At 65.5% G+C, this 57,671-nt stretch carries 37 protein-coding genes and 1 pseudogene (2 of these 38 running past the window's edge); 10 read left to right on the plus strand and 28 right to left on the minus strand.

The features are described from left to right. A protein-coding gene (locus ACP150_RS01120; protein WP_424964695.1) for an MFS transporter crosses the window boundary here: on the minus strand, positions 1-441 show its 5' end (the start). Its footprint begins 789 nt before the window's first position; only the first 441 of its 1,230 coding nucleotides appear in the window; the start codon lies at positions 439-441; its stop codon lies off the left edge, out of view. 126 nt (positions 442-567) lie between these two features. Between ACP150_RS01120 and ACP150_RS01125 the strand changes: the two genes are divergently transcribed. Both ACP150_RS01125 and ACP150_RS01130 read left to right on the plus strand, forming a co-directional pair. Then, complete coding sequence (locus ACP150_RS01125) at positions 568-1,635, plus strand: YeeE/YedE family protein (protein WP_424964696.1); 1,068 nt, start codon at positions 568-570, stop codon at positions 1,633-1,635. A 142-nt stretch (positions 1,636-1,777) separates the two neighbouring features. After that, on the plus strand, positions 1,778-2,398 hold the full coding sequence (locus tag ACP150_RS01130; protein WP_424964697.1) for a hypothetical protein: 621 nt from the start codon (positions 1,778-1,780) through the stop codon (positions 2,396-2,398). A gap of 25 nt (positions 2,399-2,423) precedes the next feature. Here the strand turns inward: ACP150_RS01130 and ACP150_RS01135 are convergent, their stop codons facing one another. After that, a complete protein-coding gene (locus tag ACP150_RS01135) occupies positions 2,424-4,607 on the minus strand; it encodes a primosomal protein N' (protein ID WP_424964698.1) in 2,184 nt (727 codons plus the stop codon). A 77-nt stretch (positions 4,608-4,684) separates the two neighbouring features. Between ACP150_RS01135 and fsa the strand changes: the two genes are divergently transcribed. From fsa to ACP150_RS01150, 3 genes are read left to right on the plus strand one after another with little or no spacing between them, the layout of a single operon-like run. After that, entirely contained in the window at positions 4,685-5,338 is a 654-nt protein-coding gene (gene fsa, locus ACP150_RS01140) for a fructose-6-phosphate aldolase (protein ID WP_424964699.1), read from the plus strand. A gap of 58 nt (positions 5,339-5,396) precedes the next feature. After that, entirely contained in the window at positions 5,397-6,098 is a 702-nt protein-coding gene (locus ACP150_RS01145; RefSeq protein WP_424964700.1) for a DUF484 family protein, read from the plus strand. 4 nt (positions 6,099-6,102) lie between these two features. Further along, positions 6,103-7,029, plus strand: coding sequence for a tyrosine recombinase XerC (locus ACP150_RS01150; protein WP_424964701.1), 927 nt, complete (start codon positions 6,103-6,105; stop codon positions 7,027-7,029). A 36-nt stretch (positions 7,030-7,065) separates the two neighbouring features. Here ACP150_RS01150 and ACP150_RS01155 read toward each other — a convergent pair whose 3' ends face one another. The 6 genes from ACP150_RS01155 to ACP150_RS01180 form a co-directional block, all read right to left on the minus strand. Beyond that, positions 7,066-7,326 (minus strand): DUF3253 domain-containing protein, encoded by a 261-nt coding sequence (locus tag ACP150_RS01155; RefSeq protein WP_424964702.1) that lies wholly within the window; start codon positions 7,324-7,326, stop codon positions 7,066-7,068. Beyond that, on the minus strand, positions 7,323-8,192 hold the full coding sequence (gene yghU / locus ACP150_RS01160) for a glutathione-dependent disulfide-bond oxidoreductase (protein ID WP_424964703.1): 870 nt from the start codon (positions 8,190-8,192) through the stop codon (positions 7,323-7,325). The genes ACP150_RS01155 and yghU overlap by 4 nt, the downstream gene beginning before the upstream one ends. A 209-nt stretch (positions 8,193-8,401) precedes the next feature. Then, positions 8,402-11,392, minus strand: a complete 2,991-nt coding sequence (ileS, locus tag ACP150_RS01165; RefSeq protein WP_424964704.1) for an isoleucine--tRNA ligase — start codon at positions 11,390-11,392, stop codon at positions 8,402-8,404. Positions 11,393-11,773: 381 nt separating this feature from the next. Next, positions 11,774-13,393: an FAD-dependent oxidoreductase gene (locus tag ACP150_RS01170; RefSeq protein ID WP_424964705.1), complete on the minus strand. Its 1,620-nt coding sequence runs from the start codon at positions 13,391-13,393 to the stop codon at positions 11,774-11,776. An 18-nt stretch (positions 13,394-13,411) separates the two neighbouring features. Then, complete coding sequence (locus ACP150_RS01175; RefSeq protein WP_424964706.1) at positions 13,412-14,434, minus strand: YcjF family protein; 1,023 nt, start codon at positions 14,432-14,434, stop codon at positions 13,412-13,414. A gap of 28 nt (positions 14,435-14,462) precedes the next feature. Continuing rightward, entirely contained in the window at positions 14,463-15,875 is a 1,413-nt protein-coding gene (locus ACP150_RS01180) for a YcjX family protein (protein WP_424964707.1), read from the minus strand. Between the two features lie 118 nt (positions 15,876-15,993). Between ACP150_RS01180 and truA the strand changes: the two genes are divergently transcribed. Beyond that, positions 15,994-16,761, plus strand: coding sequence for a tRNA pseudouridine(38-40) synthase TruA (truA, locus tag ACP150_RS01185; protein WP_424964708.1), 768 nt, complete (start codon positions 15,994-15,996; stop codon positions 16,759-16,761). A gap of 184 nt (positions 16,762-16,945) precedes the next feature. Here truA and ACP150_RS01190 read toward each other — a convergent pair. From ACP150_RS01190 to ACP150_RS01235, 10 genes and pseudogenes are all read right to left on the minus strand, one after another. Next, positions 16,946-17,704 (minus strand): annotated as a pseudogene (locus ACP150_RS01190) (ABC transporter permease); the annotation flags it as partial. Further along, entirely contained in the window at positions 17,701-18,489 is a 789-nt protein-coding gene (locus ACP150_RS01195; protein ID WP_424964709.1) for an ABC transporter ATP-binding protein, read from the minus strand. The gene ACP150_RS01195 and the pseudogene ACP150_RS01190, both read right to left, overlap by 4 nt. A 75-nt stretch (positions 18,490-18,564) precedes the next feature. After that, a complete protein-coding gene (locus ACP150_RS01200) occupies positions 18,565-19,578 on the minus strand; it encodes an ABC transporter substrate-binding protein (RefSeq protein WP_424964710.1) in 1,014 nt (337 codons plus the stop codon). Positions 19,579-19,786: 208 nt separating this feature from the next. Further along, entirely contained in the window at positions 19,787-21,127 is a 1,341-nt protein-coding gene (locus ACP150_RS01205) for a GSCFA domain-containing protein (protein WP_424964711.1), read from the minus strand. 169 nt (positions 21,128-21,296) lie between these two features. Further along, positions 21,297-22,565, minus strand: a complete 1,269-nt coding sequence (locus tag ACP150_RS01210) for an amidohydrolase family protein (RefSeq protein WP_424964712.1) — start codon at positions 22,563-22,565, stop codon at positions 21,297-21,299. A 6-nt stretch (positions 22,566-22,571) separates the two neighbouring features. Beyond that, complete coding sequence (locus tag ACP150_RS01215) at positions 22,572-23,318, minus strand: class I SAM-dependent methyltransferase (protein ID WP_424964713.1); 747 nt, start codon at positions 23,316-23,318, stop codon at positions 22,572-22,574. Positions 23,319-23,351: 33 nt separating this feature from the next. Beyond that, the gene (locus ACP150_RS01220; RefSeq protein ID WP_424964714.1) at positions 23,352-24,299 is read right to left on the minus strand and encodes an ABC transporter permease; all 948 of its coding nucleotides are present in this window, start codon (positions 24,297-24,299) and stop codon (positions 23,352-23,354) included. 1 nt (position 24,300) lies between these two features. After that, on the minus strand, positions 24,301-25,350 hold the full coding sequence (locus tag ACP150_RS01225; RefSeq protein WP_424964715.1) for an ABC transporter permease: 1,050 nt from the start codon (positions 25,348-25,350) through the stop codon (positions 24,301-24,303). Beyond that, positions 25,340-26,884 carry an ABC transporter ATP-binding protein gene (locus ACP150_RS01230; protein ID WP_424964716.1) on the minus strand — a complete coding sequence of 515 codons (1,545 nt, stop codon included), beginning with the start codon at positions 26,882-26,884 and terminating at the stop codon, positions 25,340-25,342. The genes ACP150_RS01225 and ACP150_RS01230 overlap by 11 nt, the downstream gene beginning before the upstream one ends. Further along, complete coding sequence (locus tag ACP150_RS01235) at positions 26,884-27,912, minus strand: BMP family protein (RefSeq protein WP_424964717.1); 1,029 nt, start codon at positions 27,910-27,912, stop codon at positions 26,884-26,886. Before ACP150_RS01235 ends, ACP150_RS01230 begins: the two co-directional genes overlap by 1 nt. 400 nt (positions 27,913-28,312) lie before the next feature. Between ACP150_RS01235 and ACP150_RS01240 the strand changes: the two genes are divergently transcribed. Together ACP150_RS01240 and ACP150_RS01245 are read left to right on the plus strand one after the other, a co-directional pair. Continuing rightward, positions 28,313-29,662 (plus strand): hypothetical protein, encoded by a 1,350-nt coding sequence (locus tag ACP150_RS01240; protein WP_424964718.1) that lies wholly within the window; start codon positions 28,313-28,315, stop codon positions 29,660-29,662. A gap of 69 nt (positions 29,663-29,731) precedes the next feature. Then, positions 29,732-30,310 carry a sulfotransferase domain-containing protein gene (locus ACP150_RS01245; RefSeq protein ID WP_424964719.1) on the plus strand — a complete coding sequence of 193 codons (579 nt, stop codon included), beginning with the start codon at positions 29,732-29,734 and terminating at the stop codon, positions 30,308-30,310. Positions 30,311-30,480: 170 nt separating this feature from the next. Here the strand turns inward: ACP150_RS01245 and ACP150_RS01250 are convergent, their stop codons facing one another. Then, entirely contained in the window at positions 30,481-33,951 is a 3,471-nt protein-coding gene (locus ACP150_RS01250) for an efflux RND transporter periplasmic adaptor subunit (protein ID WP_424964720.1), read from the minus strand. Positions 33,952-34,275: 324 nt separating this feature from the next. Between ACP150_RS01250 and ACP150_RS01255 the strand changes: the two genes are divergently transcribed. Both ACP150_RS01255 and ACP150_RS01260 read left to right on the plus strand, forming a co-directional pair. Beyond that, a complete protein-coding gene (locus tag ACP150_RS01255; RefSeq protein WP_424964721.1) occupies positions 34,276-34,992 on the plus strand; it encodes a hypothetical protein in 717 nt (238 codons plus the stop codon). A 65-nt stretch (positions 34,993-35,057) separates the two neighbouring features. Beyond that, positions 35,058-35,993 (plus strand): alpha/beta hydrolase family esterase, encoded by a 936-nt coding sequence (locus ACP150_RS01260; RefSeq protein WP_424964722.1) that lies wholly within the window; start codon positions 35,058-35,060, stop codon positions 35,991-35,993. 84 nt (positions 35,994-36,077) lie between these two features. On the opposite strand, the gene ACP150_RS01265 is transcribed toward ACP150_RS01260, so the two are convergent. From ACP150_RS01265 to ACP150_RS01305, 9 genes are all read right to left on the minus strand, one after another. Further along, entirely contained in the window at positions 36,078-37,862 is a 1,785-nt protein-coding gene (locus ACP150_RS01265) for an NAD-dependent epimerase/dehydratase family protein (protein ID WP_424964723.1), read from the minus strand. Positions 37,863-37,886: 24 nt separating this feature from the next. After that, positions 37,887-38,849: an NAD-dependent epimerase/dehydratase family protein gene (locus ACP150_RS01270; protein WP_424964724.1), complete on the minus strand. Its 963-nt coding sequence runs from the start codon at positions 38,847-38,849 to the stop codon at positions 37,887-37,889. Positions 38,850-38,918: 69 nt separating this feature from the next. After that, complete coding sequence (locus ACP150_RS01275; protein ID WP_424964725.1) at positions 38,919-40,346, minus strand: tetratricopeptide repeat protein; 1,428 nt, start codon at positions 40,344-40,346, stop codon at positions 38,919-38,921. A 59-nt stretch (positions 40,347-40,405) separates the two neighbouring features. Then, complete coding sequence (locus ACP150_RS01280) at positions 40,406-43,012, minus strand: NAD-dependent epimerase/dehydratase family protein (protein WP_424964726.1); 2,607 nt, start codon at positions 43,010-43,012, stop codon at positions 40,406-40,408. Positions 43,013-43,038: 26 nt separating this feature from the next. Beyond that, complete coding sequence (locus tag ACP150_RS01285; protein WP_424964727.1) at positions 43,039-43,956, minus strand: alpha/beta fold hydrolase; 918 nt, start codon at positions 43,954-43,956, stop codon at positions 43,039-43,041. 4 nt (positions 43,957-43,960) lie between these two features. Further along, positions 43,961-45,565: an alkaline phosphatase family protein gene (locus ACP150_RS01290; protein ID WP_424964728.1), complete on the minus strand. Its 1,605-nt coding sequence runs from the start codon at positions 45,563-45,565 to the stop codon at positions 43,961-43,963. Between the two features lie 13 nt (positions 45,566-45,578). Next, positions 45,579-45,869 (minus strand): acyl carrier protein, encoded by a 291-nt coding sequence (locus tag ACP150_RS01295; protein ID WP_424964729.1) that lies wholly within the window; start codon positions 45,867-45,869, stop codon positions 45,579-45,581. Positions 45,870-45,898: 29 nt separating this feature from the next. Continuing rightward, positions 45,899-50,839, minus strand: coding sequence for a beta-ketoacyl synthase N-terminal-like domain-containing protein (locus ACP150_RS01300; protein WP_424964730.1), 4,941 nt, complete (start codon positions 50,837-50,839; stop codon positions 45,899-45,901). Continuing rightward, on the minus strand, positions 50,836-57,671 hold the 3' portion of the coding sequence (locus tag ACP150_RS01305) for an SDR family NAD(P)-dependent oxidoreductase (RefSeq protein WP_424964731.1). It continues 1,204 nt past the right edge of the window; the window shows 6,836 of its 8,040 coding nt (coding positions 1,205-8,040); the start codon falls outside the window, past its right edge — the gene reads right to left on this strand; it ends in the stop codon at positions 50,836-50,838. Before ACP150_RS01305 ends, ACP150_RS01300 begins: the two co-directional genes overlap by 4 nt.

Consider the following 57,671-nt stretch of genomic DNA (forward strand, 5'->3'; position numbering starts at 1 on the left):
CACGATCCAGCCCAGCGTCTCGGGCGCGCGGTCCTTGGCAATCCATTGCAGTTGCAGGGACTGGTTGACCGTCTCGTAATAGTGAAACCCGATCGAACTCAGCAGGGTGAGCGCGAGAATGCCGTAATAGCTCGGGAAGAACCCGGTCAGCGCCGTCCCGATCCCCAGAAGACAGAGCGAGGCGAGGCCCAGCACCTGTTCGCGGATGATCATGATCAGGGCGATCACGCCCACGGCCAGAAAGCCCGGGATCTCGCGCACCGTATGCAGCCAGCCGATATTGACCCCGTCAAACCCGGCCATCTCGATGACGAAATTGTTCAGAAGCGCGCTCCAGGTGGCGAAGGCGATGGGCATCGCAAAGGCCATCAGAAAGAGCAGCGTCACCGGTTGCCGCCAGCGGGGCAGATCCGGGGCTTGAGCGAGGAGCACGAGTCGCATGGGCGTGGTCTACGCCCGTGGCCCCGCGCTGGCGAGAAAAAACTGATCTGTGTCAAAGCCGCGTGGTCGCAAGCATGGCAAACATATTCCAGTTTTCGAATGCCAGATTTCGTACGGGAGGGGACCATGGATATTCTGCCACTGGTGGAGCGGATCGGCGAAGGTCCAACCGCGGCGGTGTTCGGGCTGATCACCGGAATGGTGTTCGGGATCGCGGCGCAACGCTCTTCTTTTTGCCTGCGCGCGGCCTGCGTCGAGTTTGCGCGCGGCCAGTTCGGCCACCGCATGGCGGTCTGGCTCTTGTGCTTTTCCACGGCCCTTGTCTGGGTGCAGGGCGCGACCCTCGCCGGTCTGATGCGGATCGAGGATGCCCGGATGATGGCCGTGACTGGCTCCTGGTCCGGGGCGATTGTCGGCGGGTTGCTGTTTGGGGTCGGTATGGTTCTGGCGCGGGGCTGCTCCGGGCGGCTGCTGGTGCTGGCGGCCACGGGCAATCTGCGCTCGGTGGTGTCGGGGCTGATCTTTGCGGTGGTAGCGATCATGGCCCTGCAGGGGGCGCTGGCGCCCGCGCGCAACTGGATCGCCTCGCTCTGGATGACCGGCGGCGGGCGCAATGTGAACCTGCTCGACGCGGCCCATCTGCCACGGGAGACCGGTCTGGTCCTCGGCCTTGCGCTCGCGCTGCTGGCGCTCGAGATCGCGCGCCGCAACCGGATCGGCGCACGGGTGCTGGTCATGGCCTCGGGCGTCGGCTTTGCCGTAGCGCTTGGCTGGGTGCTGACCTTTGCGCTCAGCACGGTCGCCTTTGACCCAGTTCAGATCGAAAGCGCCACCTTTACGGGGCCTTCGGCGAATATGCTCATGTTCTTTCTGATCCCCGACCCGGTACTGGAATTCGATATCGGGCTCGTGCCCGGCGTGTTTCTCGGCGCGTTTCTTGCCGCATGGCTCAGCCGCGATCTGCGCTTGCAGGGCTTTGACGGGGCGGGCCCCATGGGCCGCTCGATGATCGGCGCAGCGCTGATGGGCTTTGGCGGGATGCTCGCGGGGGGCTGCGCCATCGGGGCCGGTGTGACCGGCGGCTCGATCTTTGCCGGAACGGCCTGGCTCGCGCTGACCTGCATGTGGATCGGCGCGGTGATCGCGGATCATCTGGTGGATCAAAAGGGCCCGCGCGGCGTTCCCGCCGAATAGCGCGCCCCGACCGCCTGTCCCACAAGGCGCGCGCTGCGGCGCAGCACGTGCGGGCGATTAATCATGGGCGTTATGTCTCAGGAATTACGGCGTTAATCTGTGTTAAGAAAGTCTTAATAGACATTCTCAAACCGGATTCGTTATGCGCCTTTTCCTGATTTCGACTGCCCTGCTTTTGCTGGGCGCGCTCAGCGCCCCTGCCGCAACCATCCAGATCTCGGGAACCGGTCAGGTCGAGAGCGCCGAACAGGGTGTCGGCGTGGACGAGAAGGACATGCTGAGCTTCACCGCGACGGTGTCAGGCCCTGAAATCATGTCGAGCGTCTATCCGCATTTCGTCCAGAAGCTCTATCAGGTCGAGGCGTTTCAGGCGCAGATCGGCGGGGTGCAGGTGGATCAGAGCCGCCCGGACGCCCTGATCTATCTGGTGGTGGTGAACCGCAAGGATGCGCTGAACTCGGTGCAGATCTATCTCAACCCGGGCAATTTTGTCAGCGACGCGCCCCTGAGCAGCTTCACGCTGGGCTGGGAATTCGCCTCTGACAGCATGGATGCCAGCCTGGAGGCCGTGGCCGCGCTCGATTTCTCGAGCGCTGTCAGCACGAGCTTTTTCGCCGTGGATGCCCGCGCGCCCCATGACATCGCGATGACCGGGCAGTTGATGGTGACCAATGTCGCCCCGGTGCCCCTGCCCGGCGCGCTGTGGCTTGGGTTGGCCGGTCTTGGGGCGTTGGGTCTGACCCGCCGCCGCGCGCAGGTCTGAGGGCGCAGCCCCCTTTCCCAACGGCTCAGAAAAAGCTCTGCGGGTCGATATCGATCGACAAGCGCAGATTTGGGCCGGGCTTGATCTGACCCGTCCACTGCGCCAGCGCGTCCTGCAGGGCCACGCCCTTGGGCGCCGTCACCAGCAGCCGCACCCGGTGGCGTCCGCGGATCCGCGCGATAGGCGCGGGCGCAGGGCCGTAAACCGAGGCGCCCACGCCCGTGATCGGTCCCGTCATCCGCGCCAGCATGTTGCCCGTGTCGAACACCTCCTGCAGGTCCGGTGAGCTCAGGATAATCCCCGCCATCCGGCCATAGGGCGGCATCCCGGCGGCCTGCCTCTCGGACGCCTCGGCGCGCCAGAACGCCTCCTCGTCGCCGGTCAGGATCGCGCGGATCACCGGGTGCTCGGGTTGATAGGTCTGCAACAAAGCCTCGCCGCGCCGCTCGGCCCGTCCGGCCCGGCCCGCCACCTGTCGCATGAGCTGGAACGTCCGCTCGGCCGCGCGCAGGTCCGAGCCCTGCAACCCGAGATCCGCATCGATCACCCCCACCAACGTCAGCAGCGGAAAGTTGTGGCCCTTGGCGACCAGCTGCGTGCCGATGATGATATCCGCCGCCCCCTCGGCGATTTCGGCAATCTGCGCCTTGAGCGCCCGGGCCGACCCGAAGAGGTCCGAGGACAGCACCGCGATCCGCGCCTCCGGAAAGGCCTCGGCGGCTTCCTCGGCCAGACGCTCCACCCCCGGGCCCACGGCGGCCAGCTTGCCCTCGGCCTCGCAGGACGGACAGGCCTCGGGGATCGCCCGTGTCGCGCCGCATTGGTGGCACATCAGGCGCTTCTGGAAGCGGTGCTCGACCATCCGGGCGTCGCACATCTCGCAACCAATCTGATGCCCGCAGGCCCGGCAGAGCGTCACCGGCGCATAGCCCCGGCGGTTGATGAAGAGCAGCGACTGCTCCGCGGCCTCGATCCGCGCGGTGATCGCGCGCTTGAGACTGGGCGAGACCCAACGGCCAAAGGGCAGATCCTCGGCGCGCATGTCAATGGCGCGCATCTCGGGCAGTTCCGCATCGCCGAACCGCGCGCCAAGATCCACGCGCTGGTACTTGCCGGCTTCCGCATTGGCCCAGCTTTCGAGGCTGGGCGTGGCCGAGGCCAGCACCACCTGCGCCGTGGCAAACGAGGCGCGCAGCACGGCCATATCGCGTGCGTTGTAGAGCACGCCCTCCTCCTGTTTGTAGGAGGTGTCGTGTTCCTCATCGACCACGATCAGGCCGAGATTCTGGAACGGCAGGAAGAGCGAGGATCGCGCCCCCACCACCAGCTTGGCCCCACCCTCGGCCACCATCCGCCAGCAGCGCCGCCGCTCGGTCATGGTAACCCCGGAATGCCATTCCGCCGGGCGCGCGCCGAACCGGGCCTCGACACGGGTGAGGAATTCCGAGGTCAGCGCGATCTCGGGCAAGAGCACCAGCGCCTGGCGCCCCTTGGCCAGGCAGGCCGCCACCGCCTCGAGATAGACCTCGGTCTTGCCCGAGCCGGTCACCCCCTTCAGGAGGGTCGTGCCATAGCTCTCGCTTTCGATCCCATGCTGCAGCTGGCCCGCCGCGCGTTCCTGCTCCTCGGTGAGCGGCTTGCCGGGCCGCGCCACATCCAGCGGCGGATAAGGCAGATCGCGGGGCGTGTCCTGCTCGTAGATCGCGCCCGCCGCCACGAGCCCCTTGACCACCGAGGCACTTACCCCCGCCGCCGAGACCAGCTCGGCCTGAGTGACCGGCGCGCCCCCATATTCGGCCAGCGCATCCATCACGCGCAGGCGCGCATCGGTCATCCGCGACGGCTCCCCCAGCCCGGGCACCAGCACCTTGCGCATGGACATCGCATCCCCCAGCCCCGGCGCCCGGGTGGCCAGGCGCAGCATCGCGGGCAACGGCGTCAGGGTGTAGCGGGCCGCGCGGGTCAGGAAGGCGCGCATCTCGTCGCGCATGGGCGGGGTATCGAGCACGCGCAGGGCCGCGCGGATCTTGGCCGGGTCCCAGCCGCCCTGTCCCGCACCCCAGACCACCCCTAGAACCTTGCGCGGACCCAGCGGCACTTCGAGGAAATCACCGATCTCGCAGCCCCCCTCCGGGGCCTTGTAATCCAGCGTCCGGTCGAGGGGCTGAGTGGTCAGGACCGCGATCAGATCTCCTGTCTCAAACCGCACCCTGCGCCCCTTTCCCCGTCCTGATGCCTGCGATATGAGAGCGGTAACAGTGCTGCAACCCCGAGGGAACCGAGCCCATGAAGTTTTTTGTAGATAGCGCCGATGTCGCTGCGATCGCAGAGTTGAACGATCTTGGCATGGTCGACGGGGTGACCACAAACCCATCGATCATCCTGAAATCCGGACGTGACATCACCGAGGTTACCCGGGAAATCTGCGCCTTGGTCGCGGGCCCCGTCAGCGCCGAGGTCGTCGCCACACAAGCCGACGCCATGATCGCCGAGGGGCGCAAGCTGGCCGAGATCGCCGAGAACATCACCATCAAGCTGCCGCTCACCTGGGACGGGCTGAAGGCCTGCAAGACCCTGACCGATGAGGGGCGGATGGTGAATGTCACGCTCTGTTTCTCGGCCAATCAGGCGCTGCTGGCGGCCAAGGCGGGGGCGACCTTCATCTCGCCGTTTATCGGGCGGCTCGACGATATCAATCTCGACGGGATGGAACTGATCGAGGATATCCGGACGATCTATGACAATTACGGGTTCGAGACGCAGATCCTCGCCGCCTCGATCCGCAGCGCCAACCACATGAAAGAGGCCGCATTGATCGGCGCCGATGTCGCCACGGCCCCTCCGAATGTGATCAAGGCGATGGCCAATCATGTTCTCACGGACAAGGGATTGGCGGCTTTCCTCTCAGATTGGGAAAAAACTGGCCAGACGATTCTGTGATGGTGTAAGCTGCTCGGAAAATAAGACGAGCAGACATTCAAAACAGAACGGCAGGCCCATGAGTGAACCAGCCCTGATGCCCCATGATCTCAAGACGAAGATCATGGAGGCTCCCGACGTGATTCTCGAAGACCGCGATGTGATGCGGGCCCTGATGGCCGCGAATGAGCGGCGGCTCGGCGGCAACATCATCGACCTGCGCGGGGTTGCGATGGAACGGCTCGAGGCGCGGCTTGATCGGCTCGAGGATACCCATCGCAGCGTGATCGCGGCGGCTTATGACAATCTGGCGGGGACGAACCAGATCCACCGGGCCGTGCTCAGCGTGCTGGAACCGGTGGACTTTACCGCCTTTCTGTCCAATCTCGGCGGCGACGTGGCCGCGATGCTCAAGGTCGATGCGGTGCAGCTCGTCCTCGAAAGCCATGAGGACGCGCCTGACCCGGCCCTCGATGCCCTGCGCGATATCCTGCAGGTCGTGCCCGCGGGCCAGATCGACCGGATCATCGGCACGCCCGATGGCCTGCCGGCGCGCAAGGTGACCCTGCGCCATGTCTCTGATGGCGCGCTCTATGGCGCGCACGGCGAGGCAATGCAATCCGAAGCGCTGCTGCGGCTCGAGTTCGGCGAGAGCCGCCTGCCCGGCCTGCTGGCCCTTGGCGCGCAGGATGCCGAGCTGTTCCACCCCAATCAGGGCACGGACCTGCTGGCCTTCTTCGCCCATGTGGTCGAGCGCGCGATCCTGCGCTGGATCGCCTGAGCCGATGACCGAGATCGCGCTGCAGCCCGGGACCGCCGCGCTGCTGGAGGGGTGGCTGACCCATCTGCGCGGGCTCGAGGATGCGCCGGACACCACCCTGACCGCCTATCGCCGCGACGTGGCCGGGTTCCTCGGCTTTCTCGCGCTGCATGACGGCGGGGCCTCCGGGGCGGCACGGCTGCGCGAGATTTCCCAGACCGATATGCGCGCCTGGATGGCGGCGGAGCGACGACGCGGGCTGGCGGCGCGCTCGCTGGCACGGGCGCTCTCGGCGGTGAAGTCGTTCTTCCGCTGGCTGGGGGAGCGGGAAGGGTTCGAACCGACCGCCGTTCTGGCGGCGCGCAGCCCAAAATACCAACGCAAGCTGCCGCGCCCGCTGGCCGAGGATGCCGCCTTGCAGATGATCTCACAGGTGGAATTGCAGGCCGGCGAAGGCTGGGTTGCGGCCCGGGATGTGGCGGTGGTGACGCTGCTTTATGGTTGCGGGTTGCGGATATCGGAGGCTTTGGGATTGACCGGCGCGGACGCCCCCCTGCCCGAGGTGCTGCGCATTCGCGGCAAGGGCGACAAGGAGCGGATCGTGCCGGTCCTACCCGCGGCGCGCAAGGCGGTGGACAGCTATCTGGCGCTCAGCCCCCATCCCTGCGAGGCAGAGGATCCGCTGTTCCGCGGCGTGCGCGGCGGGCGGCTGAACCCGAGGCTCGTAGCCAAGGTGATGGAACAGGCGCGGATGCAGCTCGGCCTGCCCGCGACGGCGACGCCCCACGCCCTGCGCCACTCCTTTGCCACCCATCTGCTGGCGGCGGGCGGGGATCTGCGCGCGATACAGGAGCTGTTGGGCCATGCCTCTCTGTCCACCACCCAGGCCTATACGGCGGTGGACACGACCCGGTTGCTCGAGGTTTACAACGCGGCGCATCCCAAAGCCTGAGCCAGCGGGGGCCAGCCCCCGCACCCCCGGAGTATTTCAGGAACAATGAGAGGGCCGCAGGGCTAGTCGGATCGGACCCTTCGCCTGTTCGGGATCGACCGGGCGGCCTTTCTGGGTCGCGATCAGCCGGCCCTCGCGGATGAGATCAGAGGCTACGCGGCGGATCGGCGCCATGAGCGGGCGCCACTCCGTGCTCAAGGCGCGTGCAACCTCGGAGGGGCAGAAGCTTTTGGCGATGCCGCGCTGATGGGCGAGATCCAGCAGTGCTGCGCGCAGCTCGTCCTCCAACGGGATCACTCCGCCGCGACGCGCTTGTCCTCGGTCTGGGTGTCAAAATCCGAGGCCGCATGGCGCTCATGGAGTTGCATGGCAGGCTCGCCAAAGAGCCGGTTGACCATGCGCCCGCGCTGCACCGCCGGACGGGCATCGATCCGCGTGGCCCATTCCACTACATGGGTGTAGCTCGCCACGTCGAGGAACTCTGCCGCATCATAGAGACGCCCAAGCACAAGCTGGCCATACCAAGGCCAGATCGCGATATCGGCGATCGTATAGGTGTCGCCCGCCATCCAGTCGCGCGTCGCCAGATGCCGGTCGAGCACGTCGAGCTGGCGCTTGGTCTCCATGGCGAAGCGGTTGATCGGGTATTCCCATTTCTCTGGTGCATAGGCGTAGAAATGTCCGAACCCGCCGCCGAGATACGGCGCGCTGCCCATTTGCCAGAAGAGCCAAGACAGCATCTCGGCCTTGGCCTCGGGGCCGGTCTGGAAAGCGCCGAATTTCTCGGCGAGGTGCAGCAGGATCGCGCCGGATTCAAAGATCCGCACCGGTGTATCGCCGGTCTCATCCAGCAGCGCGGGGATCTTGGAGTTCGGGTTGATCTCGACAAAGCCCGAGCCGAACTGATCGCCATCGCCGATCCGGATCGGCCAAGCGTCGTACTCGGCGCCGCCATGCCCGGCCTCGAGCAGCTCTTCGAGCATGACCGTCACCTTCACCCCGTTCGGTGTCGCAAGCGAGTAAAGCCGGAGCGGATGCGCACCCCGAGGCAATTCCGCATCATGGGTCGGGCCCGCGATGGGCCTGTTGGTGGAGGCAAACTTGCCCCCGGAGGGACCTTCCCAGGTCCAGATGGCGGGCGGGGTATACGTACTGTCAGTCATGGTCAAGCCTATTCATCGCGATACGGCAGGAGGTAGAGTTTGGCAGCCTCCCGCCCAGAAACGGAAGCGAAGAATGAGACTGCAAGTGTCAGATCGCGCAGCTGTGAACAGGGTTTGGCTCAACTCGAAGGGCCTGCCGCGGCGCGGGTCCGCCCGGTTGACATGTCAACCGGGCCACCGCCGGACGCCTGAGCGCCCGGATCCCGGGATCAGCTGGCCGCGTCCAAGGCGCTGAGCGCGTCATCGCAGCGCGCGCAGACGCCGGGATGGCTGTGGGTGCCCACATCCGGCAGGATCTTCCAGCAGCGCTGGCATTTCTCGCCCTCGGCCTTGGCAAAAACCATCCCCACCCCCGGCACATCCGGCAGGGTGAAAGCCCCTTCCGGCACGGGGTCGGTGGAGACCACAAGCTGCGAGACGATGCAGGTATCGGCGAACAGCTCCGGTTTGATCATGCTCGCCACATGGCCCGGCACATGGACCACGGGGGCAGCCTCCAGCGACGCGCCGATTGTCTTGGCTTGCCGCTCCAGTTCCAGCCCGCCGGTCACGACCCGGCGCACGCCGCGCAGAGTGTCCCAGCGCCCGACCGCCTCCGGGTGGTGCCATTCCTTTGGCGTCTCCGGGAAGTCCTGCAGATGCACGGAGCTCTCGTCGCCCGGGAACCGCTCCAGCCAGACCTCTTCCATGGTGAAGACCAGGATCGGGGCCAGCCAGGTGGTCAGCCGGTGGAACATCGCATCCATCACCGTCAGCGCCGCGCGGCGCCGCAGGCTGTCGGGACGATCACAATACAGAGCGTCCTTCCGGATGTCGAAATACTGCGCCGAAAGCGCGACCGTCGCGAACTGGAACACCGTCTGGAACACGCCCTGGAAGTCGTATTTCTCGTAGCCGACCCGCACCTGCTCATCGAGATTGCTCATCATGTGGAGGAACGCGCGTTCCATCTCCGGCATCTCCGCCGGATCGACCCGCATATCCTCGGTAAAGCCCTCCAGCGCGCCGAGCAGATAGCGCATCGTGTTGCGCAAGCGGCGGTAGCTGTCGGCGACATTCTTGAGGATCTCGTCCCCGATCCGCAGATCGGCAGTGTAATCGGACTGCGCCACCCATAGCCGCAGGATATCCGCGCCATATTGCTGGACGACCTTCTCCGGGGCCACAGTGTTGCCGATGGATTTCGACATCTTGTTGCCCTTGGCATCCAGGGTGAACCCATGGGTCAACACCGCGCGATAGGGCGCGCGCCCGATCGTCCCGCAAGCCTGCAGCATCGAGGAATGGAACCAGCCGCGATGCTGGTCCGTGCCCTCAAGGTAGAGATCGGCGAGCCCGTCGCTCGACCCGTCCTCGCGATCCCGCAGCACGAAAGCGTGGGTGGAGCCGGAATCAAACCACACATCGAGAATATCGAAGATCTGTTCATAAGCCTCGGGGTCATGCTCGTTGCCGAGGAACCGCGCCTTGGCCCCCTCGGCATACCAGGCATCCGCGCCCTCTTGCTCGAACGCCTCGACGATCCGCGCATTCACGGCGGGATCACGCAAAAGGTAATCCGGATCAGAGTGTTGCGCGCCTTTCTTCACAAAGCAGGGCAGCGGCACACCCCAGGCGCGCTGACGGCTCAGCACCCAATCGGGCCGCGCCTCGATCATCGAATAGAGTCGGTTGCGCCCGGTCTGGGGCGTCCACTGCACAAGCTGGTCGATGGAGGTCAGCGCCCGCTGGCGGATCGTCTCGCCATAGGTGTCATTGCCGTCGCCCACGGGCTTGTCGATGGCGGCAAACCATTGCGGACGGTTCAGGCGGATCACCGGCGCCTTGGAGCGCCAGGAATGGGCATCCGAGATCGTGATCCGCTGACGCGCCAGCAGCCCGCCGATCTCGACCAGTTTGGCGATCACCGCCTTGTTCGCGCCGCCCGGCTTGCCATTGGGCTTGAGGATGCACTCGCCCCCAAAGAACGGCAGGTCCGCACGATAGGAGCTGTCATCGAGCACGTTATAGGTCATCGGCAGGCCATGCTTGACCCCGATCGCGTAGTCGTCGTCACCATGGCTCGGCGCGGTATGCACAAAGCCCGTCCCGGCATCGTCGGTCACGTGATCCCCGGGCAGGAGGGGAACCACGAAATCCCATTCGCCCCCGGCCCCGTCCGCCTTGGCGAAGGGATGCGCGCAGGTCAGACGGCTCAGCTCGGCGGGCGAGACATCGCGACGCCGGGTGAAGCCTTCCACCCGCGCCTGGCTCAGCGCGCCCTCGGCCAGCGCATCGGCCATGATGTAGGTCTCCCCTACGGAGGCCCAGCATTCCTCGGGCGTCGCGGTCACTTCGTAAAGACCATAGGAGATCCCCGGCCCAAAGCAGATCGCGCGGTTCTGCGGGATCGTCCAGGGGGTGGTGGTCCAGATGATGACCGTCGCCTCTTCGAGCTGCTCGGCGAGCAGGTCGCCATCGCCGCCCATCGTGTCATGCGCCCCCTCCATCGAGGAGGTCACCGCGCGGGCCGAGACGACCGGGAATTTCACCCAGATCGCATCTGTCTGGCGGTCGTGATACTCGACCTCGGCCTCGGCCAGCGCGGTCTTCTCGACCGGCGACCACATGACGGGCTTGGACCCTTGATAAAGCGTTCCATTCATCAGGAATTTCAGGAATTCCTCGGCGATCACACGCTCCGCATGGAAGTTCATGGTCAGGTAGGGGTCGTCCCACTTGCCGGTGACGCCCAGACGCTTGAACTCCTCGCGTTGGATATCAACCCAGCCCTCGGCAAAGGCCCGGCATTCCTGACGGAAGTCGATCACCGGGATCTCGTCCTTGTCCCGGCCCTTGGCGCGATACTTTTCCTCGATCTTCCACTCGATCGGCAAGCCGTGGCAGTCCCAGCCGGGGATGTAGCGGGCATCCTTGCCCATCATCTGCTGAGAGCGGACGACCATATCCTTGAGGATCTTGTTCAGCGCATGGCCGATATGGAGGTTCCCGTTCGCATAAGGCGGCCCATCATGGAGCGTGAAGGCCGGCCGCGTCTCGGTCCGGGCCTTGTCCCGCAGGCGCTCGTAGATGTCGATCTTGGCCCAGCGGGCCAGCCAGTCAGGCTCGCGCTTGGGCAGGCCTGCGCGCATGGGAAAGGAAGTCTTCGGGAGGTTCAGCGTGTCTTTGTACTGGTTCGCACTGGGCGTGTCGGCGCACATGTCCGGTCATCCTGTATCGTCATGTCGGTCAAAAAAGGGGGGCGGCGCGGAAACCCATACGCCTTGGCCCGGCGGCTCGGATCAAGCGAGCGCCGGGTTGCTAATTCGGGAAATGATCACCGCGAACCATGTCATGGGGCGCTTATAGGCCCCTATCCCCATGGGGACAATCGCAACATTTCGCCGCGAGCCGATCGGCAGGCATGGGGCGCGATTGGGCTGATCTGCGCAAGGGGTCTGCGATCTCGGGCGCTGACCGGGGCCAGTCCTTGGCCGGTTCCGCGACACGGCGCGCATCACGCGGGACAGATCCATGCGTCCGGCGCTGTGACAGCGGGCCGCGCGGTTGTCCGGACCACCCCACGCCCCTCGGGGTCAGGGTCAGGGCGCGTTCACATGTTCCCACACTTTGGAAATCACCACCGAGCCTTCGCCCACCCCCGAGGCCACCCGTTTGACCGAGCCTGCGCGCACATCGCCCACGGCAAAGATCCCCGGGCAGGAGGTCTCGAAGGTAGAGCGCCCGCCCACCTCGCGGCCCGTGCGGACAAACCCTTTCTCATCCAGCGTCACATGCCCGTCGAGCCAGCCGGTATTGGGCGCCGCCCCCACCATCACGAAGACCGCGCCGGTCTTGAGCGTCCAGTCCTGCCCCATCTGCCCGTCGCGGATCGTCACGCTGTCGAGCTTGTCCTCACCATGGAGCGCGGTGACCTGCGTGCGCCGGTGCAGGGTGATCGACGGGTCGCGGTCGAGCCGTTCGGACAGGTAGGACGACATGGAGGCCGCAAGGCTGTCCCCCCGGATCAGCACATGCACATGATGGGCCGTGCGCGACAGGAACATCGCCGCCTGCCCCGCCGAATTGCCTCCGCCGATCACCACCACATCGGTGTTCCGGCAATAGCGCGCCTCCACATCCGTGGCGGCATAATAAACGCCCGCACTCTCGAACTCTTCGAGCCGCGGGATCGGCAGTTTGCGGTACTGCACGCCCGTGGCGATGACGATGGATTTGGCGCGGACCTCTTCGCCGTCATCGAGCCGGACGCAGAAGCTCCCATCCTCGAGCGGGTCCACATGTGCCGCGCGCCGGGGCATGGCAAAGCGGGTGCCGAACTTCATCGCCTGAACCTCGCCGCGCCAGCACAGATCCGCGCCGGAAATCCCGGTGGGAAAGCCCATGTAATTCTCGATCCGGCTGGAGGTGCCCGCCTGCCCGCCGATGGTCAGATCCTCGACCACCAGCGCGCTGAGCCCCTCGGCCCCGGCATAGACCGCCGCCGCGATGCCCGCGGGCCCTCCACCGACGATCAGCACATCGAAGACATGGGTGCCGCCGAGGGGCATATCGATGCCCAGAAGCCGGGCGATCTTGCGCGGGTTCGGGTCCTCGATCACCGTGTTCTTGCCAAAGATCACGCAAGGGTGCCGGGGCAGGATCGCGCATTGCTCCGCAATATCCTCGGCCTCGTGATCCTCCAGCTCGAGAGAGCGATAGGGGATCCTGTTCCGGCTGGCAAAGGCCGCGATGCGGCGGATCTGCCGGTCCTGATCCGCGCCCAGCAGGGTGAGCGCCGCCTGCTGGCTCTCGAGCAGACGCCGCCGGCGCCCGGCGAAAACGGTGACGATGATATCGCTCATCTCCGGCACTTCGGACATCAGCTGCAGCATCTCGGCCCGGGGCACCTGCAGCAGGACACTGTCCTGCACCGCGCGATTGGCGAGCATGACCTTGCCATCATTGAGAAAGCTGATCTCGCCCGTGAACTGGGACGGCCCCAGCGTGGCATCGCCATAGCGTCCGCCGGTGACCGGGTCGATCGCCTCCAGCTCTCCCTCGAGCACATAGTGGAAATGGGTCTGCGTCTCGCCGAGCCGGGTGATCTTGTCCCCCGCCCCATAGCGGACCTCGGTCCCGATCCGCCGCATGGCCGTCACATGGGCCGGGTCGAGCGGCGTGCGCACCATGGTATTGAGATCAGGGGCAAGGGTGTCCATCGCGCGCTCCGTGCTGGGTTAGCTTCCGTTTGAGAATAGTCCGCCCAGCGCCTGTTTCACCAATCCGGTGACAGAGGGTCGGCGGGTTTCACCGAAGGGCAGCGGCCGACAAACCTCAAGCGCGGCGACCCCGACCCGTGCGGTCAGCGCGCCATTGACCACGCCTTCGCCGAAACGGCGCGACACCTTGGACAGAACACTCCCCCCGGCCACCGAGCCGATCAGGTCATCGCCCACCGCGACCGCGCCCGTGGCCACCAGATGTGTCAGAACCGAACGTGTCAGGCGCCAGCTGCCAAGGGTGCCCGCGCGCCCGCCATAGATCTCGGCGATCCGCCGGATCATGCGCAGATTTGCGGTCAGCGCGGCGATGACATCCGCAAGTGCCAGCGGCACAAGCGCTGTCACAGTGGCCACCTGCCGGGCCGCCGCGGCGATCTCGGCCTGCGCCCGACTGTCGAGCGGGTCGAGCAACTGTGCCTCGACCAGCTCATAGACAGCCCCAACCTCGAACTGGTCTTTCACCGCCCGGTCGAGATCCTGACGCGGGCCGCGCAACTCGGGCCTGTCGGCGTAAAGTGTCGAGATCCGGGTCGCCACGGTCTTGGCCTCGGACAGGGTGCCTGCGGCCAGTGCCGCATCCGCCGCCGCCCGGATCCCGTCGAGCCGCGCCAGCCGGCGATAGCCCAGCCACTCGCGCCCGGCGATCATCAGGGCCGTGACACAGACCAGACCAAAAAGCCCCGCCGCCACCGCCCCAAGGACCGGCGCGCTGGCCAGCAACCCGGTGACGAAATTCGTTGCCGCCACCCCGGCCATGAAGAGCACCAGCGCCAGCAGCGCCGAGAGGAACATCCGCAAAAGCCGCGAGGGCGGGCGCGCGGCCAGTTGCGCGACGGTTTGCAGGGCCTGCCCCTGCGGAACCGCGCCGGGCAGATCGGGCACGGGCGGGGCCGAGGCCGGGGTCTCGCGCGCAGAGGTCTCGCCGGACTTGGCCTCCTCGTCCAGCTCGATCAGAACGGCACCTTTCTTGGTGGTCATGGCAGGACCCTCCGGTCACGAGGTGCGGTCATCGCAGACGGTCCCCCAGCAAAAACTCCGCCGCACGATCCAGACGGATATGGGGCGGCCCCTCCCCCGGGGCGAGCGCCACGCGGGCGGGGGCAAAGCGCATGGCGGCATAGTCGCCTTCCAGCCAGGTCTCGGCGCCTTCGCGGGCCGGGGCGAGGATGGCATTGGGATCCTTGGGGAGCTCTCCGGCGAAGAACGCGGCCTCCTTGCCGGTCTCCAAAAGGGTGCCGCGTACCAGATCCAGCGGCTGACCCTGATGGGTGCGGGTTTCCTCGATGGTGGTGCGCAGGGCGGCAATGGCCATGGCCCCGGTCTCGGCCCCGGCGAAATCCGCGCGGCGGCGGGCGTCGCGGACCAGCGCCTCCATGATGGCGGTCAGCTGGCCGTGCTGCGTGTGGTGCAGATGGTCCGCCTTGGTGGCGGCAAACAGGATCCGCTCCACCCGCTTGCCGAGGATCGCGCTCAGCCAAGAGTTGCTGCCGGGGCGAAACGCCGTGAGGATATCCTCCATCGTGTTGCGCAGATCCTCGACTGCGCGCGGCCCGGCATGGAGCGCGCCCAGCGCATCTACCAGCACGATCTGCCGGTCGATCCGGGCGAAGTGGTCGCGAAAGAACGGCCGCGCCACCTGGGTCTTGTAGGCTTCGAACCGACGCTCGAACTCGCGCCCGAGCGTGCCGCGCCCGTGACGGCCCGGCGGCAGCGGCGCAAAGGTCAGCACCGGCGAGCCTTCGAGCTCGCCCGGCAGGATGAAGCGGCCCGGCGTGCAATCCGAAAAGCCCGCCTCGCGCGCGGTATGCAGCGCGGCGGTGTAGCTGGCGGCGAGACGCTGCGCCTCGGGTTCGGACAGCTTCGCGCCCGGGTCGGCCTCCGCGAGGGCTGCAAGGAACGCCTCCGCCCCCGGGCGGCTGGGCAACCGTTTGAGCATCTCGGCGGACCAGTCGGCATAGCTCTTGTCGAGCAGGGCCAGATCCAGCAGCCATTCGCCCGGGTAATCCACGATGTCCACATGCACCGTCTTCGGGCCCGAAAGCGCCCCAAGCAGCCCTTGCGGCTGCACCCGGAGAGACACCCGCAGCTCCGAGATGGTGCGCGTGCTGTCCGGCCAGCGCGGCGTGGTGCCGGTCATTTGGCCCAGCGCGTTCTCGAAATCGAAGCGCGGGATAGTGTCATCGGGCTGCGGCTGGAGATAGGCGCTCTGGATTGCGCCGGTGGCTGCGGCCTGAAACTGAGGCATGCGCCCACGCTCCAGCAGGTTGGCGACGAGCGAGGTGATGAACACCGTCTTGCCCGAACGGCTCAGACCGGTGACGCCGAGGCGGATCACCGGTTCGAAAAAAGTCTCGGAGACAGCGCCCGTAAGCCCGGTTACCCCACGCTCGATGCCGTCGGTTATTGTGGAGAATACCAAAATCGCGTCCTTCGTGCTCGGGGCTTAACATAAGGATGCACGGCGCGGGGTTCAAAGGCCTTGCGCGCAGGGATTTGCGGAATTGTCATGGGGCCGCGCCCGGGGTATGCGACGCGACATGCCCAGATTTGCCCTCAAGATCGAGTATCACGGCGCGCCGTTTTCCGGCTGGCAACGCCAGAAGGCGCAGCCATCCGTGCAGGAAGCCGTCGAGGATGCCTTGCGCAAACTGCAGCCCGACCATGCCGGGATCGCCGCGGCGGGGCGGACCGATGCGGGCGTGCATGCGACGGGGCAAGTGGCCCATGTGGATCTGGACAAGCCGTGGGATCCGTTTCGCCTGTCCGAGGCGCTGAACCATCATTTGCGTCCCCTGCCCGTGGCGATCCTGGCCGCAGCGCAGGTATCCGACGATTTCCACGCGCGGTTCTCGGCCGTTGAACGGCGCTATCTCTTTCGGCTTCTGGCGCGACGCGCGCCCGCCACCCATGATGCCGGGCTGGTCTGGCGGGTGCAGCGCCCCCTGGATGTGGAGGCGATGCGCGCCGGGGCGGCCCATCTGATCGGGCACCATGATTTCACGACCTTCCGCTCGGTCATGTGTCAGGCGGCCTCGCCGGTCAAAACACTCGATGAGATCACGATCGAGGACACGCCCGTGGCCCATGGCACCGAGATACGATTCTACCTGCGGGCGCGATCCTTCCTGCACAATCAGGTGCGCAGCATCGTTGGCACGCTGGAACGCGTGGGCGCGGGCAGCTGGACGCCGGAGGATGTGCGCCGCGCGCTGGAAGCGCGGGACCGCGCCGCCTGTGGCCCGGTCTGCCCGCCAGAGGGGCTGTATCTGCGGGACGTGATTTATCCGGACCCGCCCTTTCAATAGGCGCAATGCCCGCGGCGGCCTGTCCGAGGCCACGGAGCGCTCCCGTTGGGAGCGCGGTCCCAAGGGCCCGGACCGAAAGAGCTAAATCTGCGCGCCACGCCGATCGTCTCGTGCGACCGCGCGCTCCACATGTGGAGCGCGCCCGGGCCAAGCGCAACGCGCTTGGCCGCCCCCCCGCACACGGCTCGGCCCGGTCGGCCCCACCCGCAAAGACCTTTTCCAGCGCAACCACGATGTAGTAGAGAACGATCCCCAGAAACGCCAAGGCGATCAGCACCGCAAACATCAGCGGGTAATCCGCACTGATCTTGCCGCTGTCAAAGAGATGCCCGAGCCCCTTGCCATGGGGCTCCACGATCTCCATCAGGTTCGTCCCAATGAAGGCCAGCGTCACCGCGACCTTCAGCGCGCCAAAGAATTCCGGCAAGGTCTTGGGCAGGGCAATCTTCCAGAAGATCGTCGTCTTCGATGCCCCCAGCGATTGCAGGATATCGCGATATTCCGGCTCCAGCGTGCTGAGCCCGATCGAGACCGAAACGGCAATCGGGAAGAACGAGATCAGGAAGGCAATCAGGATGGTGTTCATGTCATGCTGGCCCACGAACATCAGCGCGATCACCGGCACCACGGTGGCCTTGGGGATCGCGTTGAACCCCACCAGCAACGGATAGAGCGCATCGCGCATGGTCCGGCTGAACCCCATCACCATGCCCAGCGCCACGCCGAACACCACCGCCAGCAGCAGCCCCGCCACGGTGCGCCACAGGGTCTGCCATCCGTATTCGAAGAACAGCCCCCGGAACTTCCAGAAGGCTGGCCAGAGGTCGCTCGGCGACGCCATCTTGTAATTCGGCCACTCATTCACCCAGACCAGCCATTCCCAGAACACCAGAAACGCCAGAATGGCCGCCAGCGGGATCGCGATTTTCTGAAAGGTTCTCATTCTGCCGCCTCCGCTGTCTCGGCCCGCCCCTGGGCGACCTGGATCTGGTGGCGCAGGATGGCGAGCATGTCCGTGGCCTTTTGCGTGTAAAGATCGTCGAGCACGCGGTCGCCTTCAAAAGTCACATCCAGAACGTATTGCGTCGTGGCCGGTCGTCCGGAGAGGACAACCACCTGATCCGCCAGAAAGATGCTCTCGCGCAGGTCATGGGTGATCAGGAGCGAGGTAAAGGGCTCCTCGGCGCGCAAGGTATGCATGAGCTGCCACAGATCCTCGCGCGTGAAGGCATCCAATGCCCCGAACGGCTCGTCGAGGATCAGGACCTCCGGCTTGTGTACCAGTGCCCGGCACAGGGAGGCGCGCTGGCGCATCCCGCCCGACAGCTCCGAAGGCCGCTTGTCCTCGAACCCGGCCAAACCAACGAGCCCCAGAAGATGCTCCGCCCGCGCCACCCGATCCTTGCGCGGCATGCGCGGCGCGACGATCTCCAGCGGCAGGATGACATTGTCGAGGATCGTCCGCCATTCCAGCAGAACCGGGTTCTGAAACGCCATCCCCACCGTGGATTTCGGCCCCTTGACCGGCGCATCATGCAGGCGCACCTCGCCCGCATCGGGCTTCATCAGCCCGGCAATCAGGCGCGTCAGGGTGGACTTGCCGCAGCCCGAAGGGCCCACCACCGCTGCAAAACCGTTCTCGGGCACCGAGAGGCTGAGGTCGCGCAACACGGGGAGCGGCCCGCTCTCGGTCTTGTAGGCGTGGGTGACGCCGGCGATTTCGATCATGGCTGCGGACATCGCCGGCCCTTTCCCATAGGGCCGGGGCGACCTCCGCCCCGGCGTGTGAGTGACGTCGCGTGCTTACTTGAGCATCCGCATGGCAGCATCGGGCAGATAGGCGTCGGTGAAATAGAGGCTCATATCCGGCGTGGTCTGGAACTCGTAATTCTCGGCCAGTTGCGCCAGCGCCGTCTCCATGCGCGCCGCATCGATGCCGCCCATGCCGTTTTCAAGCGCATAGTCCGTGGCCACATTGGCGTCGATCGCCAGTTGCAGGCGGCGCTGCTCCAGCGCGACATCGGCCGCAGGATTGCGGTCCTGCACCATGGCCGCACCTGCAGCCGGGTCAGCGATCACGTCCGCCCAACCCTTGGCCACGGCCCCGAGAAAGCCGGTGACAAGCTCGGGGTTTGCCGCAGCGAACTCGGTATTGGCGATGATCGCATTGCCATAGAGCGCGAGCCCGTGATCGGCCATCAGAATGGTCGAGATGTCATCCTCCGGCACACCAAGGCGCACGAGGTTCAGATAGGACGAGAAGGAAAAGCCCGTGACCGCATCCACCTTGCCCTCGGCCAGCATCGGTTCGCGGGTCGGGAAGCCCACCGGCTCGACCGTGATTGCGTCCACGTCGAGGTCATTTGCACTGGCAAAGGCCGGGAACTGCGCCCAGGCGCCATCGGGGGGCGGCGCGCCCAGCACGCGTCCTTCGAGATCCTTGGGCGCCATCACCCCCTGGCTCTTGCGGCCCACAATCGCGAAGGGCGGTTTGTCATAGACCATCATCACGGCGATCACTGGCGCTCCCGGATTCTGATCGAGGAACTTGATCAGGCTGTTGATGTCGGCAAAACCCATGGGGAAAGCCCCGGTCGCCACCTTCGGGATCGCGTCCAGCGAGCCCTGCCCGGCCGAGATCTCGACATCGAGGCCGGCCTCGCCGAAGTGTCCGTTATCCACGGCGGCGAAATAGGCGGCCGAGGGGCCTTCGAATTTCCAGTCCAGTGCGAAGGGCACCTTGGTTTCGGCCCCGGCGGTCGTGGCTGCGGCGAGCACGGCCCCAGCCGCGCAAATCTGTGCAAAGCGTTGAAACACGCGTCGTCTCCCTGTGATTACGGCCCATTTGCGGACCTGATTGGGTCATGGCCCGAAGGCCCGATCAGCGCGCAGGTTCGGAAAGGGGCGCGGGAAGGTCAAGCGCTGGACGTGGTTTTTTGCTGCAAGGAGGGGCATCTGCCCAAGAAACCGGCAAGGGATTCCGGATCAGGCGGGTCCGTCCAGCCCGGTCCAGCCGCGCGCGCGGCTAACGCTTCCGCGCTGCCTTGCGCGCCTTGCGCCCGCGGCGAAACTTGCGGCGCTTGGGAAAACGCGTGGCATGGAGGTCGAGATAGTCGCGCGCCACAGCCATGCGGTCCAGCTGCTCCAGCCATCGGATCAGCCGTTCGAGCGCCCGGTGATCCTCGGGATCCTGCTCGACCACGTCCGAGATCGCGGCGACCGCCTCGGGGATCCGGTCGCTCCGGCGCAGGGCCACCGCAAAGGCCTGATGCAGCTCCGGGGTCCGGGCGCGTTCGGGCGCGTCCCCGAGCAGATCGATGAGTTCGCCATAGCGCTCCAGCCGCGTGAGGAGCCGGGCATTGGTGACAAGGGCCGCGCGGCGCAGGGCGTCATCCTCGCCCGTCATGTAGCGCGCCCGGACCTCGGCCATGATCCGCGCCACCAGATCCGGGGCCACATGGCGGAAATCCCCTTCGGTCCAGGCCGCAGCCGGGTCGCTCAGGGTGACGCATTCATAGGATGGAAAGTAATCCACCCCCTCGGCTTCGGCGACAAAGGCGTCCACCGCCGCCCGTTGGACGGATTTCGAATAGCTATTGGCCAGCAACACATCCATGTCGCGAAACGTGGCCCGCAGCGGGACAGGCGAGACCGTCAGCAACATGCGCAAGGGTTTGGTGCGGACCCGGCTCAGCAACCCGTGGATCTCGCGCAGTCCGGCGAGGATCTGGTCGTAACTCAGGACTTCGAAGACAAAGCGGTCCGGGAACCGCGCGCAAAGTGCTGGCGGCGGCGCGATGTTCAGGGGGATGTCGAGCTCTGTGTCGCGCCAGCTCTCCACATGGCCGAGGGTCAGCACGATCAGGTCCGCCTCGGCCACCCGCGCGGTCACGTCGAGGGCCCGGTGCCGAAAGGCGAGGATCTCGTCCCGCGGGAAAGCCAGCTTGGCCGAGCCGAGGGTCAGGTCGCGATAGGCGCTGTCATCCTCGCGGAGGGGATAGAAGAGCGGCGCACCGGGAAAGCTGTCGCGCTCCAGGGCCCAGCGCAGCTCGGTGGCCATGGCGGGCACCGTGTAGGCGTTGAAGAAATTGGCCGGATCTTCGAGCGAGGCGCCGATCGGCCCGAGATCGAGATCTCGGCTGAGGACGGTCATGCCCGAGGCCGCGAGGGCCGTCTCGATCTCGCGCGCAAAGCAAGAGCCCATGGCGAACACCGTATCCTCGGCCGAGATCCGGAACCCGGGCGTGCTGGCTGGCATGGCCAGTGGATAGAGCCGGTCGCCCCCGGCATCAGGCATGGGATAGCGGCGGAACGGGTTGCGCCCGGCGCGACGGAGGACCTCGTGGGCCGTCTCGCGCCTGCTCATGCAGCCCTCGCAGAACCGGGCGCTCGGCGGCGCGGTCCTTGCAGGACCGCGCAGACCCGCGACAGGGCAATCGGTCTGCCATAGAGTCGCAGCACCCGCCCCCATAGCGCGTCCGCGCGGTCCCCATGGGGACCGCGCCACCGGTCCGAGGGGCGATCAGGCATCTGCATCAATGGCGGCGGCGCACGCTGTCCGGGCGCGCGGGCAGGGTCAAACGGCTGTCATTGCGCGCCTTCTGCGCCACGAGCTTTCCCTTTGAAATCACCGCCAGCCGGTCCGGGCGCAGCCGCACCGCCTCGATCGGGTTGCCTGCATCCAGCACCACCAGAGAGGCCATCTTGCCCGTCGCCAACCCGTAGTCCTCCAGCCCCATGATCGCCGCATTGGTCTCGGTCACCATCTCGAAGCAGCGGGCCATTTCCTCGGGCGCGGTCATCTGCGCCACATGCAGCCCCATGAAGGCCACGTCGAGCATGTCGCCCGTACCCAGCGAGTACCAGGGATCGCGGACGCAATCCTGCCCCCAGCCCACGGGGATGCCCAAGCTTTGCATCTCCTTCACCCGGGTCAGCCCGCGCCGCTTGGGATAGGTGTCATGCCGGCCCTGCAGCACGATATTGATCAACGGGTTGGGGATCGCCGCGATCCCCGCTTCGGCCACCATGGGCAGCAGTTTCGAGACGTAGTAATTGTCCATCGAATGCATCGAGGTGAGATGGGATCCGGCCACCCGCCCCTGCAGCCCGCAGCGGATCGTCTCGGCGGCCAGCGTCTCGATATGGCGGGACAAGGGGTCATCGGTCTCGTCACAATGCAGATCCACCGGCAGGCCACGCTCCGCCGCGATCTCGCAGAGCGCGCGCACCGAGGCTGCGCCATCGGCCATGGTCCGTTCGAAATGCGGGATGCCGCCGACCACATCCACGCCCATATCCAAGGCGCGCAGGGTATTCGCCTCCGCCGTGGGGTCGCGGTAGAACCCGTCCTGCGGAAAGGCCACGAGCTGCAGGTCGAGATAGGGCTTCACCGTCTCGCGCACCTGCAACATCGCCTCGACGCCCTTCAGGCTGTCATCGCAGGTATCCACATGGGACCGGATCGCCAGCAAGCCCATGGACACCGCCCAGTCGCAATACCGCAGGGCGCGCGCGACCATCTCGTCAATGGTCGCCTGCTCCTTCAGCTCGCCCCAAAGGGCAATCCCCTCGAGCAGCGTGCCCGAGGCGTTGATCCGCGGCGTGCCATAGCTGAGCGTGGCGTCCATATGGAAATGCGGATCGACAAAGGGCGGGCTCACCAGATCGCCCATGGCATCGATCACCAGACCGGCCTCGGCCGCGATCCCCGGCGCGATATCTACAATCCGGTCCCCCGCGATCGCGATATCGGCCACCTGCCCATCGGGCAGCGTGCCGCCCCGCACCAGAATGTCGATCATGCTCGCCTAGCCCTCGCTTGCCTGGGCCCCTGCGGCCAGCGCCTCTTTCTTGGCGCGATGCGCCGCCTGACGCGCCAGCATATCCGTCTGCCACTGGCGCAGACCGGAGATATCCCGCCCGAAGCTCAGCACGACCTTGTTGCCGACCTCGAGCATCTCGCACCCGGTCTCGGCGACGAACTCGGTGATCGCCCGGGCCACGCTGTCGAAGGTGAAGTCATCGCAAAGCATCAGACCATCGGGCGCCAGCGCGCCGCGATAGCTGCGCATGTCCTCGAGACAGCCTTCATAGGAATGATCGCCGTCGATATAGATGAGATCCGCCTTGATCCGGCGCTTGATCAGCACGGTCGCCGCCTCCCGCGAGGGCAGCGGTAGCGCGGTGATCACATCCGTGAGCCCCGCATCGATCACATTGCGCATGAAGGTCGCGTGGATCGTCGGCAGGCCCGCCTGCATCTTCAGCGTCTCTTCGGCATAGCCCGCCCGCAGCCAGAGCCCGCTGGCCCCGAGAAACGTGTCGATGCAGAGGATATCGGTCTCGATCCCGGCCTCCCGGCAGGCCTCGGCCATATGGATCGCCGACGCCCCTTTCCAGGTGCCGACCTCGACGATCTTGGCGGGTTTCAGCTCGGTCAGCAGCTTGGCAAAGATGCCCGCCGTGCTGCCCCAGCCTTGTCGGTCGGGCGGAACACTGTCCAGATCGAAACCGGCATAGGGGTCCTCGGTGTAGAAATAGTCGCGAAACTTCATGAGCTTGCCTGTCTTTTACGCGCGAGCACCACCTCAGCGTGTGCCCTTGTTATAGGGCACCATGAGCGCTGCGGGAACCTCTGCGCGTCGCGACATCACAACAAGGGCAAGAATGGACAGGATATAGGGCAGCATCAGGAAGACCTGATAGGGGATATCCGCCCCCAGCGGCGTCTGTTGCAGCCGCACCTGCAGCGCGTCAAACGCCGCGAAAAGCAGCGCCCCCAGCAGGGCCTTGCCCGGCCGCCACGCGCCAAAGACCACCAGCGCGATGCAGATCCATCCACGCCCGTTCACCATCTCGAAGAAGAAGGAGTTGAAGGCCGACATCGTCAGGAACGCGCCGCCCACGGCCATCAGCCCCGACCCCACGATCACCGCGCCCATGCGCAGGCCCGTGACCGACAGGCCCTGCGCCTCGACCGCGCTGGGGTTCTCGCCCGCCGCGCGCACCGCGAGCCCCAGGGGCGTGCGGTAGAGAACCAGCGCGGTCAGGATCGCGACGATAAAGGCCAGATAGGTCAGCGGCGTCTGGGAAAAGAGCGCCTCGCCGACCAGCGGCAGGTCTGACAGCAGCGGCACCTCATAGGTCTGAAACGCCTCGATCCGCGGCGGGCTTGAGACCTCGGGCAGCGCCACGCGATAGGCGAAATAGGTGGCCGAGGTTGCCAGCAAGGTCACGCCGAGGCCCACCACATGCTGGCTCAGCCCGAAAGGCACAGTCAGCGTCGCATGGACCAGCCCGAACAGCATCCCGGCCATGGCCGCAATCGCCACCCCGGTCCAGAGATCCGCACCGGAATAGACCGCCATCCAGCCCGCAAAGGCCCCGGCGACCATGATCCCCTCGATCCCGAGATTGAGCACACCCGCCCGCTCGCAGATCAGCTCGCCCATGGTGGCAAAGATCAGCGGGCTCGCAATGCGGATCGCCGCGGCCCAGAAGCTCGCCGAGAGCAGGATATCGAACAGCTCCGCCATCTCAGCCTCGCACCACCCGGAACCGGGTCAGCATGATGGCGAGCACCATGCTCAAGAGCGCCAGCGCCAGCAGGATATCCGCGATATAGGTGGGCACGCCCGCCGCCCGGCTCATGCTGTCCGCGCCGACAAAGATCCCCGCGACGAAGAGCGCCGAGATCACCACGCCCAGCGGGTTGAGCAGCGCCAGCATGGCGACGATGATGCCCGTATAGCCAAAGCCCGGGCTCAGATCGAGCGTGAGCGAGCCCTTGAGCCCCGCCACCTCGGAGAACCCGGCCAAGGCCGCGAGCCCACCCGACAGAAAGGCGGTCTTGAGGATCACCTTGCCCACGGGGATGCCCGCGAACCGCGCGGCTTGGGCGTTCAGGCCCACGGCGCGCATCTCGTAGCCCAGCGTGGTGCGGGTCTGGATCACCCAGACCACCCCCGCCGAGATCAGCGCGAGCCCGAACCCCCAATGGAGCCGCAGCCCTTCGATCAGGCGTGGCAGGCGGGCCTCGGCCACCAGCCGTTCCGATTTCGGCCAGCCCATGCCCATCGGGTCCTTCATCGGCCCCTCGAGCAGCATGGACACGAAGAGCAGAGCGATGAAATTCAGCAAGAGCGTCGTGACCACCTCGTCCACCCCGAGCCGCGTCTTGAGGATCGCCGGGCCCAGCAGCAGGATCGCGCCCGTGACCATCGACGCGATCACCAGCGTCGGCAGCAGGATCCCCGCCGGCCAGGGCAGAAACCCTGTCCCCAGAAGCACCGTGATCACCGCGCCGCCATAAAGCTGCGCCTCCGCCCCGATATTCCAGAGCTTCGCGCGAAAAGCGACAGCCACGGCCAGCCCGGTGAAAATGAGCGGCGTCGCCCGGTTCAGCGTCTCCAGCAGGGCGAATTTCGAACCGACCGCCCCTTGGATAATCAGCCCCAGCACCGAGAACGGGTCGCCCCCGGCCAGCAGTGCCAGCCCCGAAGCCGCGATGACCGTCAGGGTCAGCGCAATCGCGGGCAGGCCCAGCGTGCGGCCCATCCCCGGGTCTGCAATCGGTTCAAGCCGCATGGGAGGCCTCCGCAAATCCGTCGCCCGCCATCCAGACGCCCAGCTCGGCGGGCGTCATGGTCCCGCGGGCGAATTCGGGCGACAGCCGCCCCTCGGACATCACATGGATCACATCCGAGAGCGCCAGTACCTCGTCGAGATCCTCGGAAATCAAAAGCACCGCCGCCCCGCCATCGCGGGCCTTGATCAGCTGCTCCTGCACGTAAGTCACCGCGCCGATATCGAGGCCGCGCACGGGCTGATTGGCCAGCACGATGCGCGGCGCATCCTCCAGCACCCGGCCCAGAATAAGCTTCTGCATGTTCCCCCCTGAAAGCAGCCGGATCGGCGTCTCGGGCCCCGGGCAGCGCACGTCATAGGTGTCGATCACCTCGCGCGCGAAATCCCGCGCCGCGCCCCAGCGCATCCAGCCGCGGCGGCTGAACCCTGCACTGGGATAGGCTTCGAGGATCGCGTTCTCGGTCAGGGAAAAATCGGCAATGGTTCCGGTCTTGTGCCGGTCCTCGGGGATCCGCCCGATCCGCTGGGCCAGGGCCGCGCGGGGCGACCAGTCCGTGACCGGCGCATTGCCAAGGCGCATCTCGCCCGAGGCGGGCGCGATCAACCCGCCGATCAGGTCGGCAAGGGCCGCCTGCCCGTTGCCCGAGACCCCGGCGAGGCCGGTGATCTGGCCCGCGCGCAGATCCAGCGTCACCTTGGCCAACCCCGGCGCCGCGCCTTCGCTGGGTGTGCTGACCTGATCAAGGCTCAGAAGCGCCGGACCGGGCGTCGCCGGGCGCGGGGCCACCGGCGCGATCTCGGCGCCGACCATCATCTCGGCCAGCTTGTGGCGGTCGGTCTCGTCCGTGGCCACCCGGCCCACCACCTTGCCATGGCGCAGAACCACCACGCGGTTCGCAATCGCCATGACCTCATGCAGCTTGTGGGAAATGAAGATCACCGACATGCCCTGGGCCACGGCCTTGCGCAAAGTCGCGAACAGTGCGTCCGCCTCTTGCGGGGTCAGAACGGCCGTGGGCTCGTCGAGGATCAGGATCCGCGCATCTCGGTAGAGCGCCTTGAGGATCTCGACCCGCTGCCGTTCACCCACGGTCAGGGTCCCGACCCGGGCATCCGGGTCCACCTCAAGCCCAAAGGACTGCGCCAGATCCGCGAGCTTGCGCCGCGCGGCCCCCGTGCCAAGTGCGGTGCGCCAGATCGACTGGGTCCCGAGGATCACATTGTCCAGCACGGTCAGATTGTCCGCGAGGGTGAAATGCTGGTGCACCATCCCCACACCGGCCGAGAGCGCGGCGCGCGGCTCCCCGGGCGGGAGCGGCTGGCTAAACACCTCCACCCCGCCTTCATCGGCCGTGTAATGGCCAAACAGGATGTTCATCAGCGTGGTCTTGCCCGCCCCGTTCTCACCGAGCAGGGCCAGCACCTCGCCCTCGGCCAGATCAAAGGAGATCTGATCATTGGCCGTGAGCGCGCCGAAGCGTTTGGTAATGCTGTCGAGGCGCAGCACAGGCTGCGCCCCGGGAAGTCCGGTCATCAGGAGGATTTCGGCTCGGTGTCGTTGATCTCCACCGTGAAGCTGCCATCGCGGATCGCCGCATCGCGGGCCTTCACCAGATCCATGACCTCTGCGGGGACCTTGCCCTCGAAGGTGCCGAGGGGTGCGAGGCTGCTGCCGCCTTCCTTCATGTAGGAATAGACGCCGTAATTGTCGGCCTCAAACGTGCCTGCATTCACTGCCGCAATGGCGGCCTGCAGGGTCGGCTCGAAATGCCACAGGGCAGAGGCGACGACCGTGTCGGGGTAATCCGCCTGGGTGTCGATCACGTTGCCGATAGCCAGAAGCCCCCGCTCCTGCGCCGCATCGGAGACCCCGAACCGCTCGGCATAGAGCATGTCGGCGCCGTTCTCGATCATGGCAAAGGCGGTCTCCTTGGCCTTGGGCGGATCGAACCAGGACCCGATGAAGCTGACCTGGAAGGTGACATCCGGATTGGTCTCGCGCGCACCGGCCATGAAGGCGTGCATCAGGCGGTTCACCTCCGGGATCGGGAAGCCGCCGACCATGCCGATATTGCCTGCCTCGGACATGGAACCGGCAATCAAACCAGTGAGATAGGCGGCGTCCTGAATGTAGTTGTCGAAGACCGCGAAATTCGCGAGGCCCGGATCCTCAAGGAAAGACGAGCCCATGAGGAAAGCCACCTCGGGGTAGTCCGCAGCCACTTCGCGGGCTTCGGCCTCGACCGCGAAAACCTCGCCGATCATCAGCTCGATCCCGCTCTCGGCATATTCGCGCATCACCCGCGGATAGTCCGTATTCGCCACGTTCTCCGAGAAGGTATAGGTGATCTGACCCGCCGCCGCCGCGGCCTCGGCGGCGATATGGATACGGCTCACCCATTGCTGTTCGACCGGCACGGTGTAGATCCCGGCGACCTTGATCGGCTCGGCCGCACGGGCCCCGGGCACGAGCGCACCCGCGGCCAAAAGGGCCAGAGCGGAGCTGAGCAGCGCGCGGCGGGAGAGCCCCGAGCCGGGCAGTGAGGTCTTGCGTTGGGTCATGAGGTGGGCTCCCTATCGGTGTTTTTTTGTAATCCGCCCTGACGGAAAATCGGCTCGCGGGCGGCATCAAGCTGAAACCGGCGCGGGGCCATGCCCGGGCTGGGGCGGTTTGCACGCCCGATGAAAGAATAGGCACGGAACGCTGGAACGCTCAAGACGCAGGCGCCCCAGGCGGGAGGATTTCCTGCGCCGAGGACAGAGGCCAAGCACGAGGCGGGCGCGGCCAACGCATGAAAAAGGCGGCCTCCGTAGGGGCCGCCCATTGGTCTGATCAGAGCGCGGCTCAGTCCTTGGCCGCGTCTTTCTTCCAGTTGGTCCAACCGCCCTCGGGCGCCTTGGAAGCTGCCGGGGCTTCGGCTGCAGGGGCCGGAGCCGCCTGGGCCTGGGCCGCGTCGGCGCCTTGGCCGCCACCGCCGAACCGTCCCGCGAACCGCCCGGGCTGCACATTGCCCGGAGCCGCGTTGCCATCACCGCCGCCTTTGGCATTGCGGAGCCGCTCCGCGAAGCGACCGCCGCCGAACCCTCCGCCCTGCTGCCCACCCTGCGCGCCGCCCTGCGCATTGCGGAGCCGTTCCGCAAAGCGACCGCCGCCGAAACCGCCGCCCTGCTGGCCCCCTTGGTTGCCTTGATTGCCTTGGTTGCCTTGTTGGCGATTGGCGAGGAACCCCGCGAGACGGCCATTGCCGAAACCACCCTGGCCGCCCTGCCCGCCTTGCGGACCGCCCTGCTGGGCACCTTGGCCAAAGCCGCCGCCTTGACCGGCCTGACCGCCGCCGAAACGCCCACCGAAGCCACCGCCCTGTTGGCCGCCGCCCTGATTGCCTTGCTGGCGATTGGCGAGGAAGGCCGCGAGGCGTCCGTTCCCGAACCCGCCTTGGCCACCTTGACCGCCTTGCGGGCCGCCCTGCTGAGCGCCCTGACCGGCCCCGAAGCGACCGCCGCCCTGGCCTCCACCGAACCGACCGCCGCCCTGTCCCGCAGCACCTGGCCCGGCTTGACCGCCGCCAAAGCGACCGGCTGCTTGGCCGCCGCCCTGTCCGCCAGCCTGGCCACCGCCAAACCGTCCGCCGAAGCCACCGCCCTGACCACCGGCACCGCCTTGGGCTGCCTGACCGCCGCCAAAGCGACCACCGAACCCGCCGCCCTGGCTTGCCGCAGCTTGACCGGCCCCTTGGCCCGCCTGACCACCGCCGAAACGACCGCCAAACCCGCCAGCCTGACCACCTGCCTGGCCGCCACCTTGTCCGAAGCGGCCCCCGAAGCCGCCACCCTGACCTCCCGCGCCACCGGCAAATCCGCCCTGACCACCGCCAAAGCCGCCGCCGGCCCCGGCGCCGAACCGGCCGCCTCCGGCTGCGCCGCCCGCAGCCCCCGCGCCGGCCGCCGCACCGCCGGTGTTCTGCGCTGCGAAACGACCGCGACCGAAGCGGCCGCGCAGGCCCCCTGCCGGGGCCGCGCCGCCACCGAACCCGGTCGCCGGTGCTGCAGCCGCCTCGGCTGCTGGTGCGGCCTTGGTCTCGGGTGCCTTGGCTGCAGGCGCCTTGGCTGCGGTCTTCGATGGAGTTTTCGCCGTCGCGCTCTTGGCGCGTGTGGTTTTCGCGGCGGGTTTACTGGGACTGGCCGGTTTTTTTGCCATATCAAAAACTCCTGTGAGAATAGGGTCCGGGGATTTGAATGCGTTGATGTGACACAGCGCGCATGGACGCGCTGTCCTCCTCTCCGGTATGCCGCGTTAGGGGTTTGTGTGTAAACACTCTTTGGAACCCTGCGCGGATGCAGCAGCATCTCGCCCCGCGACTTTTGCGACGAAGGATCTTTCATGCACGACTCTGTTGATTTCGTAGCCGTCGTGTCCGGCCTGCCCCGGTCCGGCACATCGATGATGATGCGGATGCTGACCGCCGGGGGATTTCCGCCCGTGGTCGACCATGAGCGTGAACCCAATGACGACAATCCGCTCGGCTATTTCGAGTTCGAACCGGTCAAGGCGCTGAAGGAGGATGACAGCTGGGTCGCGAAATCCACCGGCCATGTGGTCAAGGTGATCTACAAGCTGGTCTATGATCTGCCCATCGACGTGCCCTACCGGATCGTTTTCCTCCAACGGGACTTGGGTGAAGTGGTCGCGAGCCAGGAGAAGATGCTGGAACGCGAAGGGCTGGACCCCAATGCGGTGGACCGGGATCTGATGATCAAGCTCTTTCAGGGCGAGGTCTTCGATTTTCAGAAATGGGCGCGCGCCCAGCGCAATATCGAGATCCTCTTCGTGGATTACAGCACCATCGTGACTGACCCGGCCTCCTCGGCCGCGCGCATTGCGGAGTTCTTCGATTGCGGGCTGGATGTGCAGGCCATGGCCGAGGCCGTGGACCCGACCCTCTATCGCAACCGCGCCTGACCGCGCCCACCCGCCCCTTGGCGGGGCAATTGGTCACAGTCCGATACTGCCTGTGGAAGTGCGGTTCACCGCCAGCCGGTGGGACGAGGGGCTTTCCCGACGCGCGCCGCGCCAATGGGGACGGCCCCATAACCGGCAGGTAACTGCGCCCCGGGTAATGGCAAGGCCCTTTACGGGATCCAGCCCCAGACCTCGATCAGGAAGAAGCGGACAAAGAGACGGGTGAACGCCTCCCATGTCTTCATCTCTGCCCCGTCGATCTTGGCAAACCCGGTCATCTCCGGGCGGAAGAACCCCTCTTCATTGGGGAACTGGGTTTTTACCCGCACCACCCGGCCGAAATCCTCGACCTCAGCCGAGGGGGCGATGGAGACCACTGTGCCCAACCGCTCTTCATCGGGGATGGCCCAGGCCTTGAGGCGGACCACGTCGCCCAGCTGGACCAGTCCGATATCGGTCTCCGAGACACTGACCTCCGCCCGGGCGACCTCATGGTCTTCGATCTCGACAAACAGCTCCCCGACATTGAGGTACTTGCCGCGCAGCAGATGCACGTTTTCAGAAACGATCCGACCCGGCGCGATGGCGCGCAGCTCCACCTTGTCGAGCTGATCCTGATGATAGACGAGCTCGGCTTTCAGCCGCTCAATCTCTGCCTCGGCCACGGCCACATCGGTGGTTGTGGGAGGCGCAGTAATCTCGGCATGGCGCGCCTCGGCACTGCGCAGCTCGATCTGGCCGGTCTCGTATTGCATGCGGATCCGCTCATACTCGACCTGCGAGATGGCATTGCGATCCAGAAGCTCCTGCGCGCGCTCCGCCTGCGACAGCAGGAAGGGCAGCTCCGCCTGAGCGTGGGCGACGCTTTCCTCGACAATCGCGATCTCCTCGGGGGTGGCCCCGTCGAGCAAGTCTTCAAGCCGGGCCTCGGCTTGGGCCAGCTTGGCCCGCCGCACCTCAACCTCCATCCGCGGTTCCCAGTCGGACATCCGCGCCAGCAGATCCCCTTCGGCGACCACATCGCCCTCGGCCACAAAGATCTCGATCAGCTCCCCGGCGACACGGGCGCCGACTTCGGACCGGGTGTCAGGCAGGATCACGAAATCCCCGCCCACTTCGAACTCGTAGGGTTGGAAGGCCGCATAGGTCAGCGCCCCCAGCAAGACCAGCGTGCTCAGCCGGAAGACCCATTTGCTGCGCCGGGATTTTGCGGTGTTCTCGGCGTAAAGCCCCGGCAAGGGGCGCGGCCCGGCCTTGGTCAGGTCGCGGCTCTGTCCAAGGGCCAGGGCGCGACTGCTCTGGGGCACGGGCACCAGCGCACGGCTCTGGGCCGCCGCGCCGCCACCAGCCGCGAAACCACCCGGCGCACCTGCACCCCCGAAGCCCCCGGCACCGCCGCCAAATCCGCCGGCCGCCCCGCCGCCGGAGCCGCCCTGCGCGGCCTTCTCGGCCATTTTTTCGGCGATCACGGTCTTCATCGTGGCCTTGGCCATCTCTTCCTTCTTGGCCTTCATGGACAGGATCCAGACGCCGAACGCCACCAGGAGCGCAAAGAAGATCGCCACGCCCGAGCCCCCAAACCGCCCCACCAGCGCGGTCGAGACAAACACCGCGAGAAAGCTCAGGATCAAGCCGGTGAACAGCATCGAGCCGATCACGTAGGAGACGAAAATCTTCTTCTCCCCCGGGGTCGGATCGGGGAGCGTGATGCCCAGCTTGCTCTGATTGCCCTTGAACATCCACGCATAGGCGCGCTGCTTGAGCATCTCCTGCCGGAAATAGGTGGTGAGATACTTGTAGCCATCCCCCGACGACAGCGGGAACGCCGTCAGCACCAGTGTGATCAGCGCGATCTGCGAAACCAGCAGCGCCACATCCGGCAACACGGTCTGCGAGGACCGCGCAAAGGCCCAGAACACGGTGCCCAGGGCGAAAATCGCGAGCCGGGTCCGCATGGTCGTGGCATAAACCGCAAGCTTGCCCTCGCGCGACAGCTTGCGCACACCGCCCTCATCCACCGCGAAGCGCGGGATCACGAAGAGGAGCATCCTGAAGCCGAAGCCAGGGGTCTCGCCTCCTTGTCGGTGGATCGCCAACCCGGTCAGAAACGCGGTGAAGAAATTCACCGTCAGGGTGGAGGCGATGATCCGCCAGAAGAGATCGATTGCCCCTCGCGCGCTACTGATGCTGGTGCCGTATTCGGACAAGCGCGTGAAAACCGCCATGAAGGCAAAGATCGTCAATGGCCAGAGCAGCCATTTGAACCAGCCAAGCCAGCCAAAGACCGCATTGACCCCCGCGAAGAGCCCGGTGGGGTTGAACAGCTTGCGGATACTTTTCGCGGCGCTGTCGGATTTCAGATCCGCGTGACGCTCGAACTTGAGCTTGCGCCCGGCAATGGCGGCATTGGCGATCTGGGGTGCGTCCTCGCGCGTCTCTTCCGCCGGGTCAGGGTCGGAAGACGGGGTTGGACCTGCGCCGGGGTCGGCATGACCCCGGGCCTGCGCGCCCTGTGCCCCGGGTTTCGGGCTGGCGGGCTTGTGCGGGACCCCATCACTGAGCCCGGTCTTGCGAAAGACCGGCTTTTTGGGCGCGGGTTTTTCCGCCTCCCCTGATGCGGATGCGGCGTCTGGCGTGCCGCCTGTGTCACGCCCTGCCGGGCTCGGCGGGATCGCGGCAGGGGCCGCAGGCTGCCGCCCTGCGGAGAAGCGAGAGGATTTGGGATCAAAACCGGGGATCTTGCCTGCGGGTTGATCCGGTTCGGGCGTGGCCTCAGAGCGATCTGCGTTGCCGGAGGGCGTGTGGCTCTCCCCGGTTGCGGCGGTGTCCTCTGACGTCTCCGCTGTCTCGCGCGGCGCGTCGGGCGTCGGCGCGGCGGTTTGCTCGGTCGTTTGTTCCGGTTCAGTTGCGGCCTGCGCAGGTTTGTCCTCCCGCGCTTTGGCCTGTGCTGCCGCCCGTGCGGCTTGCGCGGCGGCGCGGAAGCTGGGCGGTGTCGCACCCGGAGAGGGCTTCGGCGCATCTGCCCCCTTACCCGGGTCCAGCGCGGCATCGGGCGCGGAGGCTGGTTTGGCAGGGTCTGCTGCGCGCGGAGGGACCGGGGCGACATCAGCCGCGCCGTCGTCAGATGCCGCTGCGGCCTTTTCCGAAAAGATCAGATCCTCGAGCCCGTCGATATCGTCGTCCGGATTGGGCAGCGTTTTCGGCTCGGACGCCAGCAGGTCTGCATCCATCTCGGCCTTCGCCGCCACCTCGTCGGGCTTTGCCGTCTCGGGCTCTGTTCCCGGCGCGCCCTTGATTGCGTCCCGCGGCGCTTGGTCCTGCCCAGCGCGCGCATCCTCGAGAAGCACCCCCGCCGCAACCATCTGCGCAGCAAACCCCGCGAGAGTGGACTTGCGCACCGCCTGGCCGAACGAGGTCTTGAAAGCCGCGCTGACCTGTTCAAAGCTGCGCCCCCGTCCGAGTTGCGACAGCAGAAAAAACTCTTCCGTGCCAAGACGAAACAGCCGACCGGACTTCGCGTCCTTGTAGAACCCATGGGTGCCCTTGCCCCCCTCAGACCGGGAGACCTTGGCATCTGGATTGAGCTTGTATCGTTTCGCGGGCGCCCCGTCGGGCACCAGCGCTGCATTGCCTCGGGGCATACGGTCCCGCCTGCTGAAAAAACACACTCGGCCTTAGGGTTTAAATCCCACAACACAATGTGTTTTTCAATCACAGAGCGTGTCGCAATTGACCATTGTTGCGCGGATCACCCGCATCGCCGGTCAGGGAGGGCCACCCCGGGCCATGAAGAAGACTGCCAACAAGATACTGCTATTTGGTGTGCGCAGCGGTGTTTTTTCGCCTGCAAAACGACGCAGTTCGTGCAAATGCGTAGATCTTAAGCTAGAATTCACCCTAGGCTTGCGATGTAGTGATACATCCTAGTCCACACTCCCAGAGCTATTCAGCGACACAGGTCCCTCATGAGTCTCGAATTTATTTCCGAATGCGCCGCCGTTCAGTACGGCGATCCCGATCATCTTATCATCATGTTCAGTTCAAACGCCGCGGTGCGACGCAAGTCCTTCGACTTCAAGGATTATGCCCGCGACCTGCCGCAAACCTTTCTTTTCCTTCGAGAAACCAGCGTTCACACCGGATTCCATAACGGCATCCTCGGTCTGAGCAATGATCTCGATGAAACCGTCGAGTTCCTGCAGTATTTCATCAAGAAGATGGGGCCCAAGCGGGTCACCATGTTCGGTGCCTCCATCGGTGGCTATGCCGCTCTGATCTACGGGTATCTGGTGGGCTGCGATGACGTGATCACCGTTGGCACGGTGACCTTCGTCGACCCCAATACCCGTGACGCGCTCAATGGCGCGGGTGAGCGTGTGCCCGGTGCCATGGAAGGCATGGTCGAGTTCTATACCAGCCAAGGGATGGAGCCGCGCTATCTCGATGCCTGGCCGCTGATCGAGGCGAACCCGGACAAGGTGAAGGCCGTGCGTCTCTATTACACGCCGGAGGATGCGATCGATACGACGCAGAGCCTCCACGTCGCGCGCCTGCCGAATATCAAAGCGATTCCCTGCCCCGGCACGACCCATCGCTATATTGGCGTCATGTTGATCAGAGACGGGACAATCGGGAACGATTTCGCCAATCCGGTGGAAGAGTTCGACGCCGCGCCGGCCTGACACTATCGGATAGCAAGGGCGTGTGGTGTAGGGTAACCTTGGTCAACGTTACACAAGGTATGATGATGCTCCGCACCACACTTCTCAGATACATATCCCTCAAGCTCAGTTGCATTGCCCTGCTCGCGGCAGTGGCCGTCACCACCGCACCAACGCCGGCAGAGGCGAAATTCGAGGTGGTCGAGCGGACGATCAAGGTTGGCAACCGGGAGCGGAGCTATCGCGCCTATGTCCCCGACCGTGTGCGCGCGGGGCGCGAAACCTCCGTGATCATCGCGTTCCACCCCGCGCTTGGCTCCGGCAAGGGCTTCGTCGATCAGGCAAATCTGCACCGGGCCTCCGGGGCGGAAGACTTCATCATTGTCTATCCCGAAGGGTTCCGCCGGACCTGGAATGGCGGCGATTGTTGCGGCCCGGCACAGCGGCGCAATATCGATGACCTCGGTTTCGTGAAAGCAATCTTCAAGGATCTGGAAAACTTCGGGCCGATCAGCAAAAGCCGGAATTTCGCCGCCGGGTTTTCCAATGGCTGGGTCATGAGCCAGCAGGTCGCTTGCCAGATGCCGGACCGGTTCCGCGGGATCGCCGGGGGCGGCGCCGTCAAACAGGATCTGGGCGGATGCGGGCGCGGATCGCCTGTCTCGGTTTTCATCATGCATGGGCTTGAAGACACGATTGCCCCCTATCAGGGCGGTAAAAGCTCGTTGAATAAAACCGGACGCGGCGCGGAGCTTCCCTCTGTCGGGCAGATGGCGAGCTTCTGGAAGGGCGCCAATGGCTGCGGCGGGAAATCGTCCAGCTCGCGCCTGAAAGGGGCCAGCTGCGAAAGCTACAAGAGCTGCTCTGGCGGGGCCGAGGTGACCGTTTGCGCCGTTCCGAATATGGGCCATTGGTGGCCCGGCCACGCCGGTGGAAAACGCGGCGAGAAGACATTCGGGCCCTCGCGCGGGGATCTGAACGGCGCGGGTGCGGCGATCAGCTTTTTCCGCTCGAAGCTCTGACGCCAGATGGCATGGCGGCGGCCTCTGACGAGCCCGCCGCAGACCCGCACCGTTGCTGACCGATGCAGGCGCGACGGCGCGCGGTCAGGCGTTTTGTTGCACTGCGGAAAGACCGGTCAGACGCGCGGCGTCTTCCCAGACCTGCCAGGCCGCGTCTTCGTCATAGGTGCGCGGCGCAGAGGACGCGATCGTCTCCATCTCCAGATAGAGACCCGTCTTTCCGGCGAATTCGGGTGCCGAGGCCAGGGTCACGATGGCCATGGCGGATTCCTTGACCGAGGTCGCGCGTTGTTGCGGCTGGTCCGGGATCTCGCCGTCACCGGCCGCCTCCGGCCGCGCCTCGCCGGGGTTGATGGCATTGACCGTGACGCTGCTCTCCTCCAGCAACTGGGCCATCACATAGCTTGCCTGCAGGTTCTGAAACTTCGCCTCGGCATAGGCATCGGTGCCCTGAAAGGCCCCCTCCTCGGCAATGGCACCCGTGGCGTCACGATGTTCATCGGAACTGACCATGACAATCCGCGCAGCATCGGCGGCCTGAAGGGGTGCGGCGAGAAGGTTCGACAACAGGAAGGGCGCAATATGGTGCAGGGCAACCGTCATCTCGAGCCCCTCCTTCGTCTCGCGCCGTGTGTTGAAGCGGCGATCCTCGCTATGAATCAGAATGTCGATCTTCGGGTGGCGCGCAGAGAGTTCCATCGCCACATCGCGCAGCGCCTCGAGACTTGAGAGATCCGCTTCGAGAAAGGTCCCGGCGACCCCGTTAAACCCGGTTTCCACCTCTTGCAGAAGGGCCTTGCCGCTCCGCGCATTGCTGTCGACCGCGGCGATGGTCGCGCCCAGACGTCCCAGAAGCAAGGTCGTCGCCCGTCCGACGCCGCGGGTTGCGCCCGTGATCACCACGACCTTGCCGGCCAGGGGCGTTTCCCCAAGCTCGAGCGCGCGGGACACGAAACCGCTCTTGCGCGGCAAAGCCTCCAGCAGACCTTCGGCCCCCAATTCGCGAATGACCGCTTGAACGGTTTGCGACAACGCGGGCCAGATGGGGTGTCTCGGTTTGAATCCGGTTTGATCGGTCAAAGCCTCGGTCGAGATCACCGCAACGGTCGGTTGATGGGCCGGGCGCAATGCGTCATCGGCCTCGGCCTCATTGGTCAGAATCCGGGCGAGGCGCCCAAGTTCCTGATCCAGAACGCGATCGGAAAAAGCGACCGGCGCTGCCACGTTAAGCGCCATGCCCTCGGCCGTATCCGCGCGGGCCACCGCAGTCAGGGCGGCGATGACATCGCGGCTCTCCACCGGTTGGAAGCGCCCCGGCGCGGCTGCATCCTCCACGAGGATGCCCCGCACGAATGACAACGCGGCAGGATTCTCGGGGTGGAGGATCAAGGGCGCGCGCAGCACGGCCCAGTTCATCTCGCTCTTTGCCAAGCGTGCCTCGACCTCAAGGGTCAGCCGCGCTGTTGCGGACAATTCGGAGGGCTCGCGCAGCGGAGCGTCTTCGTCGAGGGTCCCGGCGACACCCTTGGGCGGCGCATAGATTTCCGTCGAGCCCAGAACCACAAGACGGATGCCGGGTGACGCGTCAATCGCAGCAAACAGCTTGAACAACCGCCTGTCGCGCAGGGTATCCGCGTCAGAGAGCGGCTCGGCAAGATCCACGGCCAGCACCAGCTCACACTCGTCCAGAAGCTTGGCAAACACATCCTTACGGCTCGGCCAGGCTCGCCAGATCACCCGCGGATCATCGGCAAAGCGCGAGGGCTCCTCGGACAGGGACAGTGCCGTAACGCCATGCCCGGCCGCACGCAACGCCGCAATCAACTGCAGGCCAAGAAAGCTGTCCGCCCCGGTGACAAGCACGTTCATCGTTGGTCACTCCCCTTCACGCGCTCAATCGCCGATCAGATGCGGAGGCAGTTTGATGCCCGCCGATGAATAGAATTCCAGACGGCCCAAAACCTCAGAAATGCAGGCTTTGACATCCATCCGCGCCGTCCAGCCCAAAGCGTGGAGCTTGGCCGGATCATATTTGCGCAGCCCGAGATTGTGGCGCGCGGCCAGATCGCGGAACGGATTGTCCGTCTTGCCGACATTCATGATGTCCCAGGTCAGGGCCTGCACATCGTAGATCGTGATCGGCTCGTCATTGGCCACGAGGTAACGCTGGTTCGCCGCCTTCGGATGCTCCCCCGCGAGCAGCGCAGCAGAGGCCACATCCGAGCCATGCACCCATTGCATCGTGTCCCAGACCTGGCGCAGGGTGTCGAGACCATCGGGCTGACGCAACACGGCGATGACCATCTGCTCGATGAAGTGGCTCTTGCGCCCTGACACAAGCGTCGGACGCAGGATCGCATATTCAAGACCATGGGTCAGATGCGCCCGGGTGACCGCATCCTCGGCGGCCATGAGCGATTCCGAATGGGCGATCTGTTGCGCACCACCGAAGGGTTCGCGATGCGCCTCATCGGTCACCGGCCATTGCCAGGGCTTCTCATGGGGCGTGTAGACCACGCTGGAGGTACATAGGACGAAGCGTTTCACCTTGCCGATGGCATGATCGATGAGGTTTTGGGTCCCATCCGCGTTTACATGCATCATATGCTTGGCCGATTTCGCCGGAGGCGGACCGACCAAAGCGCAGTGGTAGATAATGTCGATTTCGTCGACGGCTTCGGCCATGGCAGTCGGGTCCGACAGCTCCCCCATCACGATCTCGATCCGGTCGCGATAATTGATGCGGTGCATGCTGTCCGGCAGAGACAGGACCCGGACCTCGTGGTCCGTCTGCATCAGGGCTTCGAGCACGTATTGCCCGATGGCACCGGTTGGTCCGGTCACGAGTATGCGCACGCTGGGGTCTCTCCGGTGGGGTGTCGTCCCGGGCACGCGCGCGCCCGGAACGGTTGGTTTTCGTCTGGCTTAGTTCTGCGGAGCGCGGTTGCCGCGGCGGCGCTGGAGGATGTTGCGCATCACACCGCCATTGCCGCGACGGCCCTGGCCCTGAGGTGGCAGAACCTCCCCGGTGACGGCCGATCCGCCCGCGGTCTCGGCTGCCCCGCCATTTTGTTGCTGGGCGCGCCGTTCCTGAATCCGAGCACGCAACCCGCCCGGCGCCTGGCCGTTCGCATTGTTCCCATTTCGCTGCTGGGCGAGCCGCTGCAGCACCTGCTGGCGACGGTTCGCATTCGGACCTTCGCGGTTCTCCTGACGCTTGGCGCGACGGGCGCGGCGACGGGCGCGCGGATCTTCATCCTTGCGGGCCGCGACTTGCTCGGCGCGCTTGGCGGCGAACACATCCTTGTAGATCTGGATCAGCGCCGCGCCGGTTGCACCAGCATTGGCCGCCTTGGCCGCGTCGATCTCGGCCAGAAGCGTGTCGCCGCCCTGCCGCATGGCCGAAATCGCCGCGCGATAGGACTGTTCCGCGGACTCCCATTTCTCTTCCTCGACGAAGGCATCACCATAGAGGCGATGGACTAGGCTTGTTGTCTTGTTGCCCCGCGAGCTGCGCGCCAGCAACGACCGTGCTTCGCTCAGCTTGTGCTGCGGGATCAGGCTTTGGACCAGCGCGATCCGTGCCAGTGCCCCCCGTTCGGCAGATGCCAGGGGACGCAGTACCGCTTCGGCGCCTTCGTAATCCTCGGCGCGCAGCTTCATGCGGCCCAAGGACATGGTCAGGCGACGGTTGCCCGGCTGTCCTTCAAGCGCCTTCTCGAGGATCGAGATCGCCTCGGCCTTGTTGCCTTCGCGCATGCAGACATTGGCCAGTTGCACCGCGGTCCCAGTGTCCGTCGGGTTGGCCGCGAGCGCATGCTCGAGCTGCGCCTTGGCCTCATCCGCCTGGCTGTTCTGGCGCAGAAGCGCGGCGAGCTGACGCCGCACCCGCGCCGATTGCGGATCCACTTCCACGGCGGTCTTGAGAACCTCGATCGCGGCTTCGGGTTTCTTGTTCTGGCTGTGGAGGCGCGCCAGCCCCATCAGCGCGCGCATGTTGCGCGGGTCGACCTGCAAGGCCTTGTGGTAGTTCGCCTCGGCATACTCGGAATTGCCGCCGCGCACACCGATCTGCGCCGCCATGAGGGCCGCGGTGGTGTTCGTCGGCTCGATCTCCTGCACGCGCTCGACATAAGGGGCCGCCTCATCCAGGCGTTTTTCGCGGACCAGCGACACGCCATAGGCCAGCATCGCACGGGTGTCCGACGGGTCCGCTTCCATCATCATCTGCAGCTCGGCGCGGGCCTCGTCATTGCGGCCCTCTTTCATCAGGCTGCGCACGTAATTCATCGCTTCGTTCTGGTCGCCTCCGACCTGCTGAACATTCGGGGTCCAATCTGGGGTTTGGGACATTGTCCTCACTCCTTCCTGTTTCGTTGAACGACTTCTGTCGCCCTTATCACTTCAAACAATCACTGCGCGCTGATGGCCGCGCCTCGGTCCTCGTTCGGCGCCGATTGCCCCGGCGCCGCCTCCTGATCTGTGCCGGTCCGCCCAGATGGGACGGGCCCGGTTTCCGCCAAGCGGGGCTTTTGCCCCGGGCGTGGCAGCTCGCCCTTGGATTGTGCCGCTTCAACGATAGCACGAAGTCCCTCGGCAAAGGGAACCGAAGGGTAGAACTTCAAATGTGTTTTTCCCTTTGAGATATCGTATTGCTGCACATACCGACGCCAGACGCGGGTCCGGTCCGGATCCATGTCGTCATTGGTCGCCCGCCCGATCGCGATCCGGGTCATGCGCCCGATATCACGATAGCTGACCACGTCCGGACCTGCGACCGTAAAGGTGTCATTCTTTGCATCCGCCTCGAAACAGGCCCGCAGGATCGCCTCGGCCGCATCCGAGACATGGACGAACTGGCGCGGAAACTTGCCCGCATCATCCTGCCCGAACTCAGGATCCGGGGCCTCGGCCCGGACCATCTGGTCGATCACCGGATCCCCGATCCCGTAGACCAGCGCGAGCCGCAGAATTGCATGCTCATACCCGAATTTCTTGCTGTAGAACCGGGTGAGATTTTCGCCCGCGATCTTGGTCATGCCGTAATCCGCCAGATCATTGCCCCCATCCACACGCAAGGGCGCGCTCTCATGGATCGGCCATTCCTTTTCGATGAACTGGCTCTGGTAGCAGGCCACCGAGCTGCAGAATACGAAGCGATCGCAAGTCTCTTCGGCATTCACCGCACGCAACAGTTCATGGGTCTGGGCCACATTGACCTGCCGCAGCGTTTCATAGGACCCCGATGACGGCTGCTGATCCGACATGTGCAGCACGATCCGCGCGCCCTTGACGAAGGCCTCGCGTGTGCCGGGCGTGTCTAGCCCGCCCACCATGACCTGCAGTCCCGGCTCAGCCTTGAGCTTGTCAGCCCGGTCCTCGGACACGAGCGCGCGCACCGAATAGCCCTTGGCCAGAAGCTTGGGCAAAACGTGCCGCCCGAGATAGCCATCCGCCCCGAGGATCGCCACATCGCAGCGCGCCTCCGGGGCTTCGGTGGCGACCGGCGCCGCGCGCTCAGGTGCGGAATAGGGCTCGATCCCCGCATCCCCGAGCAGGATCTCGGTCCCGCCATCGGGGTTTTCGACATATTGCCACCCGGAGGCGAAGCGCGCAGGGCTCTTGCCGCCAAACACATTCGCCGTGCCGACCGCGAGGCCATGGGGGGTCGAGACCATGGTGCGCCCCCCATAATTATAGGGGTTATTCAGACCGTTGATCGTCACCGGCTGCCAGTTGACGCCATCCTTGGTCCGCCACAACTCAAAGCCGCCGCCAACCTCGGCCAGCTGTTCGAAGCTCACGGCGTCCACCAAGCGCTTCGCCGTCGGCGACGGACGGTGGGCGTATTGCAGGAAGACCGACCAGTCAAAGGTCGTCACATAGAGCCAGCCATCATGAACGCACATGCGCCATGTGTAACCGGAAAAGATATTGTCAAAGCCCGGCGCGATCCCTGAGAGCGGGTATTTGAACCCGTCGGGCGTGTCCCGCGGCATGCCGATCAGCAGATCCCAACTGTCATCGGGCCAGATCCGGATAATCTCCCCCGCGCCCGGGCCCACCAGATTGGTGCGATCATAGCCCCCGTTCTGAATCGACGAACCCACATAGAGCGCGCCGTTGAACTCGACCATGCCCATGGCGATCTCCGAGAGCGGGCCGCGATAGGCCCCCTTCTCGATCACCCTGCGCCATTTCAGCGGGCCGTCGCCGCAGGGGGGCGTGGTCCAGACCTGATAGCCCTCGTAGTGGTTGAAGGTCCCGGCATAGAGCTGGTTATTCGCCTTCGACATCATGAAGATGCCGTTATTGGTCTTGTCGCCAAACCCCAGATCGCAGGCGACTTCCCAATTGCCCGGCTTGGGGTCATTCGACCGCTTCAATACCCCGGTCCGGTTCGAGTTGAACTGGATCCCCTCGCCCGCGGGCGGCGCGTAGAGATAGCCGTCGAAATCCACCAGCTCGCGGAAGGTCGAAATGTTGTCATTGCCGATGCCGGGCTCGCAGGCAGGCTCGAAATTCAACCCGTCCTCAGACCGCAGCACATGAGCGGCACAGCCCCGCAGCACCGTGGACATGGTCGAGACATAGAGGTTGGGCTTGCTATCGGATTTGCCCTGAAAGACGCGCATGCCACGATAGCCGAGATCGCGCGGCGCTTCCTCGCCGGTCTTGCCCTCGATCAGAGGGGACCGATAGGCCAGCTCCCAACTGTCGCCTTCCGGCGTCCAGCGCCAGATCTGCCCCTGCATGTCCAGATCGCGCACATTGGGCGGCACATCCACCGGCCAGGGATCCAGCGCGGGCGGATCGATCGGCGGGAAAAGGTTGAGCAACTTGAACGAGTTACGGGTCATCCCGCAATAGAGCCGCCCCTCGAAATACTCCATCCCGTGGACATAGGCATTGGCGGGATCGCCGATCCCGTTCTTGGCCAGACGCCGGAAATTGCCCGCGGTCAGCGCCGGGCCCGCATCCGGGTGGGGCTGACGTCCGCGGGGAACCTCATCGGTCACAGGTGCAGCAGCTTTCGTCGGCTTCGTCAAAATCTTGCTCGCTCGGTTTGTCTGCGGCGGAGGGGGCGGGCCGGAATCTCACCGGTATCGAGGGCGTGTAACAGGGCGTCGGGCTTCAACAAGGGAAAGAAATGACCGGCATTGGGCACTGTGACGGTGGTCGTGTCCGGCATCAAGCGCTCCAACCCGTCGCGTGTCTTGAGGTAGCGGGAGCGGGAGCCGTAGATCAGATCCACCGGGCGACGGACGAGGCGGATCTTCTCCTCTTCGAGGCCACGTTGATCATGCATTTCCTCATGGGCATTGGTCCGCGCCATCAATTCGCGCCAGCGCCGCATGGCCCGGGAGGGCCGTCGTTTCGCGCCCGTGCTGACCGGCATGGCAGACAAAACAGCCGCATCCCCGAACCCGCCGGGCTGGCCGTTCGCCCCATCGGCATCGGTCTCGAGAAGTTCCTCGAAGAACCCATGGGCGACGCGCGGGAGCTCGCCCTCGATCACGATACCACGGGCCAGCAAGCGCTTTTGCAACGCAGGCCAGGCACTGGTATCCGACAGCGGCGGCATGGCCTGCAAGGACGGCACCCAGGCATCCGCAAGGGTGAGGCGCCGGACCTTGGCGTCATCCAGCGTCGCAACCGCAAGTGCCACCGCGCCGCCGAAACTATGCCCGATCACATGGGCGTCCTGGATGCCCAGATGCTCCATCAAGGCGATGACGTCCCCCGCCAGATCCACCGTGCGATAGCCCTCGTCCGACATGGCCGAAAACCCATGTCCGCGCAGATCGAGCGCGGTCACACGGCAGGTCTCCGCGAGTTTCGGGGCCACGCGGAACCACCAAAACGCGATGTTGCAGAACAACCCATGGATCAGCACCACGTCAGGACCAGTCCCGACCTGCTGATAATGGATGGTCTGCCCGCGGAGGGACGCTCTGGGCATGGTCTTACAGATACCCCAGGGATTTCAGGCGTTCGCGGATCTGCTCCTCGGCATCTCCGGTCAGCGCGGCATCATCGGTGTCCCCGGCGGCGGCCTCATCGCCTTCGGTGTAGCGGATCGGGTTGTCCGATTTGTATCCTTCGGCAAAGGCCTGCACGGCAACCTTGCCCTCCATATCCGACGGCACTTCAACTCCGCAGGAATAGAGCGCGGTGGGCGCCACATCGGCGATGAAGAGCGGATCTATCCGCGCGCCGGCCGCGATGCCGGGGCCCGTGGCCACGAAAATCCCGTCCGGATGGTGGGTCGCATAGGGAACACGCCGATCCTTGATGGGTTGGTCCGCGCGCAGCACGGACAGGAAGCTGAAATCATGAAGCTGCAGGGTGAGGTCCGGGGCCCGGTCCGTCTGCGTGCCCGGGAAGGCATCCTCGCGCTTGAAGACCGACTTGATCACCGGCTTGCCCGTGTCGGGATCCTTGAAATCCAGCAATTGCGCGATCAGGTCATCGCGGAAAGCTTCATACTCCGCATCGGTCACCCCGGGATCGCCCGGGTTCGCCGCACGGCGGATGAAGATCGCATTGGAGGAAGAACTCAGAGAATAGGCCTTGGTGCTGGTCCAGTCGATCAGCGTGCTGGCCTCGGTATTCTCATCAAGGGCCACGCGGCCCTGATCATCCATGGGCGTCCCGTCATTCCAGGACAGAAGCCCGGCATGTTCGAGGAAGGTGTTGGCGTAGAAGATGCGCGAACCAGAGCGGGTAAATCCATGATCGGAAACAATAAATACCTGCGCTTGCGGTCCGGCCTTGTCGATGATCTGCACGATGTAGTCATCCACATTGCGGAAATACTGCAGGACAAGCTCCCGCGCGGCCACGGAGTCCGGCGTCATGTAATCGTCGCGGGTCGCCGGGTCGATGAGATGCCAGCACAGATGCTGGATCCGGTCGACGCCATCAAAGAGCACCGCCGTCAGTTCGGACGGCTCCTCCTCCATGAGCGTCAGGAGAATGTCCTGCCAGCGCTGCTCCCTAGTGATGTGGAATTCCACCCAATCGGTCAGCTGGTTCTCGGAGAGCCCCTGCACCGCCTTGCGCTCATGCTGCCAATCCGTGGACATCTCGGAGGCCTTGAAGACACCCTTGGCCTTCAGCATCTTGAAGGTCTCACGCGGATGGATCGCCCGGCCGAGATAGGACCAGGGCACATAACCCGGGATCACCACACCATCGATCGGCTTGGCCGGGAACATCACCGGATAGTTCAGCGTCGTCGCCCGCTTGCCCGCCGCACTGGCCAATTGCCAGATCGTCGGGACCTTCACATCGGCAGAGGTGGCGAGCGTATAGCTCGGCTTGGACCCTTCGCGGTCCACACGAATGAAGTCAAAGACCCCGTGATTGCCAGGCGACCGCCCGGTCATCAGCGTCGCCCAGGCGGGCGGCGTAAGCGGATGGATCGTCGAGGCGAGGATGCCACGCGCGCCCTCCTCCATGATCCGGCCGAGATTTGGCATGATCCCGTCCGCCACCAGATGGTCGAGCATATCGTAGGTCGCGCCGTCGAGACCGATGATGACGGTTTGAATGGTCGTCTCTGACATATCCAGTCCTTCCTCAGGCGTTCTGCCGGGCGCTCAGCTCGACGACAGATTTTAGGATATCGTCTACGGACATATCCTTAAGAAGTCGGTCCTCTTCCCGCATCTTTCGGAAGAGTTGGTCGCCCAGGCCATAATTCTGCTGCAGTTCGGAGATCAGGTACACGAGGCTGATCGATTCCACGCCGAGGTCGAGCACTTTGCTCTCCGGCGTGAGCTCGATCTCATCCTCGCCCAGATCATCCGCAAGATCTTCGAAAATCTCCTGCATCACCTTGTAGGCGTCTTCATATGTTACGGCAGCCATGTCCTATTTCCTCTGCGCTTGTGCGGTCATCAGTCATGCGGTCTGAGCACGACGGCGGCGATGAGATCAGGGGCAATCTCGGCAAGTCCAGTCACCGCAATATTCAGGTTTAGAGACCGGTCGCGAACGACAGCCGGGCGGTCGCCCTGTGCATCGCTCTGGACCTCGAATCGATCAAGGGCTTGGGCGAGACCAACCCCAAAGCTTTTCCCGACTGCTTCCTTTGCGCACCAGAGACGGGTGCTCATGCGCGCTTGCGCGGCGGGATCGGTCTGCGCCGCGATCATCGCGCGCTCGGGTGCGGTGAAGGCGGTGTCGAGAAAGGCCGGCGTCCGGGGCGCGACCCGCTCCAGATCGACGCCAACCCCGGCATAGCGCGCCGGATCCGCCGCCACCGCGATGGCCTGCGCGCCCTTATGGGCAATGGAAATCAGCGGCGCACGGCCCCAGGCCTCGGGGAAAGTCGGGTCAATCACTGGCCCATCATCCTCGCCCGGCACCACAAGAGGCAGATCCGCAGGCGCAATCGCCAGCCCGAGGCAGGCGCGCGCCGCATCCTTGGCAGCCGCCCGCCCGCGCAGCCATTCCCAGCGGCGCTTGTCCGTGGCCTTGGCCATGGCGGCAAACTCCGCCCGTTCCGGCGCAGAGAGGATCAACCCGGCCAGCACCTTGGCCCAGATCCCGCCCGAGCCATCCAACAGGTCGTCGGAAATGTCATCGCAGGCCATGAGGGCCACGCCCTCTGGCAGGGCCGCGCCGCCGGGCAGCGCCATGGGGCGCGAAAGCGGGTTCTGCGCCGGAGCCAGACGCGCCTGAAAGAACCGCTCCGGCAGCTCGAACCGCTTGTCCCACCACCCTTCGATCCGGCATTGCAGCCGATTATCGGCCGTGACCACATCGATATAGGCGCGCATCTCGTCGCCCCCGACCAGCGCGATCTGCGCGCGGCAGCGGGCCCGCTCCCCGGGGGCGAGACGAGGCCGGAACACGTCCAGACGCTCCACCCGGAAGGGGAAAATGTGAAACGCCTCGGGCAGCATCTCGGCAGACCAGACGCCCACCAGCTGACCCACCGCGTCCAAGGTGATCGCGTCGGTTTCAAAACCGGGATTGGGGATCCCCGCATAAAGATCGTCATGGGGCAACCCGACCAGCGTGCCCTCGACACCCTCGGAGCCGACCACATCCATGGTCTCCACGGCCCAGAGCCGGGGACCATGGAACATGATCCGCTCATAGACATCCGACTGCGACCAGATCACATCGCGCGGCGCGCCATAACTCAGAGCCTCCGCCGCGGGCGATGGCGCATAAGACGGCGCGAGACGCACATCCGCCTCGATCAGGATCGGACGCAGAGCCGGACCATCGGCGGCCCGGATCCGCACACGGACAAGGGTCTCTGCCCCCTCCTCGCGCAGCTCGGCCTGCGCCTCGACCACGAGGGGCGGCGTGTCCAGCGCGAACCAGCGTGATGCCCGAACCTCCGTCATCCCGACCACGGTAAGCGACGGGCGGAGCGCGGCGGCCGCCTCGGCCAAAGCCTCCATCGAGAAGGTCAGCGGCACGACCGGCAGGCCCGTCAAACCCGCATCCCGCTGGGACAGGCCCCGCCCGAAGCTGTGATCGTTCAGATAGGGCGCCGAGGCCGGGTCGATCTCGATCCGCGCGGTCAGGCTGCGCCCGTCCAACGCAGGTGTTACCGAGGCCAACATCGGGAACCGCTGTGGCGCAGCCTCTGCTGAGACAGGGACCGCGGTCGCCGGGTCCGTGATCGGCGCCGGGATCCCACCGCCGAGATAGGCGGACATGATGTCCGTTTCCGAGGAGAGGAAGGTCTCAAGCGTATTGAAATAGGCGTCAACCACCGCAGCCGCCTCGGTCGGGGCCTGCGTGGCGGGCTGTATCGTGGGGGCACTGGCCGCGACAGGCGATGCACCGCGCGGGGTGGTTTCGGACACCCGCCCTTGCAGCAGCGCGGGCGCCTGCGGGGAATTGGCCACGCCGGATGGTTGCCCCGGGTTGGTCTTCTCTTCGGAGCCTGTGGCAACCGGACCGGGTTCCAACGTCGGAGCCGCGCCTTGCGACGTGTCTTTCGGTGTCTGCGCCGCCCGCTTGGGGGGCGCGGCAACATCCATGGGTTGCACACCCATCTTGAGGACCTGCGGACGGCTCGGACCGTCATAGGCCACCGCCCCCGCCATGGGCGCGGCCAGCGCGCCAAGATCCATCGGCACGGCTTCGACCGCAAGCTGCGCGGCGAGATGATGCAACTGGTCCAGCCCCTTGACCGAGGGCGTATCCACCGCAACGGCCAGATGGTCCTGCCCGCGCAGAATGTCGTTCACAAAAGCAGAGAGGTTGTTGCGCGGCCCGCATTCCACAAAGATCCGCGCCCCATCCGCATACATCTTCCGGACCGTTTCGACAAAGCGCACCCGGCCCGACCACTGCTCCGCCGTCAGGGCCCGGATGGCCTGCGGATCATCCGGGAAGATCCCGGTGCTGAGGCAGGAATAGACCGGACGCTCGGGTGGCGCGATCTCCATTCCTTCGAGGAAAGACAGAAGACGCGCGCTGAACGGGGCAAAAGCCGGGCTGTGATAGGCACGGGCGAAGGGCAGCAGCTCTTCAAATCCCCCCAGGGCGGGCGCAAGGCTCAGGGCGTAATCGCGCCCGGCCTCAGTGAACGCCGCCACCACCTTTTGATTGGGGCAGTTATCCATGGCCAGATAGACGTCATCGCGCCCGGCCAGCTTGTCTTCGAGCGCGGCACCATCCACCGCCCCCAAGGCAACCAAGGCGCCCTCGGCAATCAGTCCCTCGGACGACAAAGTCTCGTAGTGATCGTTGAGCGCGCGCATCTCCTGCTGCAGCTGGGCCATGTCGGAGCGGCGCGTGACACCCCCCGCATAGAGCGCGGAATACTCGCCGGTGGAATGGCCCACCAGCATATCGGCACTCAACCCGATACCGTCATAAAGCGCGGCCACGGCCTGGTTCGCCGCAAAGATCGCCTCGGGCCCGATATCCATGCGCCAAAGCGCGCCGCCCTCTTCGGCGGTCTCGGGGGGCGGGAAAATCACCTGGCTCGGCAGAAGGTTCCGGCTGTGCCCGGCAAAGGCCCCATCCACCAGGTCGAACCAGTGCCGCATCTCGGGCCTGTGCAGCATAAGCTCGCGCAGCATGCCGATATGCTGGCTCCCCTCGCCCGGGAACATGAACGCCACCTTGCCCTCGGCCGCCAGAGGTTTGGCGTTGAGATAGGCCCCCTTGCGGTCCTTGAGCCGGTCCTTGCCCTTAGCGATCCGCGACAGGATCTTGTCGATCTTGGCCATGGCGTCGGTCGCGTCCCGGGCCACGATGGCCGCGCGCCAGGGTCCGGTATCCGGCACGGCGTTCGCGGTGCGCGCCACCTCAGCCAGGTCCGGCTGCGCGCCGATGGCGGCATGGATCTCGTTCAGGCGCGCGGACAGGCTTTGCGCATCGGGGGCGGAGGCCACCAAAAGTTCGCTGCTGCGTGTCAGGTTCGGTTGGGGCTGTGGCGCTCCGGTATATTCCTCGAGCACCACATGGGCGTTGATCCCGCCAAAGCCGAACGCGTTGACGCCCGCGCGGCGCGGGGTGTCTGCCCCGTGGATCCACGGGCGCGTCTCGGTATTGAGGTAGAAGGGCGAGCCCTCGATGCCGAGTTTCGGATTGGCCTCGTCCAGAAGCGTCGGAGGCAAGGTCTTGTGATACAGCGCCATGGCCGACTTGATCAGCCCTGCCGAGCCGGACGCCGGGAGGCAGTGTCCGATCATCGATTTGACCGAGCCGAGCGCGCAAGACGGCGCCTCGCCCTGTCTTGGGCCCATCAGACCGGTCAACGCCTCGACCTCGGTCGCGTCGCCGAGGGCCGTCGCCGTGCCATGCGCCTCGATCAGCCCCACGGTCTCGGGCGCGATCCCGGCATCCTCATAGGCCCGCTCCAGCGCAAGCGTCTCCCCCTCGATCCGCGGGGCCAGAATGCCAAGACCCTTGCCGTCGCTGGCCACGCCCACCCCACGCACCAGCGCATAGATGCGATCGCCCGCAGCCTCCGCATCCGAGAGCCGCTTGATGCACATCAGGCCGACACCCTCAGCCAGCAGAGTACCATCGGCATTGGCCGAGAAGGGCCTGATCGCGCCTTTGCGCGAGAGCGCTTCGAGTTGGCAGAAAATCTGATAGATCGGCGCCGGGGTGGAGGCGTGCACGCCGCCGACGACGGCCATGTCGCAGCGCCCCGCCCGCAGATCGGCCACGCCGCGATCCATGGCGATCAGGGAGGACGCGCAGGCCGCATCCACGATGTAGTTCGCACCCTTGAAGTCGAGACGGTTGGATATCCGACCCGTGACCAGGTTCGGGACGAGTGCCGGCGCCATCTCGGCATTGAAGGGCGGCAAGGAAGCCTTGAGCTGCGCTTTGACATCGGCTAGCTCGTCTTCGGATGTGTCCGGGTGCAGTTTCTTCAGGATTGATAGAAACCTGTCCACCATGATCCCGTGCTGCACAACGCTGGTGAACCCGCGATTGATATAGGTGCCCCGCCCGAGGATGACGGCGACCCTGTCGCCCGGCACGGGCCGGGTGTCGAACCCGGCGTCCTGAACGGCCTCGGCTGCCACCTGCAGGGCGAGAAACTGGTCCGGTTCGCCACCATCGATGGAGGTCGGCATCACGCCATGGCGCAAGGGGTCGAACACGGCCAAATCCCGCAGGAACCCACCACGATTGGTATAGATCCGATCGTTTGCCTTGCTATCCGGATCGAGAAACAGATCGCCACACCAGTCATCCGGCGCGTCTGCGACGGCGTCTACCTTGTCGGTAATATTACGCCAGAACGTAGAGGTATCGGGCGCCTCCGGGTAAATTGAGGCCATCCCGACAATCGCAATCGGTTCGTTCTCCGGCAGGCGCGATGGCCCACCACGTGATGTCATTCAGCGGCCTCTCTTGTACCACCCGCACCATAAGCCGCGGCATAGGATTCTGCATCGTCCTCCCAGGGGCCCCTTCCCCAAACAACTTCCGATGCAGCGTCATCGCCACGTGTGATCTCGAACTCGAGCGCACGCACCCCGAGATAGGGATCGATCGGCTCGATCTTCATCGCGTCGAACTGGGCCTTGATCTCGGGCGAGACCATCCCGCCACTGTCCCACGGCCCCCAGCTGATCGCCGTCACCCGCCCGGCCCATTGGGCGTCAAGCACCCGGGCCAGCTTTGAGACTGTCTCGTTCGCAGCCCCATAATCACCTTGCCCCCGATTGCCGAAACGTCCGGCGACCGAGGTGAAGAACACGAGGAACTTCAGGCTATCCGGGCGCAGTGCACGGCTGAGCGCAAAGGCGCTCTCGGTCTTGGTGCGCGTCACGTTGTCGAAGCTATCCACCGTCTTGTCGAGAACCAGTTTGTCCTCGATCACGCCGGCGCCATGGATCACGCCATCGATCCGACCGAACCGGTCATAGATCCCCGACACCATGGTCTCAAGCGCATCCTGATCGCGCACATCGCAGGCCATGTATTCAGCCGTCGCGCCCGCCGCTTCGATGCTGGCCACGGCCGCGCGGATATCCCGCGCCTTGAGCACGGCGTTGAAGGCCGCTTCGATGGAGGCTGGCGTTACCGCACCGCCCGATGCCTTGGTCTGGGCAATCAGCGCCGCCTTCAGGGCACGCGGATCGTTGATCCCCGCTGTCGCAGCCGGTTCATCCCCGCTGGGCGGCTGCGTCGATCCGGCCAGGATGAAATGCGGCTTGTGCAACTCGGCCAGATGACGCGCGATCTTTGCAGTGATCCCCCGCGCGCCGCCAGTGACCAAGACAATTGCGCCCGGGTCGATCGTTTGCACGATCGCAGAGTCCGCACCCAGGGGTGCCGGTTCGGCGAACAACCCATGGCGCGCACCATCGAGCCAACCGATCTCAACCTCGGGTCCGGGTCGGCCGGCCTCTGCAATAATCTCTGCCGCCCGCATATCCACCGGCGCGGAAGGAGCAAAATCGACGGCGCGACAATGGGGTGTCGTCCATTCCTTGGCCACGGTCTTCAAAAGGCCGGGCGCGCCGCCCGCCGACGGATCCGCCGGGACAGCGCCATCAAATCCGAAGGCGCCGCCCATGGCCGTGGCACACAGGACAATGCCGTCTTCACGAATGCTCAGCCCCTCGCCCAAGGCATTGAGAAGGGTGTAGAATGCGCGTGTCGCGGTATCGACCGATGCGCGCCACTCGGCGCGCGACATGTCCATGAAGGCGGCGCTTTTCGCCAATGGCGCCAGATGCAAGAGCCCGGCCACGGCCCCGTCCATCTCGATCACTGCCGAGCGCAAAGCCGCATCATCCCCGAAATTCAGCGTGCTCGGCTTCAGCAGACGCACACTGCCCCCTTGGGCCTCGATATGGCGGGCCACCGTGTCGGCGACGCCGGTTTCGTCATCTGTGATCACATAGGTCGCGCCACTCACCACCCAAGTCTTGGGCTGTGGCGCCGGGATGGGACGGGCCGCCATGATGAAGCGCGGCCGCCATGTATCGGGATCCACCGACGGGCGCGCGTCTGCCGCCGCCGAGACCGGAGCCTCAGGCTGCCCCCCGGGCTGGAACTCTGCCACGACCGCCATGAATTGAGCGACGATGCCACGGACGGTGCGCTCACGTGAAACGGGCCCCATCTTTTCCCGGGCCGCCTCGCCCGCATCGGGGAGGAGATCAGCGCGCAAAGCTCCGAGAATTTCCACGCGCTTGATGGAATCCACGCCAAGATCCGCCTCGAGATTGAGATCCAGATCGAGCATTTCGGTCGGATAGCCCGTGCGGTCCGAGATCAGGTTCAGAAGAGCGGTCGTCACAGCCTCGGGCGACAAAACAGGCGCTGCGGCATCGGTTGGGCCAAGGTCGGGCGCAGCGCTTGCAGCCTCGGGTGCAGGGCCAAACTCGGACGCCACATCCATGAATTTGGACACGATGCCCCGTACGGTCCGCTCACGGGAAACCGGGCCCATCTTTTCGCGCGCAGCATCCCCGGCATCCGGGAGCAATTCTCCGCGCAAGGCACCAAGGATCTCAACACGTTTGATGGAATCAACGCCAAGATCCGCCTCGAGGTTGAGGTCCAGATCGAGCATCTCCGTCGGATAGCCAGTCCGATCCGCAATCAGATCGAGCAGGGCGACCGTGACGGCGTCCTCGGTCAGGGCAGGCCCCGCAGCCGGTGCGGCGAGGGACGCCGCAACCGGAACCAGCATGGGCGCGGATCCGGCAAACTCGGCTACCACATCCATGAATTTCGCCACGATGCCGCGGACGGTCCGCTCCCGCGAGACCGGGCCCATTCGTTCGCGGGCTGCGTCGCCCGCATCGGGCATCAGTTCGGTCCGCAGCGCGCCGAGGATCTCGACCCGTTTGATGGAATCGACCCCCAGATCGGCCTCGAGATTGAGATCCAGGTCGAGCATCTCGATCGGATATCCAGTGCGGTCTGAAATCAGCGCCAATAGCGCCTCGCGCGCCAGATCTTCGGTGATCGCAGTCCCGGGCTGCGGCGCAGGCTCGGACGCAACCACGGGCATCGGCGGCGGCGCCACGGGCGCAGGTGTCGGTCCGGGGCTAGCGAGTTCCGGGGCTGGCATAACAGCGGATGGCGCAACAGGTGCCGCAACCGGGGTCAGCGCGGCAGCGGGTGCGACCGGAACCGGGTGCGGCATAGCGGCGGGCACCGGCCTCGTGCCTTGCGCATCCATCCCGCCGGAATTCAGCCAATGCATCATGATGGCCCGGTTATTGTCGAGAAACTGCGCCATCAGTTCCTGGTGGCGTCGCATTACCGTCTCACTCATGTCGTTTCTCGCTGAAGCAGGCACTTGAGGCGCGGGGACCGTATTACCGCCCTGTGTAGCAGATTCGGGCGGCGTCGCCGTGAGGTGAACCGGCGCAGCCGCTGCGGGTGCCGCCGCTGCTGGTTCGGATACGGGAGGCACCGGGGTCGCAGGAGCCGAGACCACCGTCTCGGGCGCTGGGTCCTCTTCGATCCGCGCGGCAAACCCGCGCCGCGGTGGCTCACCATCGATGGGCCGCGCATTGGCGGCGTCCAGCTTCCAGAGCATCGCGCGCTGAGGATGCGGTGGAACCGAGAGGTTCCAGGTCTTTACATCGAGGCTACGGGTTTCGCGACCGGTCCAGAGCCCGGCAAGTCTCAAGGGCAGACCGGCCGTTGCGGCCCCGGCCAAAAGGCACAACAACTGCTGGATGCCCGAGCGACCCTTCATATCCGCGGTGAGCGCCAGATGGGGCTTTCCATCGAGGATACGGTTCGTGAGCCGTGACAGGACAGCCCCGGGTCCGATCTCGAAAAAGAGGCGTGCGCCCGCATCATGCATCGCTTCGACGCTGCCGGCGAAATTGACCGGATCCACCAGATGCTCGGTCAATTGCGCGCGCACCTTCTCAGGCGCGGTTGCATAGGGGGCCGCGGTGGCATTGGCGAAGACCGCCGTCTCCGGCGCAGAAATCTGTGCCTCGGACAAAGCCGTGGCGAGCAGGTCTCGCGCCGGGGCCACGCAATCGGAATGGAAGCCACAGGCCACGGGCAAGAGCTTCGCGCTCAGCCCCGCATCGCTCAGTCGCTGCTGTGCCGCATGCACGGCCTGGGTCGGGCCGGCAATCACGGTTTGATCCGGAGCATTCATATTGGCCAGTGTGATCGCCTCGAGATCGCCTAGCGCGGCGCGCACGGCCTCGGGCCCCGCATTCACCGCGGCCATGGTCCCGAGATCGTCACCGCCCGCCTTGACGATGGCGTCACCGCGCGCGTGCGCGAGGCGCATCAGCGTGTCCGCGTCAAAGCTCTGCGCGGCGTGGAGCGCGGTGTACTCGCCGAAACTGTGCCCGGCCATTTGAGTGGCTTCGAGACCAAAGCTGCGCACGAGTTTCAGCACCGCCTGGGACACGGCACCGATGGCAGGCTGGGCCACGAAGGTCTGTTTGAGCGCTTCGATCTGAGCGTCATGTTCCGCCGGGTCCAGCGTCGGACGCGGATAGATGTAGTCCGACAGCGGTTGCGCCAGCCGACCCTGCAGACTGCGCGTGGCAGCCTCGAGATCTTCGCGCATCTGCGGGAAGGTCATGGCCAGATCTGCGGCCATGCCGGGGTATTGCGACCCCTGCCCCGGGAAGAGGAAAGCAACTTCCCCCGTCTTTAGCGGAGCGTCCGCCGAGAAGAATGCGCCTTGGGGATCGATGGAACGCAGATCGGTCTGATCCCCGCGCAGCCCTTCCGCAGCACGCGAGATGCGCGCGCTGGCATCGTCAAGCGACGCGGCAACGATGGCGAAACGTGCCTTGGCGGTTGGGTCGAACACCGCGGCCAAACTGGCGGCCACATCCGCCGGCCGGATCTCGCGCGAGGCCTGGGCCAAAGCTGCAGAGGCGCGCTTGAGACTGTCCGCCAGATCAGTTTGTGATGCCGCCGAGAACAGGAACAGCTCATGCGACCAGTTCTTGCGGAACGGCTCCTGATGCTTGGGCAGGTAACCGCCCGTGTACTCCTCGAGAACCACGTGGAAATTCGTGCCCCCAAAGCCAAAGGCACTGACGCCCGCGCGCCGTGGCGTCGGAGCCGTGTTCAACCAAGGACGCGTCTCGGTCATCACGTAGAAGGGACTGTTGGGGAAGTCCGCAGACGGGTTGGGCTCCGTCACATTGAGGGTCGGTGGCAAGACACGGTGATGGAGAGCCATCGCCATCTTGATCATGCCCGCGCAACCCGCCGCGGCCTTGGTATGGCCGATCATCGACTTGACCGAACCAACCCCGCAGAACTGGGTCTCTGGCCGCGACTCCGCGAATACCTTGGAGAGGCTCTGGATTTCCGTGCGGTCCCCGACAACCGTCCCGGTGCCATGCGCCTCCACCGCGCCGACCGTTCCCGGGGAAACCCCGGCATGGTCATAGGCCCGGCGCAGCGCCTCCTGCTGGCCCTCGGCGCGCGGCGCGGTCAGCGACAGGTCCTTGCCGTCAGACGACCCCGCAACCCCGCGCATGACCGCGTAAATCCGGTCTCCGGAGGCCTCTGCCTCCTCCAGACGGCGCAGCACCATCATGGCGAGCCCTTCGGAGATCGCGATCCCGTCGGCGCTGGCGTCGAAAGTGCGGCACTTGCCGCGTGGCGACAGGGCCCGCGTCTTGGAAAAGGCCACGAAATCAAACGGGTTCTGGAAGCTGTCGACGCCGCCGACAATCACCATGTCCGAGGTTTCATTCTCGAGCTCGCGCGAGGCCATCATTACCGCAGCCAGAGATGAGCCACAGGCGGCATCGACCGTGAAATTCACACCGCCCAGATCAAACCGGTTGGCCACCCGGCCCGCGATGACGTTCAGAAGGATCCCGGGGAAGCTGTCCTCAGTCCAGTTGGGCAGACGTGCATCGGCGGTTTCGGTCATGTGACCGTTGATCGCCGGCATGGAGGACCGCACCGCATAGCGCTGGCCCAGGGGCCCGGCCCCACCGCCGACCCCGATAATCACCGATGTCTTGCGCCGCAGCTCGGGGTCGTCGATCACCCCATCCTTGTACCCGGCATTCTCCAGCGCCTGACGCACCGTTTCCAACGCGAGCAGCTGCAAGGGTTCGATGCTCGGCATGGTTTTCGGCGGAATGCCGTACTTGACCGGGTTGAAGTCGATCTCGTCGATGAACCCACCCCATTTGGAGTAGATCTTGTCCGGCGCGTCGCGGTCCTCGTCGAAATACCGCCGCCAGTCCCAGCGGCGCTCGGGCACCTCTTCAATGGCGTCGACCGCGTCAAGAATATTTTCCCAATAGCTGGCGAAATCCCGCGCTTTCGGCAGGATCGTCCCGACGCCTGTGATGGCGATCCGCGCGCCTGGTCCTTCGGGCATGGGGCGGACATCCGGCTCGGGCTCGGCCGGCATCGCCTGCGCCAGAACATCAGCCGCCCCTTCACAGATCCCTGCGTGAAGCTCGGCAATGCTCATCGGCTCGGAATGCAGGCTGGCCGCCTGCCCGATCATGTAGACGCCGAGCTGCTCCTGCGCTGCCGGATCGACCGACATGAATTTCTCGGCACCGTCAACCTTGCCGAAGTCCGGGTTGCGGTCGATCCCCTTGGAGGCGATCCGCGAGCGCCCGACATTGAATTTCTCCAGCCTGTCCTTGATCTCATCCGGATCGACGCAGGCCGCCCGGAGGCGCGCCTTCTCGGAAAAGAACTCATCGACGATCGGGCTCTTGACCACCCGGGTCGCATGGCCGGGCGCGGATTCCAGCAACATCGTCTTGGCAGAGGTCAGAGCAAGCTCCTGGTACTTCTCCAGCACCGCTCCGGTCTCGACGGCCTCATGGGTCAGGATGTAGCCGGTGCCGACGACAACGCCGATCTTGGCCCCGCGCGCCGCGAGCCCCGCCGAAAGCGCGGACACCATGGCGCCGGATTGTGCATCATGGACCCCCCCGGCAAAGAGCAACTCGCAATCGATCTCGGCACCATCGGGATAGGCCGCCTCGATCGCGTCAATCGCCTGCTGCCAGAGCACGGCGCTGGACCGTGGCCCCACATGCCCGCCGCATTCGCGCCCCTCGAAGATGAAGCGACGCGCGCCGCTGTCGAGGAACAAGGCCAGAAGCCCCGGCGAGGGCACATGGAGATAAGTTGGAATGCCCTCGGCCTCGAGCGCCAGAGCCTGATCCGGACGCCCGCCGGCGATCAGGGCGAAATCCGGTTTGTGCTGGGTAATGACCGCCGTCTGCT

The sequence above is a fragment of the Dinoroseobacter sp. S375 genome (assembly GCF_049800775.1).
Classification (GTDB): domain Bacteria; phylum Pseudomonadota; class Alphaproteobacteria; order Rhodobacterales; family Rhodobacteraceae; genus Dinoroseobacter.

Coding starts and splice junctions, on each gene's coding strand:
- ACP150_RS01125 (WP_424964696.1), top strand. CDS start 568: ATGGATATTCTGCCACTGGTGGAGCGGATCGGCGAAGGTCCAACCGCG.
- ACP150_RS01130 (WP_424964697.1), top strand. CDS start 1,778: ATGCGCCTTTTCCTGATTTCGACTGCCCTGCTTTTGCTGGGCGCGCTC.
- fsa (WP_424964699.1), top strand. CDS start 4,685: ATGAAGTTTTTTGTAGATAGCGCCGATGTCGCTGCGATCGCAGAGTTG.
- ACP150_RS01145 (WP_424964700.1), top strand. CDS start 5,397: ATGAGTGAACCAGCCCTGATGCCCCATGATCTCAAGACGAAGATCATG.
- ACP150_RS01150 (WP_424964701.1), top strand. CDS start 6,103: ATGACCGAGATCGCGCTGCAGCCCGGGACCGCCGCGCTGCTGGAGGGG.
- yghU (WP_424964703.1), bottom strand. CDS start 8,192: ATGACTGACAGTACGTATACCCCGCCCGCCATCTGGACCTGGGAAGGT.
- ileS (WP_424964704.1), bottom strand. CDS start 11,392: ATGTGCGCCGACACGCCCAGTGCGAACCAGTACAAAGACACGCTGAAC.
- ACP150_RS01170 (WP_424964705.1), bottom strand. CDS start 13,393: ATGGACACCCTTGCCCCTGATCTCAATACCATGGTGCGCACGCCGCTC.
- ACP150_RS01175 (WP_424964706.1), bottom strand. CDS start 14,434: ATGACCACCAAGAAAGGTGCCGTTCTGATCGAGCTGGACGAGGAGGCC.
- truA (WP_424964708.1), top strand. CDS start 15,994: ATGCCCAGATTTGCCCTCAAGATCGAGTATCACGGCGCGCCGTTTTCC.
- ACP150_RS01195 (WP_424964709.1), bottom strand. CDS start 18,489: ATGATCGAAATCGCCGGCGTCACCCACGCCTACAAGACCGAGAGCGGG.
- ACP150_RS01205 (WP_424964711.1), bottom strand. CDS start 21,127: ATGAGCAGGCGCGAGACGGCCCACGAGGTCCTCCGTCGCGCCGGGCGC.
- ACP150_RS01210 (WP_424964712.1), bottom strand. CDS start 22,565: ATGATCGACATTCTGGTGCGGGGCGGCACGCTGCCCGATGGGCAGGTG.
- ACP150_RS01215 (WP_424964713.1), bottom strand. CDS start 23,318: ATGAAGTTTCGCGACTATTTCTACACCGAGGACCCCTATGCCGGTTTC.
- ACP150_RS01220 (WP_424964714.1), bottom strand. CDS start 24,299: ATGGCGGAGCTGTTCGATATCCTGCTCTCGGCGAGCTTCTGGGCCGCG.
- ACP150_RS01225 (WP_424964715.1), bottom strand. CDS start 25,350: ATGCGGCTTGAACCGATTGCAGACCCGGGGATGGGCCGCACGCTGGGC.
- ACP150_RS01230 (WP_424964716.1), bottom strand. CDS start 26,884: ATGACCGGACTTCCCGGGGCGCAGCCTGTGCTGCGCCTCGACAGCATT.
- ACP150_RS01235 (WP_424964717.1), bottom strand. CDS start 27,912: ATGACCCAACGCAAGACCTCACTGCCCGGCTCGGGGCTCTCCCGCCGC.
- ACP150_RS01245 (WP_424964719.1), top strand. CDS start 29,732: ATGCACGACTCTGTTGATTTCGTAGCCGTCGTGTCCGGCCTGCCCCGG.
- ACP150_RS01250 (WP_424964720.1), bottom strand. CDS start 33,951: ATGCCCCGAGGCAATGCAGCGCTGGTGCCCGACGGGGCGCCCGCGAAA.
- ACP150_RS01255 (WP_424964721.1), top strand. CDS start 34,276: ATGAGTCTCGAATTTATTTCCGAATGCGCCGCCGTTCAGTACGGCGAT.
- ACP150_RS01260 (WP_424964722.1), top strand. CDS start 35,058: ATGCTCCGCACCACACTTCTCAGATACATATCCCTCAAGCTCAGTTGC.
- ACP150_RS01265 (WP_424964723.1), bottom strand. CDS start 37,862: ATGAACGTGCTTGTCACCGGGGCGGACAGCTTTCTTGGCCTGCAGTTG.
- ACP150_RS01275 (WP_424964725.1), bottom strand. CDS start 40,346: ATGTCCCAAACCCCAGATTGGACCCCGAATGTTCAGCAGGTCGGAGGC.
- ACP150_RS01285 (WP_424964727.1), bottom strand. CDS start 43,956: ATGCCCAGAGCGTCCCTCCGCGGGCAGACCATCCATTATCAGCAGGTC.
- ACP150_RS01290 (WP_424964728.1), bottom strand. CDS start 45,565: ATGTCAGAGACGACCATTCAAACCGTCATCATCGGTCTCGACGGCGCG.
- ACP150_RS01295 (WP_424964729.1), bottom strand. CDS start 45,869: ATGGCTGCCGTAACATATGAAGACGCCTACAAGGTGATGCAGGAGATT.
- ACP150_RS01300 (WP_424964730.1), bottom strand. CDS start 50,839: ATGACATCACGTGGTGGGCCATCGCGCCTGCCGGAGAACGAACCGATT.